The following is a 57006-nucleotide window of genomic DNA, read 5'->3' on the forward strand; positions in this document are numbered from 1 at the left end:
CCCGGGGAGTAGCGGCCGCGGCGTCGGGTGGGTACAGCAGCCCCCCCCCGCCGGACGCCGGGCGCGCGCCGCGCGCCCCGCCCCGGCCGCAGGAACGGCACCCGCGGCATGAGCCAGTCGACCCACACCACCCGCACCCCCGGCGCCACGGCGAGCGCCCACAGGATCGAGGCAGCGGCGTCGGTCGGGTAGTGCACCGCATCGATCGACACCGCGAAGAACACGATCACGATGGCCACGACCCCGAGCGTCAGGGCGAGCCGGTGCCACCGCGTCTCGCGGAGCAGCCAGATCAGGGCGATGACGAACGCCGTGATGTAGACCGTGTGCCCACTCGGGTACCCGGGGTCGGGCTGCACGGGGAACGGGTGCGGCAGCACGGCCACGTCGGGTCGGGCGCGGTGCACGATCTCCTTCACGATCGCGGACGGCACCCACGTGATCGCGATGGTGCCGCCGAACGCCAGGGCCGGTCGCAGGTCGCGCGTGCGCCACCAGATCACGGCGACGACGACGACCGTGATCCCGATCGCCGGTGCCGGACTGATCACGTGGTAGACCGCCGTGCTGAACGCACCGATGAACCCGGTGTGCAGCGCGTTGAGGGCCTTGGACAGCCCGAGGTCCACGGTGCCGAGGGTGAACCCGACGATGGTGATGACGACGACCGCGATGACGGCGATCGCCACCGAGACGAGCGGGTACGGCGAGCGCTCGAGGATCCCGTACGCGGCGGGCTCCCGTCGGCGGGGACGGAGGAGCGGCGCGTCGTCGGTCATCCCGCCATCGTCGCAGTCCGACCCCGGCATCCCAGGGCGAGTGAGCCTCACAAAACTCCGAAAGCGTTCAGCGCGGCGGTCGGGAGTAGACAGGACGCATGCCAACCGTTGCCGAGAACATCGTCGCCACCCTCCGCGCCAACGACATCCACCGGGTCTACGGGCTGCCCGGTGACTCCCTGAACGGCTTCACCGACGCCCTGCGCAAGGACGGCACGATGCGGTGGGAGCACGTCCGTCACGAGGAGGCGGCCGCGTTCGCCGCCTCTGCCGAGGCCGCCCTGACCGGCGACCTGACCGTCTGCGCCGGCAGCTGCGGGCCCGGCAACCTGCACCTGATCAACGGCCTGTACGACGCGAACCGTTCGCGGGTGCCGGTGCTGGCGATCGCCGCCCACATCCCCACGGCGGAGATCGGCTCCGGCTACTTCCAGGAGACCCACCCGCAGGAGCTCTTCCGCGAGTGCTCCGTCTACGTCGAGTACGTCGCCGACCCCGTCCAGATGCCCCGCCTGCTCGAGATCGCGATGCGCGAGGCGATCGAGAAGCGCGGCGTCGCCGTGCTCGTGATCCCGGGCGACGTGCTGCTCGCCGAGGCGAAGGACGACCGCGCCACCCGCATCGAGCGGGCCACCCCGCGCATCGTGCCGAGCGAGGCCGAGCTGCAGCGCACCGCCGACCTGCTGAACGGTGCCGACCGGATCACGATCCTGGCCGGAGCCGGCGTCGCGGACGCCCACGACGAGGTCGTTGCCCTGGCCGAGCGGCTGCAGGCCCCGATCGTGCACGCGCTGCGCGGCAAGGAGTACATCGAGTACGACAACCCGTACGACGTCGGCATGACGGGGCTGCTCGGCTTCGCCTCCGGGTACCGCGCCATGGAGGACGCCGACGTCGTGCTCATGCTCGGAACGGACTTCCCGTACCAGCAGTTCTTCCCGGCCAAGGCGAAGCACGTGCAGGTCGACATCCGCGGCTCGCAGCTCGGCCGGCGGCACCCCGTCGACATCGGGCTGGTCGGCACCGTCAAGGACACCGCCCTCGCCCTCATCCCGCTGCTGACCGGCTCGCACCCGACGAAGCACCTGGAGGACTCGCTCAAGCACTACCGGAAGACCCGCGAGAAGCTCGACGACCTGGCCGTGCCCGCCGGGAAGAAGAAGCCGCTGCACCCGCAGTACGTCGCCCGGGTGCTCGACCGGCTCGCCGCCGAGGACGCCGTCTTCATCCCCGACGTCGGCTCCCCCGTCGTCTGGGCCTCGCGCTACCTCACGATGAACGGCAAGCGCCGACTGATCGGCTCGTTCGTGCACGGCACGATGGCGAACGCCGTCCCGCAGGCGATCGGTGCGCAGACGGCGTTCCCGGACCGGCAGGTGATCGCCCTGGCCGGTGACGGCGGGCTGACGATGCTCCTCGGTGAGCTCATCACGATCGTGCAGAACAAGCTGCCGGTGAAGATCGTCGTGTTCGACAACTCGTCGCTCAACTTCGTCGAGCTCGAGATGAAGGCCGCCGGCTTCGTGAACTACGGGACCGAGCTGCAGAACCCCGACTTCGCCGCCGTCGCCGAGGCGATCGGCATCAAGGGGTTCCACGTCGACGTTTCCGACGACTTCGAGGACGCGATGGCCGCCGCGCTCGCGCACGACGGCCCCGCGCTCGTGTCGGTCCGCGCGAACCGCCAGGAGCTCTCGATGCCCCCGGCGGTCACGCTCGAGCAGGCGAAGGGCTTCACGCTCTACGCCATCCGCACGGTGCTGTCGGGTCGCGGCGACGAGCTGCTGGACCTCGCGTCCACCAACGCGCGCCAGCTGCTGTAGACGCGAGCGGATGACGGCCTGGAGGCCCGTGGCGGCGCCGCCACGGGCCTCCAGGCCGTCACGACGTCACCACCCGAGCGTCTGGCCGTCCTCCAGGAACACGCCGGTGGGGCCCTCCGGGCCCGCGCTCGCGGCGGCCGCGATCGTCGCGGCGCTGACCTCGACGGGGCGACCGTGCGGGTTCGGCATGCCACCGAACTCGGTGGCCGTGTAGCCGGGCTCGATCGCGACGAAGTGCACCTCGGGCACGACGCGCGCGTACTGCACCGTCAGCATCGAGACGGCGGCCTTGGACGCGCCGTAGACCACGGCCGGCACGCTGAACGCCGGCTTCGACGGGTCGTGGGTGGCGGTGAAGGAGCCGAGCGCGCTCGACAGGTTCACCACGATCGGGTTCGCGGAGCGACGCAGGAGCGGCAGCGCGGCCTCGGTCGCGCGGATCGTGCCGACGGCGTTCGTGTCGAAGACGGCGAGCGCCTCGGGCCCGCTCTGCCCCCAGACGGCGATGCCGGCGTTGTTGACCAGCACGTCGAGTCCGCCGTTCGCGTCGACGTGGGCGAAGGCCGCGGCGACCGAGTCGTCGTCGCGGACGTCGAGCTGGACGGAGCGAGCGCCGATCTCGGCGGCGACCGTGGTGCCCTGGTCGGCGTCACGTGCGCCGATCCAGACGGTGTGGCCCGCCTCGACGAGCTGGCGGGCGGTTTCCTTGCCGAGGCCGCGGGTGGCCCCGGTGATGAGTGTCGTTGTCATGGATCCAGCGTCACGCTCTGCGACGACCGCAGGGAGTCGACCGGTTGTCGTAAGACCGGCAGGGCCAGGACCCGGTCGACCGTCGCGCGCAGACTGGGGACATGGCGGACACGGACTTCGGGCACACCCTGCGGCGGCTGCGCGACCACGTCTCCCCCGAGGCGGCGGGAGTGGTCGTCGGGCCCCGTCGGCGTGCGTCCGGTCTGCGCCGAGAGGAACTGGCCGGGCTCGCGGGGATCTCCGCCGACTACCTGACCCGGCTCGAGCAGGGGCGGGCGACCACGCCGTCCGCCCAGGTCGTCGAGGCGCTCGCGAGGGCGCTGCGGGTCGCTGATGCCGACCGCGAGCTGCTCTACCGGCTCGCCGGGCACGCGCTCCCCGGTGCCGACGTGGTCCCGTCGAGGATCCCGCCGAGCGTGCAGCGACTGCTCGACCGGCTGGCGGACACCCCGGTCGCGGTCCTCGACGCCGCGGGGAACCTGCTCGTCGCCAACGCCCCGTACGACGCACTGATGGGGCCGATCGGCGCGCTGCGCGGGAACGACCGGAACACCGCGTGGCGGCACCTGGTCGGGTCCGGCAGCCGAGCCGTGCACACGCCCGAGGAGCAGGCGGCGTTCGAGGCGAACCTGGTGGCGGGGCTCCGGATGACCGCGGCGCGCTACCCGCTCGACCGCCAGCTGCAGCAGCTCGTGCGGGACCTTCGGGCGGCGAGCCCGCGGTTCGTCGAGCTGTGGGACTCGGGCGCGACCGCGCTCGGCGAGACCGCCCGCCGGAAGGTGATCGACCACCCGGACGTCGGGCTGATCACGCTCGACTGCGACACCCTGGTCGTCGGGCCCGAGGACCTGCGGATCCTGGCGTACACGGCCGAGCCCGGTTCAGTGGACGCGGAGCGTCTGGCGCTGGCGATCGTGGTGGGGACGCAGTCGTTGGTGGAGTGAGGCGGGGGTTCGATCTCTGTGTGCCCCGACTCCGACGCGGCCGGACTAGCGAGCGGGCCGCACAGGTCTCCGCGGTGGGAGCGCAAGGGAACCACGACCGTGGAGGACGAGCAGGACCAGCCCGAGGGCCACCGGGAGTGCCACCAACTCGACGGACCCGCTCCCGACGTCCATCGCGCGGACTTCGTTCACCGCGAGCGCCCCGACGTACGGGACGAGACTCAGGACGATCGTGAACGCTGTCCGCCACCACCGCATGATCGCGAGAACGACGGCGCTGATCTCGAGCACTGCCGTCCCGTACCAGGCGTAGAGGTTCCCGTCCCACAGGGACCGGCTGTACTGCCACTGTCCGGGATCACTGCCGCTGCAGTAGCTGAGGGCGCCGAGCAGGAACCATCCGACGGCTGCTGCCGCGGTGTGCTGGGAGCGGTGCGGGCGCCCGAGGACCGCGACGACCGCACACGCGCTGAGCAGGAGCAAGGTCGCCCGGTCGACACTCCAGACGCCCGGGTACCGGTTCACGAGGTACGGCGACACGGTCCCGAGCAGCACGGACACCAGGAGGACGACGCGCCCGACGTTCCACCGGCCGGAGAGCGCAGCGACGAGGGCGATCACCCAGAGCGCCGCGAACACGAAGCCCGTGTCGCGGAAGGGTCCGACCTGCACCATCGATCCCGGAGCCGGGTTGCCGGTGATCCACGGCGCCCAACTCGAGAACAGGAACTCGGCGAGAGCAAGCCCGGTGCCGAGGGTCAGTGCCACCGTGCTCGCGGGGTTCCGCACATCGGCCACCACGAGCCCGTCGAGCCGCAGGCCCACGCCGTGCTCAGCGATGGCCCGACGTTCCTGACGGGTCGGACGCTCTCGGCCTTCGCCCTCGGCGACGTCGAGGAGTGTCCCGACGAGCGCGTCGGCGTTCGCGGACCGCCACGCAGCCGGGTACCAGGCGAGCAGTCGCCGGTACCGAGCTTCGAGTTCGGCGCTCATGCTCCGGCCACCTTTCCGGAGATGCTCGACGTGCGCGGCAGACGGGCACGCACCGCGCGCAGCCTGACCTCGAGTCGCTCGGTCTCCAGCGCAAGCCGCTGTTCGCCCTGGGTGGTGAGGGCGAAGTAGCGCCGGAGACGCCCCCCAACGACTTCGTCTCCGGCGCCGGTCACCAGTCCGTCCTGTTCGAGACGTTCCAGTGTCTTGTACAGCGTCGTCACCGGCAGGCTGACGTCGCCCTCCGTGAGCTCGGTGACGGCCTGGATGATGCCGTACCCGTGGAGCCGTCCCCGGGCGAGGGTGGTCATGACCCAGAACGCCGGCTCTCGCAACTCTGCTGTTCGCATGGTGAGACCATATGCCCGAACTGGGAATATTTCCACCTCTCCAGATGAGCGCTGCGACGACTGCGACGCGATGCCGCTCCCCCACTTCGCGGGTGATGCCCACCCTCGGGCTCAAGGACGCCTCACAGGTTGGCTACGATCCGAGGGCGCCGGCTTCCGGCGATCGCACTCGTCCGGCCGTTGTCGGACGGCACACCCGAGGGGACAACCCGTGCCACACAGCACCGCAACACTCCGACGCGCATGCGCGATCGGCGCGACGATCGCCGTCATCGGCCTGAGCACCGGCTTCGGGGCGCTGTCTGCCTCGGCGGCAGAACTGCCGGAAGCAGCACCGGCGACCGCGTCAGCCGGCTCGGCCGCGGCCCCCACCGAGGACACCGCGCCCGGAACCGGCACGGACTCCGGCACCGGCACCGGCACCGGCACCGGCACCGATGAGGAGACCGCAGCAGCGTCGCCCGACGCGACGACTCCTGTCGTCCCGGTTCCGGCCGCCGAGGACACGGAGGTGCCCGCGGACGAGACCACCGCGCCCAGCAGCGCTCCGGCCGCCCCGGCGACGTCTGCTCCCGCCGTCGCCGACCCCACCGCGACCATCGCCGGGGATGCGACCGTGGGCAGCACCCTCACCGCGACGGGGACGGGCTTCACCGGCACGCTCTCCTTCGTGTGGACGGGTGACGGCACCACGCTCCCCGTCACGACCGAGTCCTACCTCGTCCTCCCTTCGGACGCCGGCAAGGTCATCGCCGTCACGATCACGGGCGATGACGACCAGACAGCAACGGCGTCGACCGCTGCGGTGACACAGGCCGCCTCGTTCCCCGAGGCGACCACCGAAGACGAGCCGGTCATGCTGTCCACGACGGCCGGGGAACGGTTCACCCACACGTTCGCCGCGGACGGGTTCCCGAAGCCGACGTACTCGGTGGAGTACTTCTCGCTCGACGACCCGTACGCCGACGAGACCGATCAAGACGAATCCGGTTACCTTCCCTACGGTCTGTCGCTCGACCACTCCACCGGGGTGCTGTCCGGCACCTCTGACTACTCGGGCACGTACGCCTTCCGCATCGTCGCCACCAGCGGCACGACGACCGCATCGCAGTACGTGAACCTCACGACGGACGCCTCGACACCGCTCGGCGTGCGGGTGACGGCCGAGGACAAGGACACGTTCCTCACCGCTCATTCCACGAGCTGGGTCATCGAGCGCGACGGCACCGTCTGGACCTTCCAGAACGAGACCACGCCCGAGCCCGACGGCGGTTACAGCACCTTGGGCGTGGGCTTCGAGGGCGGGCAGCCGACCATCGACCAGGGCGGCACGCTCCTGGTCGGCGGGAGCCTCGTCGACCGCTTCGGCAACGAGGTCGACGGCGCCGACGGCTACCCGGCACCGTTCACGGTGACGTCCGACCACACCTCTGACGTCATCGTCCCGAACACCGACCCGTGGGCAGGTGCCGAAGTGACGTTCCCGCACGCGTCGACCCACGCCCTGACCGTGGCGTCGAGCAGCTTCGCGACGGCGTTCACGGTGGACGTCCGTCCGACCGCTTCGACGGTGGTGACCCCTGTCGCTCCGACGAGCGCGGTCTCCGCCGCCGTCCCGACCGGCCAGCTGGCCTACACCGGGAGCGACGCGATGCACCTGCTGCCGTGGGCTGCGGGACTCGCGCTGACCGGCGTCGGCGTGATCGCGCTGCAGGCCCGTCGTCGGAAGCGATCCTGACCCACCACCGATGAACGACCGAGGGGCCCAGCGCGTGCTGGGCCCCTCGGCCGTTCACTGCGAGCCCGCCTGAACCCTTCGGAGAATGCCCACAGGTCGCGCCCTTCGCCCTTGTCCGGCTCGGACACCGTCCATAGGCTCCCGCTGTCAGACGATCGTCTGGCTCCAGAACGGGACGAGGACGGGCATGAACGACGACACGCAGGTCAGCATGAACCGGGTGCACTGGGACGGTGGCGTGCCGCGCAGTGCGGTGGACGCCCTGCTGCACGACGGCGGGCTGGCGGTGGTCCCCACCAAGGTCGGCTACATCCTGATGACCTCGGACCGCGCGGGTCTGGAGCGCAAGTTCGACGCGAAGGAACGCAACCGCAACAAGCCGGGCGTCGTGCTCGTGAGCTCGCTCGCGATGCTCCGGAGCATCGCGCAGCTCACCCCCGAGATCGACGCCCTGTACCAGCGGTGCTGGGACGAGGACGTCCTGCTCGGGTGCATCCTGCCCTGGAGTGACGAGGGTCGAGCGGCACTGCCGGCGGACGGCTCCGACGAACTCATGATGGACACCCGCGGGACGTCCTGCTTCGTCATCAAGTTCGGCGTCCCCGGTGAGCTCGCCGCCCGCGAGCTCTGGACCGAGCACGGCAAGTTCGCCTTCGCGAGCTCGGCCAACCCGTCCGGCACCGGCAACCGTGGCGTGGTCGACGGCATCGGCGAGCGCATCGCCGAGCGCGCCGACGTGATCGTCGAGGCGGACGACTACGTCGCGTCCATCCAGCCGGAGCAGAGTGCCGAGACCCGCTACGAGCAGGGCGTCATGGTGTCGATGGTCGACAGCACGGGGACCCTGATCCCGCTGCAGGACGGACGCCGATCGGTCGTCCCCGCACCGACGCTGATCCGCAAGGGGCTCGACGTCGACCGGATCATGGGGTTGCTCGCGGACACGTTCACGAGCTGGGACTACCGGCAGGGTGAGTACTACTGAGCCCGCACGAGAGGACTTCCGTGGGCCGGCAGCGCCTGTCGCGTGAGGACGCCTCGAGCCGCATCACCGCGTTCGTGTACGGCAACATCGTGATCCTCGGCACGATCGCACCGATGCTCCCGGACACCGCCGAGAGCGGCCGGGGGCTCTGGTACGTCCTCGCCACCGCGTTCTCGACCTTCCTCGCACACACCTTCGCCGAATCGGTCGGACGACGTGCGCGGAGCGACCACCGCCTCACCGGGGAGACCGTCCGCGCCGAGCTGCGAGATTCGCTGCCCATCCTCACCTCCGGTCTCCTGCCGGCGGCCGTCCTCGCATACGCCTGGCTGACCGGCACATCCGGGCTCGCGGCCGAGATCATCGCGATCGCGTACCTCGTGGTCCGGCTCGCGCTCCTCGGGCCCGTCGTGGCCAGGCTCCGCGGGGAGAACCCGTCCCCGCGGACGTTCGTGGCCGGCCTCGTCCTCGCGCTCGTCGGTGTCGGCATCGCTCTGGTCAAAGCGGGTCCCGGCTTCTGAGGGGAGCGTGCGCGGGAGCGCGGGAGCCTCGACACCTCGCGGTGTCACGTGGGCTCACCGGCTGCGACGGCTGCGACGGCTTCGATCTCGACCAGCTGGTCGTCGTAGCCGAGCACCGTGACCCCGAGCAGGGTGCTCGGCACGTCGTGCGCGCCGAAGGCATCGCGCACCACCTGCCATGCGGCGACGAGGTCGGCCTGCCGTGAGGACGCCACGAGCACCCGGGTGCTCACGACGTCCTCGATGGACGCACCTGCGGCACGCAGCGCCTCCTGCATCGTCTCGATGCACCGGGCAGCCTGGCCCGCGTAGTCGCCGACCGCGACGGTCGACCCGTCCGCGGCGAGCGGGCAGGCCCCGGCGAGGAACACGAGCCGCGTCCCGGCCGGCACGGTGGATGCGTACGCGTACTGCGCCGCGTCGCTCAGGACGTCGGACCGGATGAGACGGACAGCGCTGGCCATACCGGTCATCCTGCCAGCAGCGACGTTCGACCCTCGGCGGCGTCAGGCGCAGTACTCGTACGGCAACATCGCGACCGACCCCACCCAGATAGCACCCACGGTGGTGCCGTCCGTCCCCAGCTGGAACGTCATGTAGCGCCCGTCGGCCTGCACGCTCCACATCGAGTACGGCCCCTGGTCCTCACCGTAGGTGCCGGTGTACTGCAGGTCCGGGTACGCGGAGCGCACCTCGGTCAGGGGCGCTCCGATGCCGATCCCGGCGTCGGTGTCGGGCGAGTTCGTCGTCACCGGGTCCGACCCCACCCCACCGATGGTCACCCCGGCGACCTTCCCGTCGCGGGGGATGACGATGAGCCCGGGGGCGTCGGATCGCTCCCAGAAGGTCGTCTCCGGGCTGGCCGGACACGCATCCGTACTCCGGGTGTAGGCGGCTGCCAGGTCGTCGATCTCGCCCTGCACCGGACCACCGAGGGCGATCGGTCCGACCTCCTGGGTCGAGATGGTCCACGTCGCGGGGTCCGACAGGCTGAAGGCCGTATCGGTCGCGGTCGGGGTCGCAGTTGGGGTCGCAGCGTCGGGGTCAGCCGGCGCCTCCGGGGTCGCGGTCGCAGTCGCAGTCACGGTCCGGGTCGGCGTCGCGGCCGGTGAGCCGGAACAGGCGGTCAGCGCCATCGCTGCGATGAGCCCGAGGGCCACCCCGGCGGTCCGGGCGGTGCCGTTCACGCGGCCCCCGCCGCACTGCGCCGCTGCCGGTCAGGCGGGAGCTGGGGGCCGGGTTGCTGCACGGTCCTCCAGCTGCCGATCCGCGGGTCGAGCCGGACGGCGTCACCGCACTCGTCGCAGTGCGCCGCTCCCGCCTCGCCGAGCAGGATCTTCGCGCCGTCGTGGACGAACGGGTTCGGGTTGCCGGGCATCGTCTGTTTCCCTCCGTCGGCGGATGTCGAACGGTCCCCGCCCGCAGGCGGGGACCCGACCGGCGCGGGCTCCGGAGAGCCGCAGCGCCGGCCGATGACCCCCGCGCCGTTGCGATGGCCGATCCACCGTACGTCGAGCCTCCACGAGGAACGGAACCCCTCGTCCGCCATCGCAACCAGAGCGTTACACAGCTTCCGGCGCAGCGCTCAGTCGGCGTCCTCGACGTCGAACACGACGACCCGCGCACTCGCCGCCCCGATGAACTCGGCCACCGGCCGGTGCTCCGGGTGCGGCAGGTACCCGGCGAGCGCGGCACGATCGCGGAACCGGACGACGAGCATCCAGTGGAACCCGCCCTCCAGCCCCTCGGTGCTCACGCTCGTGCCGGCCTGCACCGACTCGACCCCCTCGACCCGCGGCAGGTGCTCACGCGACAGGGCCGTGGCCTCGGACGACCGGTCCTCCCCGTCCCACTCGACCAGCACGGTGTGCGTCACTCCGGACACGTGGTCCCCTTCCTCGAACGCAAGAACGCGAAAACGCCAAAAGCCCAGAACGGCAGATCAGAACGCCGGCGTTCCGCCCGCGATCGTGATCGTCGACCCGGACTGGTAGCTCGACTCCGGGCTGACCAGGTGCACGTAGGCGGCACCGAGCTCGGCGGGCTGACCGGGACGGCCGAACGGCGAGCTCTCACCGAAGTGCGACACCGTCTCGGCGTCGTCGGAACCCGGCTGCAGCGGCGTCCACACCGGCCCCGGCGCGACGGAGTTCACACGGATGCCCTTCGGCGCGAGCTGCTGCGCCACGGCCTCGGTGAAGAGCTTGATCGCGCCCTTCGACACGGCGTAGTCGATCTTGTCCGGCGAGGGCGTGGACGCCTGGATCGAACCGGTCGTCACGATGGTCGAACCGGGCTCGAGGTGCGGCACGGCGGCCTTGGTCAGCCAGAACAGCGAGTAGATGTTGGTCTTGAAGGTGGAGTCGAACATCGACGTGTCGAGGGTGAGGATGTCCTCGTTGCTCTCCATGCGCCCCGCGACCATGACCAGGGTGTCGAGGCCGCCGAACTCGTCGACGCCCTTCTGCACCAGGTCCGTGCAGTACTGCTCGTCGGAGATGTCGCCGGGGAACAGCACGGCGCGACGGCCTTCGGACTCGAGCAGGTCGCGGACCTGTTCCGCGTCCTCCTGCTCGTCCGGCAGGTACGAGAGCACCAGGTCCGCACCTTCGCGCGACAGGGCGATGGCGGCGGCACGGCCGATGCCGGAATCAGCACCGGTGACGATGCCGCGGTACCCCTTCAGCCGTCCGAGCCCGACGTAGCTCTCCTCGCCGTGGTCGGGCTTCGGGTCCATCTTCCACGCGGCGCCCGGCAGCGACTGCTCCTGCTCCGGGTACGGCGGTGCCGGGTAGAGGGTGTTCGGATCGCGCTTCTCGTACTGGCTCATGGCCCCACTGTCGTCGCACCGCCCGCACGGGCGCTCAGCTGGTGGGTGACGGACGCCGAGCAGGCGACCCCGGTTCTGGAGACGGGTGGGGACGGACTGGAGGCGCGGTGCCAGCTGACACCGCGCCTCCAGTCCGTCAGGTGGTTCAGACGCCGGCCGTGGTCCGGATCCAGGACGAGGCCTGCGACAGCAGGGCGTAGTTCGAGCCGGCCTTGGTGTTCGCGCCGGGGTCGGCGCTGTCGCCGGTGGAGCAGACGGCGACGACCTTGCCGTTGACGAGCAGCGGGCCGCCCGAGTCGCCGTGGTTCGATGCGCCGGTCACGCCGGTGAGGTGCTGGGCACGACCGTTGAAGGCGTCGGTGCTCGCGCCGGTGAGCGAGACGGTGGCCTGGTACAGGCCGTCGGACTGGGTCGCGTTCGCACGCAGGCCGTAGCCCTGGATGGTGCCGGTGCCGCTCGACTTGGCCGTCGCGGCGAGGTCGAGGGGTGCGTAGGTGGACAGCGAGTAGGCGGTCCGCAGGTGCACGAGCGCGATGTCACCTGCCGGCGAGGCGCTGACACGGTCGACGGCGACGGCCGTGCCGCGGTTGACGGTGGAGTTGGAGTGGTAGACGTTCATCGCGCCGATGCCGTCGATGCAGTGCCGGGCGGTGAGGATCCACGAGGCGTTGAGCTGCTCGCCGGTGCAGTTGCTGACGTAGCCGGAGGGGATGCTCCCGCCGGAGGCTTCGAGCTGCACCGCCCACGAGGTGGTGGGGGCCTTCTCGCCGCCGACGACCTTCGTGCTGACGGGCAGCGCGGACGCGGGCGAAGCGGCGAACACGCCGGCGGTGATGACGGCGACCGCGGCGAACGCGGCGGCGATGGACTTCTTCATGACGACTCCTCTGTCGGTGAAGCACCTGCCAGTTGCTCTGTGCAACTGATGCGTCATCCTGACCCCCTGTCCGGGGGTCGCACCAGTCCGCACTTCGACGGACGCGGCTGCTTGCGGACCCGAACGCCGTGATCCGGTACGCGAACTGGCTGAGCCGTGCGCCATCGGTCTGGTCGTAGCGTCGAAGCATGACGACCAGCGACGCGATCAACCTGCCGGATCGGTTGGTGCCGGCTCTGGACACTGACCTCGAGGTGCTCGACGCCATGGACCGGGTCATCGCGGCGTGCGTGGAGGGGACCTCCGCGACGGAGGCGGGGGTCGTGCTGGCGGACCGGTCCGGAGTGCTGCAGGTCGTCGCCTCGACGAGCGAGCGCAGCAGCGAGGCCGAGGAAGCGCAGCTCGGGACGAACGAGGGCTCGTGTCTCGACTGCTACCGGACCGGCGAGACGATCGACGTGCCCGACGTGTCGACGCACGAGTCGGAGTGGCCGGCGTTCTCGGCGACGATGCGTGACCGCGGGCTGCACGGCACGTTTGCCGAGCCGATCCGTCTGCGGGACCGGACCATCGGTTCGCTGTGCGTCTTCGCCGACCACACCCGCGGGCACAGCGACCAGGACGTCGTGCTGATGCAGCTGCTCGCCGACGCGGCTTCGGCTGCCCTGGTCCGACAGCGCGACCGCGGGGTGTCGACCACGATCGAGGAACAGGTCGAGGACGCGCTCGAGGCCCGGGAGCTCCTCGAACAGGCCAAGGGTGCACTCGCGTACCGACGGGGCATCCGGATGGACGAGGCGTTCCAGATCCTGCGACGTGCTGCTGCCGGTGCGGGCCGCGGGATCCGGGCCATGGCGGAGGACGTCGTGCACCGGGGCGCCGACCTCGGCAGCACCGGCTAGGCCCGTCGGGTCCGCGGCCCGTCCGGCTCCGTCCGCAGCACCAGGCCGTGGTGGTCGGTGGTGAGCGTCACCGCGACCACCTCGCCGAACGCGTCGCCGTCGAGCTGCACACGCTCCGGGGTGTCGACGGTCAGCCGCAGCGTCCGTGCCCGGGTGTACCGGAGTGCGCGTGAGGTCGGCAGCACCCGCGCCAGGAGTCGCCCGAACCGGGTGCGCGCGAAGAAGCGGTTGAGCGTCAGGGCGTACCCGACCTTGGTCCAGCCGAACCACCCGGCCGGCCGGAACGCCACGGCGTCGAGGATGCCGTCGTCCGGTCGCGCCGCGGGCAGCAGCAGGATGCCCGCGGTCAGGGTGCCGCAGTTCCCGACGATGATCGTGTGGGCGCTCATGCTGCGGAGCGGGCCGTCGTCGATCCCGTAGTGCACGGGGATCTGCCGGTTGCCGATCACGGACCGGGCGATGGGATCCGAGTAGGCGACCCATCCGAACCGCTTCTTCACCCACGCGTTCGTGTCCGCGGCCATGCTCGCATCGAGCCCGATGCCGGTCATCACCAGGAACGCGTGCGACGTCGTGGTGCCCGCCGGGTCGGTCAGGTCGGCCAGCCCGACGTCGATCGGGCGGTCCGTCCCGCTGAAGCCCGCTCGGACGGACCGCACCAGGTCGCCGAGGGGCAGACCGAGGTTCCGCGCGAACAGGTTGCCGGTGCCGCTGGGGAGGAGCGCCACCGGGATCCCAGTGCCGCGGAGTTCCGCGGCGACGACCCGGAGCGTGCCGTCACCACCGGCGACGAGGACGACGCTCGGGTGGGCGTCGCGCGCGGCCCGGGCAGCAGCACGCCCGTCGTCTTGAGCGCTCGTCTCGAACCAGAGCGACTCGTCCCATCCGTGCGCGCGCTCCTCGGCGCCGAGCACCGCTCGGAGGCGGGCCTGGTCGATCTTGGTCGGGTTCACGACCACGGCGGCGCGCGGCGGGCCGGGTTCGTTCGGGGGGTTCGGCACGGGGCGGCGGTCAGTGGATCCGGAGTTCGGTGACCATCGGGCAGACGAAGGGGTCGCGGGCGCCGAGGCCGACGCGGTTGAGGTACCGGACGACGATCCCGTACGAACGCAGCAACGTGGTCTCGGTGTACGGCACGTCGAGGGTGTCGCAGTGGTCACGCACGAGCAGGCGAGCCTGCTTCAGCGCCGGACGCGGCATCGACGGGAACAGGTGGTGCTCGACCTGGTAGTTCAGCCCACCCATCAGGAACGACACCCACCAGCCGCCACGGATGTTGCGCGAGGTGCGCACCTGGCGGGAGAAGAAGTCGACCTTCACGTCGTGCGCGATCGTCGGCATGCCCTTGTGGTTCGGGGCGAACGAGGCACCCATCATCACGCCGAACACGGCCAGCTGCACCCCGAGGAACGCACACGCCATCCCGAACGGCAGGAACCAGAACACCACCGTCAGGTAGATCGCGAACCGCGCCACGAGCAGGATGCCCTCGAGGACCCGCCCCCGGACGTCATTGCGCCCACCCGTCCCGCGGAGCACCGACATGACGGCAGCCCGGTGCAGGTTGATGCCCTCGAGCGTGAGCAACGGGAAGAACAGCCAGCCCTGGTACTGCACGAACACCCGGAGCGGCCCGTTCTTGACGGCGGCGGCGTCCTCGGGCAGGAACCGGATCACGTCCGGCGCGATGTCCGGGTCCTTGCCGACGGTGTTCGGGTTGCCGTGGTGACGGGTGTGCTTGTTCATCCACCACGAGTAGCTGAGGCCCACCAGGAACGTCCCGACCCAGCGGCCAGCACGGTCGTTCCACTTCTGGGACGCGAACACCTGACGGTGCGCGGCCTCGTGCGACAGGAACGCGAACTGCGTGAACAGCACGCCCAGCGCACCGGCCACGATCAGCTGGAACCACGAGTCACCCAGGAACGCGAACGCGACCCAGCAGGCGGCCGTCGCCACGACGAGCGCGGAGAACAGCGCCCAGTAGAACCCCCGACGGCGCTCGAGCAGCCCGGCTTCCTTCACCTGCGCCAGCAGCGCGGAGTACGACGAGGTACCGCCGGTCCGCGGCCCGGCCGGGGAGCCGGTCTTCCGGTAGCCGCCGGTGAGGGGTTTCGAGCTGGTCTCCCGCTGCGGGCTGGTACCGGCGTGCTGCGTGGTCATGGATTCCCTGGTCGTCATCGGAATGGCGGAACGTTCCGGCGGCCGGGGTCTGGGGCTGCTGGTCCAACGCTAGAGCCGCCGCGCTCCTCGGTGCAAGCCACAGGTCCGCGTGTCCGCTGCTCGACTACGGTTGTCCCGCCTGCTCGACGGAAGGACCGTTCCCCACATGACCGAGGTACGCGAAGCACGACTGGTCGAGACGTTCGTGACCCTCACCGACAGCCTGGTGGCGGACTACGACGTGGTCGACGTCCTGCAGACGCTGGTCGACCGGGCGGTCGAGTTGTTCGACGCCGCCGCGGGCGCGATCCACCTGCTCGACCAGCAGGACGAGCTGCGCGTCGTCGCGTCGACGAGCGAGCGCAGCAGCTTCATCGGTCTGCTCCAGCTCAACGCCGGCGAGGGGCCCTGCATCACCGCCGTGACCACCGGCCGGCTGGTGACCTCGGAGAACGCCGACGACCTGCGGCAGCACTGGCCGCGGTTCGCCGAGGCGTCGAGGGCTCGCGGCTACGCGGGCGTCCACGCCATCCCGCTCCGGCTGCGGGACACCACCGTCGGGTCGCTGAACCTGTTCCGCGAGACCGAGGGGGCGCTGAACGGAGCCGATGCCCGAGCCGCGCAGGCCCTCGCCGACGTCGCGACCATCAGCCTGTTGCAGCAACGGACCCTCGAGCACGCGACCCTCACCGCGGAGCAGCTCCAACGGGCCCTCGACAGCCGGGTCGCCATCGAGCAGGCCAAGGGGTACCTCGCCCGTGCGGCGGGGGTCGACGTCGAGCAGGCGTTCGGCATGATCCGTCGCTACGCCCGCGCCCACCAGCGCTCGCTGAGCCAGGTCGCCGCCGCCGTGGCGCGCGACGACGTCCCGCTCGCCGACTTGATCGGGGCCGGAGCGTCCTGAGGGTTCGCTCGGGACGCTCCGGACCGCGCACGACTACTTCGTCGTCGTGAAGGTGCCCCGGGCCCGCTGGTCCGAGCCGTAGCCACGGGCGTGCACCACGTGCGTGCCCGGCGCCAGCGCCGCCACGGCCTTCGTGATCTTCAGGCGGACCTTGCCGTCGGCGTTGGCCGTCGTGCGGGTGGCCCGACCGCCGTCGATGCTGACGGTGACCGACTCGCCGGCACGGAACCCCGTCGCCGAGATCGCGACCTTGGCACCCTTCCGGCTGTTCGTCGGCGTCACGGCGATGGCCGTGCTGGTCGCCTGCGCCTCGGCACACGCGTCGCCCGGGGTCCCGACCGCCGGAGCGGACGCGGTCGGCCGTCCGTTCACGCTGCGTACGCCGTCGTCCTCGCGGATGCGCATCGTGCCGACCGAGTCACCGATCACCGAACCGCCCTGGGTGTTACTGAGGGTCATCGCGTAGTCCGACGTCCGCGAGAACGACGGGGTGCGGTCACCGTTCACCGAGACCGCAACCGTGCGGCAGACCTCGCCGGGCTGGAACGTGACGGGCTGCACCGCCGGGCGGATGCGCCCGTCGTACGCCTGGTCGAGGTCGAAGGACACCGTCGTGGCCTGCTCGGCCGGTCGGGAGAGCACGACCGCTGCCCGGACCACCGTGCGCGTGCGGCCCTCGTCGACGAACCGGTCCGCGATGCGTGCGGCGGGACGCTTCGTGACCACCGGGGTGCCGAGGGTCGCGGCGGGCACGAGCGACAGGTCGCTCAGCAGGACCCCGCTGTTCTTCTGCGGGACGTCGATGGTCACCTCGCGCACCGACGTCAGGTCGATGCCAGTGAACGTGTCGAGGGGGATGCGCGCCTGCTGCAGGATCGTCTTGCGCGGGGCCATCCGGGTACCGGGGAGCAGCTGTCCGGCACGGCTGGTGTCGGACAGGCGTCGGGTCGCCACGGCACCGGTCGCGTCGTGGAGGGTGATCGAGACGTTCGCGTTCGTCGTCGCGGTGTCGTCCGGGGTGAGGCGGAGCGACAGCGCCTGGAACCCCGTGAAGTCACCGGCCGCCGGAGCCACCGGGACGTGCACCTGGCCGCCGGTCGCCGCCTTGGTGGGCGAGACGTGCAGGGCGGGGGTGGCCGGCACCGACGACGCCAGGTAGGCCGGGGTGTAGTCCGGGGTGTTGGACGAGATCGAGACGCACGCCGGCAGGATCTGCTTCGCGGGCAGGTTGTCGGTGCTCGCGCAGGTCTTCGCCGTCAGGGCCCCGGTCGTGGTGATCGCCGGGTTCGCGGTGTCGAACAGGGCGAGGTCACGCCGGCTCGCGCCGGGCTGGGAGGCGCTCACCCGGATGTCGGCCGTGCCCAGGGCGGCGGGCTGGCGGTTGGTGCCGTCGAACATCGGCAGGAACTGCTGCTCACCGTCGAGCGTCAGGCGGAAGAAGCCGCTGATCAGGCTCGTGCCGATGGCGTACTGCCGGTCGGACGACAGCCGCGTGGTGTGTTTCGCCTTCGCACCGCAGACCGCGTCGGACTCGTCGTACCAGTCGTCCGACGACGCCTTCGCGTACTTGCCGGGCGTCCACGTCGTGTTGAAGAAGTTGTGGTTCGCACCCATCACCAGCACCGAGGAGCGCAGCACGTCGTCCCCGAAGGCGGTGCGGGAGTCGTCGTAGAAGTGCTGTCCCTGCAGGTCGGACACGTCGCCGTCGCAGTACGGCAGGACGACCGCCGTGTTGGTGTCCGGCAGGGTCATGCGCCCGAAGTCGGTCGGTGCCAGGGGCAGGACGGCACGGATGCCGAAGGGGTTCGTGCGCTGCGTGTTGAGCAGGGCCGCGCGGACCACGCCGTCACCGCCGCGCGAGTGGCCCATGAGGCCGACGTCCTGCAGGTCGAGCTTGCCGGTGAGCAGCGGCGAGAGCCGGGGCTCCTGTCCGGCGTCCGCGCGCTGCAGCAGGCTGAGGTGGTCGAGGACGAGCTGCCCGCGGGCCACCGCTCCGCCGTCGTCCGAGTAGCTGCCGTCGAGGGCGTTGATCGCGTTCGCGGAGATCGACACGACGACGTTGCCGTGGCTCGCCAGCGCGGTCGCTGCTGCGTTGTAGCCGAGGTAGCTCGGGATGTCGGTCTGTCCCTTCCCGCACGGCCACGCCTTCGGGTTGTACGTGCCGCCGTAGCAGGCCTCGTGGCGGCCGTGCAGGAACACCACGACCGGACGCTTGCCGGGGGCGTCCTTCGGCACGAAGACCGCGGCACGCATCTCGCCCTTGCGACCGAAGCCCTTGATCGTCTCGGCTTCGTTGCCCAGGTCGTAGTCGGCCCGGGTGACCGCGTACTGGCCTGCGGACGCCGGGTCGTCGGTCAGGGGTGCCGGGGCTTCGCTCGGCGCGACCGTCTGCGGCGCGGTGGCGGCCTGCCGGTTGCCCTGCAGGTCGGTCTCGCCCGTCCAGCCGAGCTCGACGCTGCGGGCATCGGCGACCGCGGGGTCGGTCGTGGTGACCGTCAGCTGCCGCTGGTCGAGGCTCGTCTGCGCGACGCCGATGTCGGTGCCGTCCACGAGCAGGACGGGGGCCGCCGCACGGAGCGGCAGCGGGTCGGCGAGGGTCAGGACGACGGTGTACCCGCCGTCGGTCGGCGTGACCGTCCAGTCGTCACCCTGCGCGACGGGCGTGCCCGGCGTCGTGATCGTGGTCGTCCCCGTCGCGGCGGTGGACCCGTCGCCCGGCGCGGCCGTGGCCGGCAACGCCGCGATCGTGCCGGAGACGGCGAGCGCCCCGGCGATGAGTGTCGAACACGCGATCTGCAGCGCGATGGTGGAACGGCGTCTCGGCGAACGGTTCACGTCGGATCTCCCCTGGTGCGACGGGCATGCGCCACCGCACGCTCCGTCGCCAACAGTAGGGAGCGCGCTGCTCACCGCGGATCGTCCTGGAGGATGAGGTGACGGCTCAGTCCCTGAGGGTCCTCACGGGTGCGACCACCGGGTGCCCGACGGCACGCAGACGGCCCCGCGACCAGGGTCGCGGGGCCGTCGATCGTGCGGGTGGATCAGATGCGGCCGACGGTGCGGCGACGACGACGCAGCAGGACCATGAGCGTTGCACCCGCGGCGAGGAGTGCCGCGGCGATGCTCAGCGGGACGGTCGGGTCCGAGCCGGTGAACGCGAGCTCACCGGTGGGCTGGTCGGTTCCGCCCCCACCGCCGCCGCCGGCGCCTGCGGGGCCGCTCGGGGTGGCGGTGGGCACCACTGCGGGTGCCGTCGGGGTGGGTGTCGCGGTGGGCACCGGTGCCGGGGCGCGGACCGTGATGGTGACCGTCTGGGTGTCGTCCGGGCTGGTGCCGTTCGACGCCGTGATCGTCACGGTCGAGGTACCCGGGGTGGTCGGGGTACCGGAGATGACGCCGGTGGTGCTGTCGATCGTCAGGCCGTCGGGCAGGCCCGTGGCGGTGAAGGTCGGGTTCGGGGTACCGGTCGCGGTGACGGTGGACGAGTAGGGGACGTCCACGGTGCCGTCGGACGAGGTGCCCGAGGTGATGGTCGGCGACTCGGACGGCGTGCCCGGTGCGGGGCAGCCGTTGGAGGCCGTGATCGTGTTCGTGTCGAGGGTCACGGCGCCGGTGCGGGCCAGCAGGCGGCCCTGCACGGTCGCGCCGGTGGTGGCGGTCACGGACTGCTGCGCCAGGACGGTGCCCTGGAACTGGGCGCCGGTGCCGACGGTGGCGGAGCTGCCGACCTGCCAGAACACGTTGCACGAGCTGGCGCCGCCGGTGATCACGATCTGGCTGGCGGACCCGATGGTCAGGGTCGACGCGGCCTGGAACACCCACACGGAGTTCGCGCTGCCGGCCAGGGTCAGCGCACCGTTGTTCGCCAGGGCGAGGGCGCCGCCGGAGTACACGCCGGGTGAGAGCGAGAGGCCGTTCAGCTCGGTCAGACCGGTCTGGGTCGGGGAGAGCGACGCGGCGACGTTGTACGCGGTGGTGGTGTCGCGCTGGGCCTGTGCGGCCGCGGCGTCGGTCTGGTGCGTGGTGCCGTTGACGACGCCGTTCGGTGCGCCGCCGAAGCCGGTGATGGACGTGCCCGGCGACAACCCGAGGTCGCCGTTGATCACGGAGGGGCCGGTGTTCGTGACCGCGCTCGCGCCGAGGACTCCGTAGGTCGATGCGGTGCCGAGGTTGACCGGACCGTCGATGACCGTCGCGGCGGATGCTCCGCCACCGGTCCCGAGGGTGACCAGCGCGGCGACGGCAGCCGCCGACACGACCAGGAGGGAACTGCGTCTGAGATGGCGAGCCTGCACGGTCCGACCGCTTCCTGCAAGGAGAGGCGGGGTGACGTCGGCGACGAGCGCGCATTCTCGGTGGCTCGAAGTATGCGCTTCTCCACAGTGATTACCTAGGAATGTCTGAACATTCGCCCAAAGCCTGGCAGTTGGCCTGGCTGCCTAGGCGATCCCGGCCTGTGAGCGCATGCTCACCACAGGTTGACCGGCCGCTCTCACCAGCGGACGGGTAGGGAGTTCGGGTCTCCCGTCAGCCGGTGCGGCGCCGGTCCCGGGTAGGACCGGTCGCCCACCCCCGGACACACGGCGAAGGGCCCCGCGATCGGGATCGCGGGGCCCTTGCTGGTGCCGGGTGCTACTTGATGACGACCTTGATGGTCGGGCTGGTGCTCGTGCTGAGCTCCGAGGTCCCGGCGAAGACGGCGTGCAGGTTGTGCGTGCCCTTCTTCAGCGGGAGCTTCGACGTGACCACGCCGTTCTCCACCGTGACGGTGGCGAGGCGCTTCGAGCCCTGGTAGATCCGGGCGGTGCCGTCGACGCTGAAGCCGGTGGCCTTCACCTGGACGGTCGCCTTGCCGCCGCTGTACTTGATGGCGGTGCGGGACGGGGCCTTCTCGACGGTGACCGTCATGGCCTTCGCCGTCTTCGAGTTCGTTCCCGAGTACACCGGGTCCGCGTTGACGAACGAGGCCGTGACCGCGTGCTTGCCGATGGCGAGCGTCTTCGGCAGCGTCATGCTCGCCGCGCCGTCCTTGACCGGGGCCGTGCCGAGGACCTTGCTGCCGTCCTTGAACGTCACGGTGCCCTGCTGGGTACCGATGCCACCGGCGATGGTCGCGGTGACCGTGGCCGGCTTGGCGGTGCCGTAGGTCTGCTCCGCGGCCGACGCGGTGAGCGTGGTGGTCGTCGTCGGCAGCGTGGCGTGCAGGTTGAACTTGTCGACCGTCGAACCGATCGCAGCCGGGTCGGCCGTGGCCGTCGGCTGGAGGGTCACACCGCAGCTGTCCACCTTGCCGTGCTGCACCGCCGAGTTGAGCGTGGTGCAGTCGCTGGCGCGGATGTTCTCGACGGCGAGCTTGTCGTCGGTGACCGAGACCTTCACGAAGGTGCGGACGTGCTCCTGGTTCTCGACCGAGTTGGCGAAGTGACGCTCACCCTTGGGGTCGAGCGGGTCCGCGCCGTAGCCCTGGGTGGCGTCCGGGGTGGTGAGGTCGTAGTACTTCGAGCCGGAGGCCGAGTTCGCCGTCATGTAGATGACGCCGCCGGGGCCGGAGAAGACCTCCGGAGCAGCGGGCTGCTCGTTGGCGTTGGCCTTCTTGCCGTTCTTGATCGCGTAGCTGCGCGAGTAGGAGTGGTCGTGACCCTGCAGGACGAGGTCGACACCCATGTCCGAGAACGAACGCGTGAAGTCGAACCGGCGCTGCTGGTTGTCACGGTCGTTCGCGTGGTCGGCCGGCGAGTAGATCGAGTGGTGGTAGACCAGCGTCGTCCACTTCGCGTCGTCGCCGTAGCGGTTGATGACGTCGCGCACGTAGTTCACGTGGGCAGCGTCCGAACCGGCCGCGTAGGCGTTCGAGTTGATGTCGATGAACAGGACGCCCTTGTACATGTACCAGTAGTCGCCACCCGAGTTCGCGGTCGTGTTGCCGCCCGGGTAGAAGTCCGGCACCTTGAGGGAGTTCGGCACCTGGTTGTGCTGCTCGTAGGCCTTGCCACCCACGTCGTGGTTGCCGATGGTCGAGGCCCACGGGTAACGCTTCAGCACGTCGCTGCTGTCCGCGAACGCGCCCCACTCGTACTCGTTGTTGGCGTGCTCGACCTGGTCGCCACCGGAGACCAGGAGCTCGGCGTCCGGCTCGGTCGACGTGGCGTACTTGAGCGTGTCCGCCCAGCCGGCGCCGTCGTCGTCGGTGAAGCCGGACGAACCGATCTGCGGGTCACCGAAGAACAGGAAGTCGAAGTCGCCGGAGAAGCTCTTCGTGGTGAAGGTGTACGACGCGGACCAGGCCGAGCCGTCCGCCGCACCGACGTGGTACGTGTACGACGTGTTCGGCTCGAGGGCCGAGATCGTCGCGTGCGCGTTGATGTAGCCCGACTCGGCGGCGATGCCCGGGATGCTCTTGGTGTTCGAGTCGGTCGCGCTCGAGTCGGCTGCGGTGTTCGCGGCCTCCGAGGCGGCGACCGTCTGCTTGGCGTCCGTGAAGACGCCGTCCGTCATGGACGCGGTCTTCTGGATCTCGAGCGACTGCGCGACGTTCGTGGGGAAGTACCACGAGGCGATGCGCTGGCTCTCGGTCGCGCCGACGCCGAGCAGGATGTGGATCGGGCCACCGGTCGAGATGTTGGTGGTGGGGGTGTTCGTCGCAGCGGTGGCGGCGTTCGTGCCGACCATCGAGGCACCGGCGATGAGCGCGGCCCCGAGGACGGCTCCGCAGACGCGGAGGGTGGTGGTTCTGCGCCGGGTAGTGGCGCCGGACAGGAGACTCATGTTGGTCCGTTTCTCAGACGTGGGATGGTGCAGCACGGAAGACTCTGCATGCACTGCAAAACGTCTTGGTAAACGCTGAGTGACAGTTCGTCGCTGTTCAGGAACGAACGCGACGTGCCAGCAGTTCCGTTGCGAGCGTCAGCCCGCCGCGAGCCGCTCGACGAACCAGATCATCCCCATCACGAACACGCCGGCGGTCACGGCGCCCGTCACCCAGAGCGACACCCGGTGCGCCTTCCGCCGCAGCAGGGAGAGCGGCGGGAAGACGATGACGATGATCGCGAGCTGCACGGCCTCGATGCCGACGTTGAAGATGAGGAGCGAGACGAGCAGCTGCCACGAGAACGCCTCGTGGATACCGAAGGCCCCGGCGAACCCGAGCCCGTGGATGAGCCCGAAGGCGAAGACGACGGCCAGGCGGGTCCAGCCGGCGCGGTCGAGCGAGAAGTGTCCGTGCTCGCCGACCACCAGTTCGTCGGCCCGCGACCGACGACGCCAGAGCCGCCACAGGTACCAGCCGGCGACCGCGGCGATCGACAGGGCGATGAGCGGCTCGACGACGATCGCGGGCGGGCTGACCACACCCAGGGCGGCGAGGATGAACGTGATCGAGTGGGCGATCGTGAACGCGGACGCCGTGTAGACGACCTCGCGCAGGCGACGCGACCCGGCGATGAGCGCCACGAGGAACAGGATGTGGTCGATCCCGGTGAGCAGGTGCTCGGCGCCGAGCCGGAAGAACTCCCAGAAGCGCTCACCCGCCGACTGCTCGGTCGAGAACGTGCGCTGCGAGGCGTCGAGGGTGGCCGAACCCGTCCGGTCGTCGACGTCGTAGGTGACGATCGTCTTGGTGTCGCGCACGAAGGTCTCGTCGTCGGGGAAGAGCTCCGACGACACCACGTGCCCGGACTGCGTCTCCGACGGTTCCGGACAGGTGAAGTCCGCGGTCACGTGGGCGTACGGCACCTCGTCCTGCAGGTCGACCGTGACGGTGTCGTCGAGCGTGCCCGTGCAGGCCTGCCCACCGGCTCCGGACACCCGGAACCGGTCGAACACGTACTTCCCGATCGCGTCGGTGTGGGCTTCGGCAGCCGAGACCATGCCGGGGAAGTCCCCGTCGTCCCAGGCCTGCTGACCCTGCTCGTGCAGCGCGTCGTCGTGCTCGCTCGTGGCCACCGAGACGAGCATCAGGTCGTACTCGAGCCCGAGCTTCGCCTGCACGACGGTCGGCTTCGTGGACGTGACGTCGGCGTAGACCACCGAGCTGAAGCCGTGCGCCGACGCCGGTGCGGCTCCCCCGAGCACGCCGATCACGACCACCCCGAGCAGCACGAGCGCGGCGACGATGCGTGCGACGAGCGCGAACAGGGGGAGGGAGCGGGCAGGGCGGGCGCGCAGGAGCGCGGCGGTGGTTCCGGAGGGCACGCGCAGACGATCCGGCCCGCAGACGACCGGCAGGTGAACAACCGGTGACCAGCAACGGGACGGCGGTCGGACAGGTCCCCGGACCGGCCCGGAGCGGCCGTCGGGCGTGCTTGCATGGTGCCGTGATCCGCCCCGCCACCCGGACGACCTCCCTGTTGACCGCCGTCGCCCTCGCCGCCGCCGGCACCGCTCTGCTGGCCGGCTGCTCCGGGGCGTCGGACGGCGCCACCGGCGGCACCGGCACCGCCCCGACGGCGACCGCGTCGGCGCACGCCTCGGCCGGGGTCCTGGGCACCGGGTTCTCCGACCCCGACCAGCCGCCGGCGCCCGAGGCCACCATCCACCCCGAGCCCGGTTCGTGGTCCGGGGTGCACGCCCCCGCCGGCTACGACGTCGTGCTGCTCTCCGACGCGGGTGACGCCGCCGACGCTCCGACCCGGACCCTGCTCGACGCCGTCGAGTCGTGGGCCGCGGACGAGGACGTCACCGTCACCCCGGTCTCGGCGAAGGGCCCCGACGACCGGATCGCCGCGGTCCTGCGCGCCGTCGACGCCGAGCCCGACCTGGTCATCACCGTCGGCAACCACATGGTCGACCCGCTCGCGGCGGTCTCGCCGACCGCGCTCCACCAGCAGTTCCTGGTCGTCGGTGCCGAGATCGCGGAGCCGACGTCGAACGTCACGGCGGCGGACTGGACGGGCGGCGGGTTCCGCGGCGAGGGCCTCGGGCCGTCGAGCCACTACGACCCGGAGACCTTCACCGAGGACCGCGCGGCCCGCGGCCTGCGCGCCGGCCTCGCCGCCGTGCTCCACGACCTGCGCGGCATCGTCGTCTGGGTGCCCTGACCGGGCGCTCCCCCGCTACGCGGTCTCCGGCTCCAGGACGCGCGCCCGCACCTGCGCCGCTGCGCCGAGTGCCACGGCGTCGGACCCGAGCGTCGACTGCGAGAGCCGGATCGTCGCCCCGCTGACCGGCGGTTCCGCGGCGATCGCCGCCGTGATGGCCGGTTCGAGCAGGTCCCAGGACCGAGCGATCCCGCCGCCGATCAGGACGGTGGTGACGTCGAGGATCCCCGCGGTCAGCAGTGCGGCCCGCGCCAGGCCCCACCCCGCGGTGGCGAAGACGGCGGCCGCGTCGGCGTCCCCACCGCGTGCGGCGACGGCGACGTCCCGTGCCGAGAGCATCCGCCCGGAGCGTTCGGCGTAGCGGTCGGCGATGCCGCGCGCGCCCGCGATGGTCTCCAGGTGCCCGGTCTGCCCGCAGGTGCACCGGGCGTCGCCGAAGCCGGGGACGTGGCCGATCTCACCCGCGGCACCGCGCGGGCCGGCGAAGAGCTGTCCGTCGAGCACGAGCGCGCCGCCGACCCCCGTGCCGAGGGTCATGCCGAGCACGTCGGACTCCCCCACGACCGCACCGGTGGCGATCTCGCCGAGCAGGAACGCGTTCACGTCGTTGTCCAGGGTTGCGGGGACGCCGAGGGCGTCCGTCACCGCGCGGGTCACGCCGTACCCGGCCCACCCGGTGAACGAGTTGCCGGTGACCAGGACGGTCCCCGTGGTCCGGTCGACGACGCCGGCCGCGCCCACCCCGACACCCGCCAAGGAGGCCCGGTGCGTCTCGAGCAGACCCGTCACGGCCCCGAGTGCGGCCGTCACGATCGCCGCCCCGCCCGCGTGGGCGGGCGTCGGCAGGTCGAGGCGGTCGATGACCTCGAGGTCGGGCGTGGTCAGGACGACCTTCGTGTTGGTGCCGCCGACGTCCACTCCGGCCAGGACCAGGGTCACGCGGTCACCGCCGCGAGTGAGGCGAGGCGCTCCGTCCGACGCTGCCGTTGCAGCACGGGGTCGGGCACCGGCACCGCGGCGAGCAGACGCCGGGTGTAGTCGGTGGTGGGGTGCAACAGCGTCGTGCCGGTCGTGCCCTGCTCCTCGACGACGCCCTGGCGCATCACGACGACGCGCTCGGCGAAGTGCTGCACGACGGCCAGGTCGTGCGAGACGAACAGGCACGCGAAGCCGAGGTCGTCCTGCAGCTCGCCGAGGACCTCGAGCACGGTCTCCTGCACGCTGACGTCGAGCGCCGAGGTCGGTTCGTCGGCGACGAGCAACCGCGGTTCGAGCACCAGTGCCCTAGCGAGCGAGACCCGCTGGCGCTGCCCGCCGGACAGCTCGCGGGGGGCACGGGACGCCAGGGTCCGCGGCAGCCGGACGGCGTCGAGCACCTCGTCGATGCGACGACGACGATCGGCCGAGGACATCCCGCGACGGTGCACGGCGAGGGGCTCCGCGATGCACTCGGCCACCGACATCCGGGCGTCGAGGGACGCCACCGGGTCCTGCAGCACGACGCCGATGCCGGAGCGGAGAGCACGACGGTCACGCCCCTTCGCGGTCCGCAGGTCCTGCCCGAACAGCGACACCGTGCCGGACGTCGGCTTGATGAGCCCGAGCGCCACCCGGGCCGCGGTCGACTTGCCGGAGCCGGACTCGCCGACCAGGCCGACGGTTTCACCGGCGTGCACCGCGATGTCGATGCCCGCGAGCGCGTGGACGGCGCGCGCCCCGCGCCCGAACGTCACCGAGACGTCCCGCAGGTCGACCACCGGGGCCGCACCGGGCCTCCCGGCCGGCTCGGTCTCCGCGTCGGTGAGGGGAGCCGACGGACGGTCCCCCGCCACGTCGAGCCGCGGCACCGCGGCGAGGAGCCGCTTGGTGTACTCGTGCTCGGGGCGGAGCAGGACGTCCTCGACCCCGCCGGTCTCGACGATCTCGCCCTGGAGCATGACCGCGACCCGGTCGGCGAAGTCCGCGACGACCCCCATGTTGTGCGTGACGAGCAGCACGCCGGTACCGGTCTCGACGGCGAGCGCACGGAGGAGCTCGAGGATCTCGGCCTGCACGGTCACGTCGAGGGCCGTGGTCGGCTCGTCCGCGATGAGCAGCTTCGGCGCGTTCGCGATCGCCATCGCGATGACCACGCGCTGACGCTGCCCACCCGACAGCTGGAACGGGAACGACCGGGTGCGCGACTCGGGGTCGGGGATGCCGACCCGGCGCAGCAGGTCGACGGCCTCGGCCGCGGCGGCGGACGCGGAGACGTCACGGTGGTTCCGGATCACCTCGGCGATCTGCGCACCGACGCGGGTGAGTGGGTCGAGGGCGGTCGCGGGCTCCTGGAAGACCATCGAGACGGTCGAGCCGCGCAGAGCCCGGAGCGCGGGTTCGGGGGCGCCGACGACCTCGTGGCCGGCGACGACGGCGCTGCCCGAGGCCGTCGCGTTGCCGGAGAGCAGGCCCATCGCGGCGAGGGCGACGGTGGACTTGCCGGAGCCGGACTCGCCGACCAGGGCGAGGGTCTCGCCGGGGGCGACCGACAGGGACACCCCCCGCACGGCGTCGACGGTGCCCGACTCGGTGCTGAAGGAGACGCCGAGGTCGGTCGTCCGCAGGATCGGTTCGTTGGTCATCAGCGGCCCCGCACGTCGAAGGCGTCCCGCAGTCCGTCGCCCACCGCGTTGAACGCGCAGACGACCAGGATCACGGCCAGACCCGGCGGCACGATGAGCCACCAGCGTCCGGAGTAGGCGGCGGTGAGCCCCGCCGAGAGCATGCCACCCCAGTCCGTCGCGGGCGGCTGCACGCCGAGCCCGAGGTACGAGACGTAGGCGACCAGCAGGATCGCGTCGGCGACCTGGAACGTCGCCGCGACGACGATCGTCGACACCGAGTTCGGCAGCAGGTGCTTGCCGATCGCGCGGGCGTGCGAGCCGCCGATCGCGCGCAGGGTCAGGACGTAGTCGCGGTTCTTGAGCGTCAGGGTCTCGGCGCGGATCAGGCGGGACGGCACGAGCCACGACACCAGGCCGAGGATGACGATGAGGCCAGCGACGCCGGGGTTCGTGATCGCCGAGATGACGAGCAGGATGAACAGCGCCGGGATCGCGATGCCGGCGTCGACGACGCGCATCATCAGGGCGTCGACCCAGCCGCCGACGTACCCGGCGACGGAACCCCACAGGGTGCCGACGACGGTGGCCAGGACCCCGGCGGCGATGCCCACCATCAGGGAGACCTTGCCGCCGTACATCAGGCGGCCGAGGACGTCGTGGCCGACGGCGTCGGTGCCGAGCCAGTGCGCGGCGCTCGGGCCCTGGTTGGCCTGCTCGAGCAGTGTGTGGGTCTGGTCGGTCGGGTACACGAACGGGCCGACGAAGCAGAACAGCACGATGACGACGATCAGGGCGAGGCCGATCACGGCGAGGGTGTTGCTCCGGAACCGGCGGGCGGCGAGCCGGAACCCGGTGGCCGCGACGGTGACGGGGGCACCCGGGGCTTCGGGGGCCATCTGGACGGCGGTCATGCGCGGCTCGCCTTCACTCTGGGATCGATGAGGGACTGTGCGACGTCGGCGAGCAGGGTGCCGATGACGGTCGCGATGGAGATGACGAGCACGCAGCCGAGCAGCGTCGGGTAGTCGGAGGACTGTGCGGCGTTCCAGAACAGCAGCCCCATGCCGGGGTAGTTGAACAGCTGCTCGGTCACCAGCGCGCCGCCGAACAGCACCGGCAGGTAGTACCCGAGCATCGCGACGACCGGGGTCAGCGAGTTGCGGAACACGTGCCGCCGCAGGATCGTCGCGGTCGAGGCGCCGCCGGCACGGGCGGTGCGGACGTAGTCCTCCTGCAGGTTCTCGAGCGTCGAGGCGCGCATGTACCGACTGAACACCGCGATCATCGCGAGGGCTCCGGTCACCACGGGCAGCACGAGGCCGGCGGGGTCCTGGAACACCTCGGCCAGGGTGGTGCCGCTCGGTGCCTGGGACGGCAGCCACGGCAGCTGCTGGCTGAAGACGATGATCAGGACGAGGCCGAGGAAGAACGCGGGCGTCGAGTAGAAGACGAAGGCCAGGGCAGTCGCGGCGTAGTCGACCGCACCGTTGCGGCGGGCCGCCTGGAGCATCCCGACCGGGATCGCGACGACGAGTCCGAGCACCGCGGAGATGCCGGTGAGCACGAGGGTCTTCGGCAGGCGCTCGGCGATGAGCTGCGAGACCGGCTCGTTGAGCGTGTACGAGGTGCCGAGGTCGCCGGTCAGCAGACGACCGAGGAACCGCAGGTACTGCACGGGCAGCGGCTGGTCGAGCCCCTGCGCCTGGTTGAACTGGGCGATCTGCGTGGGGGTCGCGGAGACGCCGAGCACGCCGCGGGCGGGGCCGCCGGGCAGCGCGTGCAGCAAGCAGAACACCACGACGGTGACGATGAGGATCACCGCGAGCGCCTGCAGGACGCGCCTGGTGAGGTAGAGAGCTGTGGTCATGCGGCTTCCGATGGTCGGATTGGAGACGTGAGCCGGGGAGGAGGCGCGGTGCGCGTCGGACGCGCACCGCGCCTCCAGGGTCGGTTTCCTACTTGGTCCACTTCCACTGGGCCGGGTGGAAGTTGGCGAGCGAGTCCTGGTCGAACCCGGACAGGCCCTTCTTGACGACCGAGATCTGGTAGTCGGGGCTCGGCAGCCAGATCACCGGCAGGTCCTTCGCGACCGCGGCGCTGTAGTCCTGCACGGCGGTGGCGTCGGTCGAGGTGGTGGTCGCGTCGATCAGGGAGTCGACCTCCTTGTTCGAGTAGCTGCCGAAGTTCGCCGAACCGCCGGTCTGGAACAGCGACTCACCGGTCGGGTAGGCCGGGAAGTACCAGCTGCCCGCGGTGCCGAAGAACGACAGGTCCCAGTCGCAGCTGGCCTCGTCCGAGGTGCAGGTCGGGGTCTGCGACAGCACGCTCGACACCGGCGCGGTCTTGATGGTGAAGTCGATGCCGGTCTTCGCGAGCGAGGACTGGATCGCGCTCATCATGTTGTCGGTCACGGTCGAACCGGACTGCGACAGCACCTGCATCGAGAACTTCGTGCCCTGCTTGACACCCTCGCCGCACTGGCTGGCGGACGTGCCCGGGTCGGTGCAGACCATCGTGCCGCCCTGCTCCTCCCAGCCGTGGCTGGTCAGCAGGTCCTTGGCCTTCGAGGTGCTGAACGGGTACGGGTTCGACTTCTGCACGTCGGAGACGTAGTCGGACTCCTGTGCCTGCGGGATCGGACCGTAGGTCGAGGTGGCGGTGCCGTTGAAGACCACCTTCGACAGCGACGTCTGGTCGATCGACATCTGGACGGCCTGACGGGCGTACAGCTGCTTGAAGACGGCGCCCATGTCGGGGTTGTTGAAGTTGTACGGCATGTACGTGATCGCCCAGCCGGTCCACGGCTCGACCTCGTAGCCCTTCCCGGTGAAGGACGCCTTCTGGTCCATGTCGGTGGCGTTGATGTACCCGTAGTCGACCTCGCCCGAGCGGACGGCGTTCACCTCGGCGTCGGCCGTGGTGAAGGGCAGCAGGTTGACCGTCGTGATCGACGGCTTCTCGCCACCGTCGTACTTCTTGTTCGCCGTCAGGGTGACCTTGCCGGCCGTGGTGAAGGTCTTGACGCCGTAGGGGCCGGAGATGGTCTTCCACAGGTCGTCGGTGGCGTAGTCGGAGATCTTGCCGGCGGCGGTGTTGAGGTACTTCCACACCTGCTTCGCGCCGGCGGTGGTCTCGTCGGCGTCGGTCACCTTCGCGGTCGCGCTGGTCTTGTCCCAGGCGTGCTGGGGCAGCGGGATGATGTGGCTCAGCTGGTTGGCGAGCATCCAGTCCGAGTTGTAGGCCTTGTCGAACGTGATGGTGAAGTGCGTGTCGTCGACGGCCTTGAACGAGGTCCAGTTGTCCGGTGCCTTGCCCTTGGAGTACGAGCCCCACTGGTCCTTGTTCGCCTTGATCAGGTTGAACCAGAACCCGACGTCGCGGCTCGTGATCGCCTCGCCGTCCGACCAGTGCCGGTCGCCGAGCGTCATGGTGACGCTCTTGCCGTCGTCGGCGAACTTCGCGTCGGTGGCGACGGAGCCGGCCTTGTTCCACGCGATCTTGCCGGTGGAGCCGTCGTAGGCGACGAGCGGCTCGTACAGCGACTGGGCGATGGAGCCGTTGTTCGTGTTGAGGTGCGCGGCGGTGCCGATCGGCAGGATCCAGTTCGGCGTGAAGTTGGCGGGGAGCGCGTAGTCGATCTCGTCGGTCGATCCCTGCGAGGCGTTGCCGCCTCCGGAACAGCCGGCGAGCAGCGCGCTCACGGCGATCGCAGCTCCGGTGAGGAGCGCCCAGCGACGGGGCTTGGACATGCGGTGTCTCCTTGTGCGAGGGACTTCGGGGAGGTGGAGCACGGGTGCCGAGCGGCACGAGGACAGTCAAGGACCAAAGCGATTGGAAAAACAAACATCTCGATGTAAAAACTGCGTTACTGCGGAACGGACGAAAGGGTGGACCGCTCGATCCGCCCCGTAGGCTCGCGGCAGAACGGACCATCGACCGGTGCTCCGCTCCCGTTCCGCCCGGATTGGAGAAAGTCGTGGCCGATCTCAGCGCCCGCGTCCTCGAGCTCGTCGCCTCGGGGCAGGCCGCCAGCCGGACCGAGATCGCGAAGGTGCTCGGGGCCGCCCCCTCGACCGTCTCGCACGTCGTCGGCCAGCTCCTGGAGCACGGGATCCTCGCCGAGGAAGGTACGGACGTCTCGACCGGCGGTCGCCCCCGCAAGGTGCTCCGCATCGGCGGCGTCGACGAGTACGCGGTCGCCGCGGACGTCGGTGGCGGGCACGCGCGCATCGGCGTGGTCCTGCCTGGAGGCGCGCTCGAGTCGGTCGCGAACGTCCCGTTCGCGCTCTCCGACGGTCCGACCGCCGGGCTCCAGCGCCTGGCCGCGCTGCTCGAGCGGCTCGCCGACGACCGTGGTCGCGAGGGGCTGCGGGGCGTCGGGCTCAGCCTGCCCGGGCCCGTCGACGTCGTCGCAGGGGTCGTGGACCTGCCGAGCCGGATGCCGGGGTGGAACGGGTTCCCCGTGGCCGCGTGGCTGAGCGACCGGTTCGGCCTGCCGGCGATCGTCGACAACGACGCGAACTGCATGGCGGCGGGTGAGCAGACCGTGCAGGATCCCGCTCGACGCCAGACCATCACGATCAAGGCCGGGTCGGCGATCGGTGCGGGCATCGTCATCGACGGTCGGCTCTACCGGGGGTCGACCGGGGCCGCCGGGGACATCACCCACGTGCGGATCGACGCCGCCGGGGACACCCCGTGCTCGTGCGGCAACACCGGATGCCTGGAGACGGTGGCATCCGGGGCCGCCCTGGTCCGGATCCTGTCGAACGCCGGGGTCGACGTCGCCTCGACCGCCGACGTCGTCCGGCTCGCCTCGGACGCGCACCCCGAGGCCACCCGTGCCGTGCGGATGGCGGGCAAGTACCTGGGCGAGGTGCTCGCCGCCAACGTGAACTTCTTCAACCCGGACGCCGTCTACCTGGGCGGCATCCTGTCGACCCTCGACCCGTTCATCGCCGCCGTGCGGAGCCAGCTCTACGAGAGCTGCCACCCGCTGATGACCCAGCACCTGGCCATCGAGCCGGTGTCGCTCGGTGCCGATGCCGGGCTCGTCGGCGCCGGGCAGTTCGCCCTGCAGCGGGGCCTCGCCGCCTCGCTCGAGGAGCTCTCCGCGCCCATCCCCCAGTCCACCACCAGGAACAGGAGCGTCCGTGTCTGAGACCGGTCCCGTCACCCCCGCCGTCCCCGCCAGCACCGCTGGTGCCCGTCGCCCGGTCATCGCCATCGCCGGGCTCGCCATCGAGACGTCGACGTTCACGCCGACCCGGACCCACGCCCCCGCGTTCCACCCGGACCGCGGCGACGAGGCCGTCGCCCGGTACCCGTTCCTGGCGACCATGGCCGACCGGGCGGACTTCCGCGGGGCGCTCATCGGGCACGCGCTACCCGGCGGGATCGTCGACCGGGCGTCGTACGAAGCCCTGGCCGACGAGATCGTCGAGCGGCTGCGTGCGATGGGTCCGGTCGACGGGCTCTGGTACGACATCCACGGCGCGATGGTGGTCGAGGGGCTCGACGACGCCGAGACGGACCTGCTCGGCCGCATCCGCGCGGTCGTCGGCCCCGACGTCATCGTCTCCGCGTCGATGGACCTGCACGGCAACGTCACGCGCGAGCTCGCCCACCAGGTCGACCTCGTCACCTGCTACCGGATGGCCCCGCACGAGGACACCCTCGAGACGAAGGAGCGTGCCGTCCGGAACCTCGTCGACGTCCTCACCGAACGACCCGTCGGTGCGCAGCGACCCGTGAAGGCCTGGATCCCGATCCCCGTCCTGCTGCCCGGCGAGCAGACCTCGACCCGTCTCGAGCCGGCGAAGTCCCTGTACGCGCAGGTCCCGCTCGTCGAGCAGACCGAGGGCGTGCTCGACGCCGCGATCTGGGTCGGTTACGCGTGGGCCGACCAGCCCCGCGACCAGGCCGTCACCGTCGTCACCGGGTGGGACGAGGCAGCCGTCGCCGCCGGTGCCGAACGGCTCGCGGCGGCGTTCTGGGACGTCCGCGAGGACTTCGTGTTCGTCGCCCCCACCGGCACGTTCGAGGAGTGCCTCGACGCCGCGCTCGCCCCGGGCGCAGCGAAGCCGTACTTCGTCTCGGACTCGGGCGACAACCCCACGGCCGGCGGCTCCGGGGACATGACCTGGGGGCTGACGCAGGTGCTCGCCCGCCCCGAGTTCCAGGACCCGTCCGGCCCGACCGTCATCTACGCGAGCGTGCCCGGACCGGCCGCGGTCGCCGCGGCGGTGGACGCCGGCGTCGGTGCGACGATCACCGTGACCGCCGGTGCGTCGGTGGACCACGTGCATGCCGGCCCGATCACGATGACCGGCCGGGTGCACGCGATCAAGCACGGCGACCGGGACGCCGAGACCGAGGTCGTGCTGCAGGTCGGCAGCGTCTTCGCGATCCTGACGAAGCTGCGGAAGCCGTACCACCACGAGCACGACTTCACCGACCTCGACCTGGCACCGCGGCAGGCGGACGTCGTCATCGTGAAGATCGGGTACCTCGAACCGGAGCTGTTCGACATGTCCGCCGACTGGATGCTCGCGCTCACCCCGGGCGGTGTCGACCAGGATCTGCTGCGCCTCGGGCACCACAGGATCGAGCGGCCGATGTTCCCCTACGATCGAGTGTTCCCGACGGCACCGGACCTCCGCGCCCGCATCGTCCCCGCCTCCAACGAACCGCTCGGAGCCCCTGCATGAGCACCACCGCCGCACTCGAGATCGCCGTGACCTCTCCGGCGGGTGCGATCACCGCGCGGGACGGCGGCGCCGACCGCGTCGAACTCTGCGTCGGGCTCGAGCTCGGCGGGCTCACCCCCTCGCAGGCCCTGGTCGAGACGACCCACGAGACCGGGATCCCGGCGCACGCGCTGGTCCGCTGCCGCCCGGGCGGGTTCGTGCACTCCCCCGACGAGGTCGAGCTCATGGTGCGCGAGGTCCGCACGGTCCTGCGCTCCGGGGCCGCCGGTGTCGTGGTCGGAGCCCTGCGCCCCGACCGGACCCTCGACGAGGACGCCCTCCGCCGCTTCGTGGACGCCGCCCGGTCGGTCAGCGCCACCGCCGAGGTCACCCTGCACCGCGCGATCGACCACGCGACCGATCCCGTCGCCGCAGCCGGATCGCTCGCTGCGCTCGGGTTCACCCGCGTCCTGACCTCGGGCGCCGCCCCCACCGCGGTCGCCGGCGCCGAGACGATCGCCCGCATGGTCGAGGCCGCCGGGCCCGTGCAGGTGATGGCCGGCGCCGGGGTCACCCCCGCCGACGTCCGCGCGCTGCTCGCCACCGGCGCCGCCGCCGTGCACCTGTCGGCCAAGCGTCCGGCCGCGGACAGCACGCACGCCGGGGTGCCGATGGGCGCCGGGGACGACGGCTCGGCGCACTTCGTCACCGACGCCGAGGTCGTCGCGGCCGCGCGGCGCGCGCTCGACGCCTGACCCGCTCGCCGTCACACGGGAATGGCGGCCGTCGGAACCCGCTTGACGCCCCCATGACATCGTCAGCAGCGCGCCGCGGGTGGCTCAGCGTCACGTCCGTCGCACTCGGGTCGTTCGTGCTCGTCCTGTCCGAGTTCCTGCCCATCGGGCTGCTCCCCGCCATCGCCGACGACCTGGACGTCGGCATCGGCACCGCCGGCCTGATGGTCGTCGCCACCGGACTGGTCGGCGCCGTCGCGGCACCGGTCGTCACCGTCCTGACCTCGCGGCTCGACCGCCGGGTGGTGCTCGTGTCCCTGACCGTGCTGCTCGTCGTCGCCGACGGCCTCGCCGCGATCGCGCCGTCGTTCTGGGTGCTGCTCATCGCACGGATGCTGCTCGGGGTCGGCATCGGTGGTTTCTGGGCCATCGGTGCCGGGATCGCCGGGCGACTCGTCCGGCCGGAGCTGACGATCCGCGCGACCTCGCTCATCACGGCCGGCGTCTCCGTCGCGACCGTCGTGAGCCTGCCGCTCGGCGCCCTCGTGTCGTCGCTCGCCAGCTGGCGCCTCGGCTTCGTGATCGGTGGGGCGCTCGGTGTCGTCGCGCTCGTCCTGCAGCTGGCGATGCTGCCGAGGATCCCCGCGCAGCAGCGGGTGCGGTTCGCCACGCTCGGGTCGCTGCTCCGTGCGCCCCGTGCCCGGGTCGGGCTCATCGCCGCAGCCTTCGTCTTCGCGGCCCAGTTCGCCGCGTACACCTACATCGCGCCGTACCTGCAGCAGCTCGTCGGTGTCGGCCCGGACACCGTGACGATCGCGCTGCTGGTGTTCGGCGTCGCGGGCATCGTCGGCAACTTCGCCGCCGGCTTCACGCTCGACCGCAGTGTCCTCGCCACCATCGGGGCGTCGAAGTTCGTGCTCGCGGCGGCCGTCGTGCTGCTCCCGCTGCTCGCCCACTCCGTCGCGGGGGTCTTCGTGCTGCTCGTCGTGTGGGGCTTGGTGTGGGGTGCGCTGCCGCTCGGGATGCAGACGTGGATGTCGACGGCGTCGCCGGCCGGGTCCGAGACCGGGCTCGCGCTGTTCGTCACGACGATCCAGCTCGCGATCGCCGCCGGTTCGGTGCTCGGTGGGGCCGCGGTGTCGTCGTTCGGTCTGGCTGCCGACTTCTGGCTGGCGGGCGGGGTCGCGATCGTCGGTGCCGTGGTGCTCGTCGCGATGGGGCTGCGGAAGTCGAGCGCCGTGCCGACGGTCGAGCCGGTCGCCGCCGACCCGACGCCGACCGGACCGGTGGCCGTCGCCTGCCCCTGACCGCCGTTCCGGGGCCCGCAAAACACCGGTGTTCGTGCTCTGAACACGCGCAAACCGCGGTTCGACAGACGAACACCGGTGTTTTGCGGAATCGGCACGACGGACGCAGGGTCAGGTCAGGGTGACGATGCGGTCGGCCGCAGCGATCGCCGCCGGGTCGTGGGCCGCGTGCACGACCACGACACCGGCCGCGGCCTCGTCGGCGAGCGCCGCCACCACGAGCGCCGCTGACTCGGCATCCACGCCGGCGGTCGGTTCGTCGACCAGCAGCACCCCCGCCCGCTGGGCCAGCCCGAGCGCGACGAGCGTGCGCTGCCGCTGCCCGCCCGAGAGCTCCTCGATCGGCCGGTCGGCCAGGTCCGTGATCGCCATCCGTTCGAGCTGCGCGTCGACGACAGCCCGGTCAGCGCGTCCGAGCGGCCGCCACCACGCGCGGTGCCGCCACCGCCCCATCGTGACGGTCGCGCGGACGGTGAGCGGGAGCGTGGTCGGCGGCACGGACTGGGTCACGTAGGCGACGCCGTCGGACGGGAGGCCCGTCACCCGCCCGGCGGTCGGCCGCACGACGTCCGCGACCACGTCGAGCAGCGTCGACTTGCCGGATCCGTTCGGTCCGGTGAGCGCGGTCACGACCCCGGCGGGGAACGTCACGTCGAGCATGTCGAGGACGGTCCGGTCGCCGAGGACGGCCGTCACCCGGTCCAGGTGGACGGGAGATCGGGGCTCGGCGGGGTCGGTCGGCTCGGTCGCAGGCACCTGAGCACGCTATCAGTATCGATACTCGTTTTCATGTAGCGTCTCGGACCGTGACCTGGCTGACCGATCCGTTCTCCGTCGACTTCATGGTGCGCGCCCTGGTCGGCGGCTCCCTGGCGGCGGTCCTCTGCGCCGTGGTCGGAACGTGGGTGCTGGTCCGGGGCATGGCGTTCCTGGGCGAGGCGCTCTCGCACGGCATGCTGCCCGGCGTCGCGATCGCCACCCTCACCGGGATCCCGCCGGTGCTCGGTGCCGCGGTGAGCGCGGGCGTGATGGTGCTCGGCGTCGGGGCAATGCGTCGTCGTGCACGACTGTCGTACGACACCTCGATCGGCCTGCTCTTCGTCGGGATGCTCGCACTCGGCGTGATCATCGTGTCGTCCTCGCGGTCGTTCGCCACCGACGTCACCGCGATCCTGTTCGGCGACGTCCTCGCCGTCACCCGGGCCGACGTCGGCGGCCTCGCGATCGCCGCAGCCGTGGCCCTGGCCGTCGCCGTGGCGTTCCACCGGCCCTTCACCGCACTGGCGTTCGACACCCGCAAGGCCACGACGCTCGGCCTGCACCCACGACTGGCCGAGGTCGTGCTCATCGGGCTCGTCACCCTGGCGGTCGTCGCCTCGTACCGGGCCGTCGGCACCCTGCTCGTCGTGGGCCTGCTGCTCGCGCCAGCGGCCGCCGCCCGTGCCTGGACCCGGCACGTGGCCTCGACGATGCTCCTCGGCGCCGGCATCGGTGCCGCCGCCGTCCTCGTCGGGCTGCTCGTCTCCTGGCACGCCGGCACCGCCGCCGGTGCGAGCATCGCCGCGGTCGCCGTCGGCGGCGTCGTGGTCTCACGCGCCCTGGCCGCCGTCGTCCTGCAGCGCACCCCGACCCCGACATCGGCGCGCGCGGCCGCGCCGGCAGCACCACGATCCGCCGCACCGTCTCGAGAGGGAGCATGAAGCACTCGACCACCAGCCGCGCCCCCGCGCGCCTCCTGTCCACCATCGGCCTCGCCACCGGCCTGGCCCTCACCGTCACCGCCTGTTCCACGGGCACCCCGTCGGCCGACGGCTCGACCGGCACCGCCCGCCCCCACGGCTACGTGGCGGGCGCGAGCGAGTCCCAGGAACCCCAGGTGCGCCTCCTGGCCGTGTCGGCATCCGGCGCGACCGCACTGCACGACCTGCTCACCGAGGAGACCACCGAACTCGACGACGTGGACGCACCGGAGCACTCGGCGACCGACGGCCGGTTCCTCGTGACGAGCGACGCCGACCGCACGACGATCGTCGACGGCGGGTCCTGGACCGTCGACCACGGCGACCACACGCACTACTACGCCGCCGAGCCGCGGGTGGTGGGCACGATCGGCGGCGGTGGCCGGGTCGCGGTGCACTCGTCCGAGACCATGACGACGATCACCTGGCCGGACCGCGCCGAGGCCGTCGTGCTCGACCGCGAGGCGCTGGGACAGGGCGAGGTCGACGAGACCACCCGGATCGACGCGAGCGTCCTGCTGCCGATGGGCGAGCAGCTCGTGGCGGCCGACGGCGACACGGTCCGCGTGCTCGACGCGGACGGCGAAGCGACCGACCCCGCCGGCACCGCACAGACCTGCACCGACCCCGCCGGCGGGATCGTCACCCGCGCCGGTGCCGTCGTGGGCTGCGCCGACGGAGCGGTCGTGGTGGACGACGCCGGCGAGCCCTCGTTCGTCGACCTGCCCGACGGTGCCGAGCGTCCGACGGCCTTCGCCGCACGCGCCGGCCGGCCCACCGTCGCCGGACTGGCCGGCACCACCGGGTTCTGGTTGCTCGACGTGCGACAGGGCTCGTGGCGGCTCGTGCCGACCGAACGGCCCCTGCGCGCCGTGGTCGCGGTGGACGACGAGGACGAGCACGTGGTCGGGGTCGACGACTCCGGGCGGGTGGTCGTCGTGACCGTTTCGACGGGGAAGGTGGCCACGACGACGGCGCTCATCGACATCGGCGCAGACGACCCCGCGCCGATGCTGCAGCTCGACGCCCAGCGCGCCTACGCGGCCGACCCCGCGGACGGCACCGTGCACGAGATCGACTACGCCGACGGCGCCCGGGTTGCCCGCACGATCGAGCTCCCCGTCACCCCCGTCGCCTTCGCCGAGGTCGGACTGTGACCGGCACCAGAGCCCTGACCGCGGGTCTCGTCGCCGCGATCGTCGCCCTCGTCGCCACGGGGTGCACCACCGCCGGCTCCGACCGGCCCCTCGTCGCGGTGACGACGAACATCCTCGGCGACGTCGTCAGCGAAGTCGTCGGGGACCAGGCCGACGTCATGGTCCTCATGCCCCCGGGCGCCGACCCCCACTCGTTCGAGGTCTCCGCGCAGGAAGCCGCACGACTGCGGAGCGCCGACCTGGTGGTCGAGAACGGGCTCGGGCTCGAAGAAGGGGTCGCCCGTCACGTCGCGGCGGCAGCCGAGGACGGCGTGCCGGTCTCCACCGCCGGGGACGCGTTCGACCTGCTGGAGTGGACCACCGAGGACGACAGCGGCCCCGACCCGCACTTCTGGACCGACCCCGCCCGGATGGTCGACGTGGTCGAGGCCCTCGACCAGGACCTGCGCGACGCCGGCATCGAGCCGACCGGCACCGATGCCTACCTGGACGAGCTGCGCGACCTGGACGACACGATGACGACCGCGTTCCGGACCGTGCCCGAGGAACGCCGGGCGCTCGTCACGAACCACCATGTGTTCGGGTACCTGGCCGACCACTACGGGTTCCGGGTCGTCGGGGCGGTGATCCCGAGCGGGACCACCCTGGCCTCCCCGAGCGCCGCCGACCTGCGCGACCTGGCCGACGCCATCGACGAGGCGGGGGTCCGGACGATCTTCGCCGACGCCTCGCAGCCCGCGCGACTGGCCGAAGTACTCGCGGAAGAGGTCGACCTGCACGTCGAGATCCGACCGCTGGCGACGGAGTCCCTCACCGAGGACGGCGACGCCTCCACCTACCTCGGCATGATGCGCTCGAACACCGAGGCCATCGTCGACGGCCTGTCGACTGGTAAATGAGAATGAGAATCAATACAGTGAGCGACATGACGAACACGAAGACGCTCCGGGCCGCGTGGCCCGCCGCCCTGCTCGGCGCGGCCGCCCTGGCCCTGACCGGGTGCGCCACGAACACCGACGCCGGGTCCGACACCACTGCGACCCCGAAGGCCGACGGGACCCGCATCACCCTGACCTACGACGGCGGCCTGCTCGTCCTCGACCAGGACCTGCGGGTCGTGGCCGACGACGCGATCGACGGCTTCACCCGGGTCAACCCCGCCGGCGACGGACGCCACGTGCTCGTCACCGTGCCCGAGGGCTTCCGGGTCCTCGACACGCAGGCCGAGCCGGCCCTGACCGACGCGGTCTTCCCCGCCGACACCGGTGGCCACGCGGTAGTCCACGGCGACCGCACCGCCCTGTTCGCCGACGGCACCGGCGACGTGACGACGTTCGACCACACCGAGCTCGACGGCGCCGACCTGCCCGAGGTCGAGACGACGAAGTCCGAGGCCGCCCACCACGGCGTCGCGATCGAGCTCGAGGACGGCACGCTCCTGACGACCATCGGCACCGAGGAGAGCCGCTCCGGCGTGCGCGCCCTGGACGCCGACGGCACGGAGATCACCCGGTCCGAGGAGTGCCCCGACGTGCACGGCGAGGGTGCGGTCAAGGGTGAGGTCGCGGTGTTCGGCTGCACCGACGGCGCCCTGGTCTACCAGGACGGCGCGTTCGAGAAGATCGACGCCCCGACCGAGTACGGCCGCACCGGCAACCTGTTCACCACCGAGGACTCGTCCGTCGCGGTCGGCGACTACAACGACGACCCCGACAGCGAGGGCTACCTGCTCGACCAGATCGCCCTGATCGACGCGGCCTCGGGGAAGTACACCGTCGCGGACATGCCCGACGGCGTCGGCTTCACGTTCCGCGACCTGGCTCGCGGCCCCGGCGACGAGGCCGTCGTGCTCGGCGACGACGGTGCCCTGCACACCTTCGACGAGACCACCGGCGAGCAGCTGGAGTCGTACCCGGTGATCGACGCGTGGGAGGGCCCGGCCGAGTGGCAGGACGCCCACCCGGCCCTGAAGGTCGAGGGTGACATCGCCTACGTCACCGACCCCGCCGAGCGGAAGGTCCACGCGGTCGACCTGACCACCGGGAAGGTCATCGCCTCGAGCGACGAGCTGCCGGGCGTGCCCAAGGAGATCGCGGTCGCGTAGCGACGAGCAAGACGAGCGCGCTGCGAGCGCGCGACGGGGTCCGGAACACGACCCCGAGACGGACAGGAGGCCCGTGGCGATCCCGCCACGGGCCTCCTGTCCGCTGTCAGCGCGTGGACCGCGCGACGTCAGCCGCCGTCCGTCAGCCCTTGACCGGGATCGACTGCGCCTTGAGCGCCGCGATGGTCTTGGACTGCCCGGACTCGAGCGCCTCGCTCAGGGTGCCCGAGCCGGACGCCGCCTGCCCGAAGCCGTCGGACACGTCCGAGTAGGTCTGCGTCATCGTCGGACCCCAGGTGAAGGGCTGGATGTCCTTCGCCGCGGTCGCGAACTCCTCGTAGATCTTCTGGCCGCCGTAGAAGTCGAGCCCCTCGGTCAGGGCCGGCAGGTCGGCGCCGGTGGTCGAGGCCGGGTACAGGTTGGCCTCCTTGTTCAGCGCGGAGAGCGCCTCGGTCGAGGTGTTCAGCCAGACCAGGAACTTCGACGCCTCGGCCGGGTGCTTGCTGCCCGCGAAGACGACGTTCGACGAACCGCCCCAGGCGGCCGACTTGGTCTCGCCGGACTTCCACTGCGGCATCGGGGCGACGGCCCACTTGCCCGAGGTCGACGGCGCACCGCTGGAGATGGTGTTCGCACCCCAGACCGCGGAGACCCAGGTCCAGTCCTTGCCGCTGTCGTAGGCGTTGTTCCACTGGTCGGTGAAGCTCGGCAGGGTGTTGACGAGCTTCTTGTCGATCAGGTCCTGCCAGTAGTCGGCGACCTTCTTCGACGCGGCGTCGTCCAGGTTGACCTTCCAGTCCTGGCCGGAGTTCTCGAACCACTGGCCGCCGGCCTGCGAGACGAGCCCGGCGAACTGGTTGACGTCACCCTTGGCGAAGTTGGTGATGTTGCCGCCGAGCTTCTTGATCTTCACGGCGTCCTCGGCGTACTCCTCCCACGTCTTCGGGGCGTCGAGGCCTGCCTTCTCGAACAGGTCCTTGCGGTAGTACAGCGCCATCGGGCCGGAGTCCTGCGGCACGGCGTAGACCGACTTCGACTCACCGAAGGTGACCTGGTTCCACAGGCCGTCGGAGAAGTCCTTCTTCGCGTCGCTGATGCCGGCGCACGCGCCGATGTCCTCGAGGCCGCCCTGCACGCGGAACGCCGGCAGGGTGTCGTACTCGACCTGGCCGATGTCCGGCGCCTGCTTGGCCTTCAGCTGGTTGAAGAAGTTCTGGTAGGTGCCGCTGTTGCCGTTCGCGACGATCGAGACCTTGACCTGGATGTCCGGGTTGGCCTTGTTCCAGATCGCGACGACCTTGTCCATGTTCGGCACCCAGGTCGTGAAGTCGAGGGTGACCTTGCCGTCCGAGGGCTTGCAGCTCGCGGCGGCGGTGTCGGATCCACCGCCGCTGCTGCTGCCACCGGTGCTGCAGCCGGCGAGGGCCACGGTGGCGGCCACGGCGATCGCGGCGACGCTGAGGAACTTCGTTGTCTTCATGCTGTTTCCGTTCGGATGTGGTGTGGGGAGAGCTGGTGCGGGAAGGGGTGCGGGTCGAGGGGCTACTTCAGGCCGCCGGAGCCGAGGCCGGAGCGCCAGAAGCGCTGCAGGCTCAGGAACGCGATGAGCAGCGGGATGATCGAGACGAACGACCCGATGAGCACGAGGGTGCGCAGGTCCGGGTACTGGTTCACGCTCGAGTTCCACGTGTAGAGGCCGAGGGTGACGGGGAACAGCGACGAGTCGCGGAGCATCACGAGCGGCAGGAAGAAGTTGTTCCACACGGCGACGAACTGGAACAGGAAGATCGTCACGAGCGCGGGCGACATGAGCCGCACGGCCACGGTGAAGAACGTGCGGACCTCGCCGGAGCCGTCGATGCGGGCCGCTTCGATGATCTCGTCCGGCACGCTCGACGCCGCGAACAGCCGTGACAGGTAGACGCCGAACGGGCTGACGATGCTCGGCAGGAACACCGACCAGAACGTGTCGGTCAGGTCGACCTGGCTGAAGATGAGGAACAGCGGCAGGGCCAGGGCGGTCGCCGGCACGAGCACGCCGCCGAGGAACACGTTGAACAGGACCTCGCGGCCGCGGAACCGGTACTTGGCCAGGGCGTACCCGCACATCGCGGAGAGCACGGTGCCGAGCAGGCCGGCGACCCCGGCGTAGGCGATGCTGTTCAGCAGCCAGCGCAGGTAGATGCCGTCCTGCCGCGTGAACAGCTCGACGAGGTTGCCGAAGAAGTCCTGCACCGAAGTGGCGCTGAACCACAGCGAGAACGTCGAGTTGAAGTTCGCAGCGGTCTTGGTGGACGAGACCAGCAGCCAGAAGATCGGCAGCAGGAAGTAGAGGGTGAAGACCCCCATCACGATCATCGCGGCGCTGCGCGAGATGACGCTCTCACGGGGACCGCGCGCTCCGCGCTGGTGCGGACGGGAGGCCCGGTTCGGCTCGAGCGGTCGGCCGACGTCGCGGACGAGGTCACCTTGGGACGGGGCGTTGACGGTCATTCGGCGGCCTTCCGCTGGGTCAGTCGGAGGAACCCGATCGACAGGACGAACGTGGCGACGGCGAGGACGACCGAGAACGCCGCGGCGAGGTTGAAGTTCGGCACCGAGGACGTCGAGTAGACGAGCATGTTCGGCGTGAACGTCGACGAGATGGTCGAGGTGAACTGGCGGAACACGGTCGGCTCGGTCAGCAGCTGCAGCGTGCCGATGACGGAGAACACCGCGGTGAGGACGATGGCCGGTACCACGAGCGGGATCTTGATCGACAGGGCGATCCGGAGCTGGGACGCACCGTCGAGCTTCGCTGCCTCGTACACCTCGGCGGGGATCGCGAGGAGCGAGGAGTAGATGATGAGCATGTTGTAGCCGACGTAGACCCAGGTCACGACGTTGGCGACGGCCCACAGCACGGTGCTGCCGCCGAGCAGGTCGACCCGCGAGGTCACGGCGGAGAACGGCGACAGGTCGGGGGCGTAGAGGTAGCCCCACATGATCGCGGCGATGACGCCCGGCACCGCGTACGGCGCGAAGAACGCCAGGCGGAAGAACCGCTTGCCGCGCAGCAGCGGGGAGTCGAGCAGCAGGGCGAACAGGAGCGCGAGCCCGAGCATCACCGGCACCTGCACGACACCGAACAGCAGCACGCGGAGCACGGAACTCCAGAACTCGCCGTCCTGGAACACCAGGGCGTACTGGCTCAGGCCGCCGAAGACCTGCGTCGGGGCGCCGAACGTGCCCTGGCGCTCGATCTTCTGCAGCGACTCCCACACGGCGTAGAGGATGGGGACCAGGTAGAACGCCGTGAACAGGACGGCGAACGGCAGGACGAAGATCGCGATCGCGCGGCGGTAGCGGAACCCGCCGCCCCGGCGTCGTCGGGTCGCGCTGGGCGACTGTGCGGTGGTGGTCATGAGCGGTTCCTGTCGGTGCGGATGATCTGGGTCCCGCCGGGGGCGATGGCGGTGGTGCCGGTGACCGGGCGGTCGGCGACGAGCTCGTGGCCGGCCTCGTGGTGCTCGACGGTGCGCTCGGAGTGGTTCAGCAGGAAGACCCACTCGTGGGTGTCGTCCAGGCGACGCACGACCTCGAGTCCGGGGCGGACGGCGGGGTCGGCGCGCACCCCGGCCTCGTCGAGGACGCGGTGGACGAAGCCGCCCAGCGCACCGGCGTCGAGCACCGTGGACGTGTACCAGGCGGTCCCGGCGCCGTGCTCGTTTCGGGTGACGGCAGGGCGGCCGGCGAGCGAGCCCTCGGCGTAGTCGACGACGCTCGTCGCACCGCGCAGCTCGACCGGCTCCGACCAGACGCTGCCGGTCGTGCCGTCGGACAGTGCGATCGTGGCGTCGGCGGCGAGCGGGAGGAACTCGTCCACCCGCACGCCGAGCAGGTCGCGGAAGGCGCCGGGGTAGCCGCCGGTGCGGACCCGGTCGCGCTCGTCGACGATGCCGCTGAAGCAGCTGACGATCGCGTGCCCGCCGCCGGCGACGTGGTCGGCGATGACGGCCGCGTGCTCGTCGCGCACCAGGTACAGCTCGGGGACGACGACGAGCGCGTACCCGTCGAGCGGTGCCCCGGGGGCGACGACGTCGACGGTCACGCCGAGGTCCCAGAGCGCGGCGTGGAACGCGTGGACCTGCTCCAGGTAGCGGAGCGCGGTGCTGGGGTGGGCCTCCAGGTCGGCCGCCCACTGGTTCTCCCAGCTGAAGACGAGCGCCACGTCGGCGACCACACGGGAGCCGCGCAGCTCACCGAGCCGCTCGACCAGGGCGCCGAGCGCGACCACGTCGTGCCACGTCCCCGACTCGGTGCCGGCGTGCGGCAGCAGCGCGGAGTGGAACTTCTCGCTGCCCTGCACGGATGCGCGCCACTGGAAGAAGCAGACCCCGTCGGCGCCGCGGGCGATGTGCGCCGCGGTGTTCCGGAGCATCTCGCCCGGGGCCTTCGCGACGTTGTGCGGCTGCCAGTTGACGGCACCCGTCGAGTGCTCCATGAGCAGCCAGGGGGCGCCGCCGGCCAGGCCACGGGTGGTGTCGGCGGCGAAGGCGAGCTCGACGTGCGGCCGGGGCAGACGGTGGTCCAGGTAGTGGTCGTTCGCGATGACGTCCATGTCGCCGGCCCACGACCAGTAGTCGAGCGCCGTGATGTGCGCGGCGACCATGAAGTTCGTCGTGACGGGCTTGTCGCTCAGCTCGCGCAGGACGGCGGCCTCGGCGCGGTGGTGGCCGAGGAGTTCGTCGGACGAGAACCGGTCGAAGTCGATGGTCTGCGCCGGGTTCGTGAACGACAGCGTCGCGCGGGGCGGCAGCACCTGCTCCCACGCGGAGTAGCGCTGGCTCCAGAACGAGGTGCCCCACGCGGCGTTGAGCGCGTCGATGGTGCCGTACCGGGCCTGCAGCCAGCCGCGGAACGCCTGGGCGGAGACGTCGCAGTAGCAGTGCGCGTTGTGGCAGCCGAGCTCGTTCGACACGTGCCAGAGCCGCACGGCGGGGTGGTCGCCGTAGCGCTCGGCGGTGGCGCGGACCAGGGCGAGGGCGTGCTCACGGTAGATCGGCGAACTCGGGCAGAACGCCTGGCGGCCACCGGGCCAGCGGGTGGTGCCGTCGGCGACGACGGGCAGGACCTCGGGGTACCGGGTGGTGAGCCACGGCGGTGTGGAGGCGGTGCCGGTGCCCAGGTCGACCCCGATGCCCGCGCCGTGCAGCAGCTCGATGACGGTGTCGAGCGCGGCGAAGTCGTACTCGCCCTGCCGCGGTTCGACGTGCGACCAGCCGAAGACGTTGATCGCGACGAGGTTCACGCCGGCCTCGCGCATGAGCCGGACGTCCTCGACCCACACCTCGGGGTCCCACTGCTCGGGGTTGTAGTCGCACCCGAACGCGAGGCCCGTCGAGCCGAGGCCGAGCGCGCCGGTGGCGGTCGTCGGCAGGGTGGTGGTCGTCACGGGGATCCTCGCTGATCGGGGCGACCCCGGCCGCCTCGGTCGCGTGCGACCCCTTCGACGGCGAAGGCCACCCAGTGTTCTGGGAGCGCTCCCAGTTCGCCCCGGCCGATCGGGGCCGGATGTTTCTGGGAGCGCTCCCAGATCAAACACCAGCGGCTGCACCCTGTCAACTGCGAGGCGTTCCGAGGGCTCCTCAGTGGCGGATATGGTTGCCCCATGTCCGAGGTCCGATCCGCTCGTCAGCGCGCCACGATCCAGGACGTCGCCGACGAAGCGGGGATGTCGCGCGGCACCGTCTCACGGGTGCTCAACGACGAGCCGTACGTGTCCCCGAAGGCGCGCGAGGCCGTGCAGGACGCCGTCCGACGCGTCGGCTACGTGCGCAGCGCCGCCGCCCGCAGCCTGGTCACCCGGCGTTCCGGGGCGATCGCGCTCATCGTCCACGAACCCTCGGTCGTGGTGCTCGACGACCCCAACATCGGCAACATCCTGATCGGCACGAACGCCGTGCTGTCCGACGCCGACCAGCAGCTCGTCACGATCATGGTCGACTCCGCCCGCGACAGCGAGCGCGTGGTCGAGTACCTGCGCGGTGGGTTCGTCGACGGCGCCATCGTGCTGTCCGCCCGCGACGGCGACCCGATCATCGGCGCGATCGAGGAGATCGGCATGCCCGCGTGCTTCGTCGGGCACCCGTCCGACGCCGCGAACATCTCGTACATCGGCATCGACAACCGCGCCGCCGCCGAGCAGATCACCCGGCGCCTGGTCGACACCGGTCGACGCCGGATCGGGATGCTGGCGTCGGGACTCGACCGTGACTCCGGCCAGGACCGCCTGGCGGGGTTCACCGCGGCACTCGGCGAGCGCTTCGACCCCGACCTCGTCGCCCGGAACCCCCTGTTCAGCTACACCGCCGGCGCCGAGGGCATGCGCGAGCTGCTCGAGCGAGCCCCGGACATCGACGGCGTGTTCGCCGCGTCGGACGCGGTCGCCGCCGGTGCGATGGACGTCCTGCAGCGCACCGGCCGGAGCGTGCCGGGTGACGTCGGTGTGGTCGGGTTCGACGACAGCGCCTGGGCGCTGCGGTGCGACCCGCAGCTGTCGACGGTGCGGCAGCCGGCGCGCCTGCTCGGCGAGCAGGCGGCGCACCAGGTCCTCGAGCAGATCGGCGGCACCGACGACGGCCCACGCGGTCTGCTGTTGCCGACGGAGGTCGTCTGGCGCGGGTCCGCGTAGCCAGCCGCAGAACGGACGGGAGGCCCGTGGCGGCGTCGCCACGGGCCTCCAGTCCCTCCGTGGGTGCGTCCCGCACCCGGCCGGGTCAGCCCTGCGGCGGCGAGTAGAGCTGCAGGTCGTTGCCCTCGCTGTCCTTGAAGGGGATGATCTTGCCCCACGGGTGCTCGCTGATCTCGCCCTGGATGTCCGCGCCGCGCTCCTTGAGCGCGGCGACCTCGTCCTCGATGCTGCCGTCCGGCTGGAACGACACGACGGCGCCGCCGTCGCTCGCCTGGCTGGTGGACTCGCGCCCGTTCAGGCCGATCATCAGGCCGCCGGCGTCGATCTCGCTCCAGTCGTCGGACTGGTCCTTGACGGTGAGACCGAGCGTGTCGCGGTAGAACGCGACGGCGCGCTCCATGTCGCTGACCGGGACCCAGACTGCTGCGACTCCACTTGCCATGGTGTTTCCTCTCGTCGTGGTGTGCCGTGGACGGTAGGCAGCGCTCGTGCACGCCGGTACAGGGTCGGTGTCCCCCGGCGTCGGGTCAGCCGGCGGCCGGACGCCACATGCTGATCGGGGTCGCCGCGCGGAACCCCGCGATCGGCGCGCCGTCCGTGAACCCGTGCCGTCGGTACAGCCGGCGGTTCACCGGGGTGGAGGACTCCAGGTACGCGCCGTCCGCGGTCCGGTCCGCGCGCTCGAGTGCGTGGCCGAGCAGCAGTCCGCCGATGCCCCGACCACGTGCTGACGCCGACACCCCGATCTCGGCGAGGTACCAGTGCGGGGTGACCGGTCGGGCGCGCTCCATGCGGCGCAGGTGGGCGACCGCGCGGAGCGCCCCGCTGAGCCCCAGGGTCCGGAGGAACGCCGGCACCTGCCGCACGAAGGCCCGGACGCCTCCGGGCTGCCGACCGGGTGCCTGCCAGAAGGCGGCGCCGACCACCCGGTCACCGATCGTGGCGACGTCCACCCGGCGGGCGGGCGTCGGCACCGACCGGATGAGCGCGGCGAACAGTCCGGTCAGCACGGCGGGGCGGTCCTCGCCGGGTCGCGGCGGGCGGAACTCGGCGAGGACCGGATCGGCGGCGAAGGCCTCGGCGAGGACGGCCGCGGCCGCCTCGAGCTCGGCGGGTCCTGCTGCTCGGACGACGGTCTCCATGCTGACTCCTCGGGTGCTCGATGATTTGGCCACGTGGCCGACTTCATCTTCGCGGCCGGTCCTGCACGCGCCCCGTACGCTTCCTGTGATGACCGAGGACCAGCAGTCGCGCGGGTACCGCAGCCGACAGGACCGGCGTGCGGAACTACTCGACGCCGCCGCCCTGGTCGTGCGGGACGACGGCCTGCGCGGCCTCACCACCCGGGCCGTCGCCGCTCGCGCCGGCGTCGCCCACGGTGTCGTGCACTACGTCTTCGGTGCTCGACGCAACCTGGTCGTCGCGCTGCTCGAACGGCAGGCACGTGCGGTCCTGCCGCCGGTGCTCGCGGCCGCCGACGAGCACGACGACCTCGCCGCCGCGCTCGAGGCGGGGATCTCCGCGTACCTCGACCTGGTGCGGCGCGAGCCCGAGCGGTTCCGGGTGCTCGAAGCCCTGAGCGCGACGTCCCTCGCCCCGGACGGCGACGGGGACCTGCTCGACGCCGAACGACGGCTCTGGCGCGACGGCGTGGTCGCCGGGATCGAGCGCTGGACCGCACGGCACGGGGCGACGCCGTCCGAGCCGGTGCCCGTGGTCGCCGACGCCGTGATCACCCTGGTCGACGGGCTCGCCCGCGCCGCGTGGAGCGATCCGGACGGCACCGCGACCGCCCGATCGCGGGCGTTGCTGGTGCGCGGATTGACCACCGCGGTGACCGCCGTCGAGACCGCCGCCGGGACCGCCGAGCACTGACCTGCAAACCGACCGGGGAAGCGCTCCGAATGTCATGTGTGCCGCACACTGCGGCGCGTACAGAAAAGAGGGCTGATCATGACCAGCAGCGCAGCAACCGCACGCACCGCCCCCGGTTCGACGTGGACCCAGCGGGGCGCGTTCGTCTTCGGTGTCGTCTTCCTGATCGTCGGCATCGCCGGGTTCATCCCCGGACTCACCATGGACATGGGCTCGATGTCCATGGCCGGACACGGCTCCATGGCCCTGCTCCTGGGCCTGTTCCAGGTGTCCGTCCTGCACAACATCGTGCACCTGCTCTTCGGCATCGTCGGGCTGCTCGCCGCCCGCCGCGCAGCCTCCGCACGCCTGTACCTCGTCGCCGGCGGCATCGTCTACGCGGTGCTCTTCGTCTACGGGCTCTTCACCGCGGGCGTGGCCGGCGGCGCGAACTTCGTGCCGCTGAACAGCGCGGACAACGTGCTGCACGCCTTCCTGGCCGTCGCGATGATCGTGCTCGGCTTCGTCCTGCCGCGGATCGGGACGCGCACCGCGCGCTGAACCGCACCACATGACGGACGGGAGGCCCGTGGCGACACCGCCACGGGCCTCCCGTCCGTCGTCAGGGGCGTCCGTCGTCCACGTCGACGACGCCCGGGGTCGGGCTCGTGCCCGTGAAGGCGTCGCGCATCGTGCCGACACCGCACTGCGGGTGGGCGCGGTCCAGGTACTTCGCCCGCGACTCCTTGCGCGGTTCCGGATCGGTGCGCATCGCCTGGTTCCGGTCCTGCTGCAGCGCACTGTCCACCTCGCCCTCGCGGTTGAACGACCACATCAGCATCGGATCACCGATCGGCAGGTCGTGTGCGGGCTGCGAGCCCATCGGGGTGCTGTGCCAGGTGTGCCAGGTCTTGCCGTACGAGTTCACCAGGTGCCCCATCAGCTCGGTCTCCACCGCGATCGGCAGGCCCGGAGCGACGAGTTCACCGGAGAACACCTCGTGGTTGTGCGGGTGCCACGACGCCCGCTCGTCCTCGGGCAGGGACTCGAAGAGCCGCTCGGACACGATGTACTCGATGCCGATCAGGTTCGCGTCGGCGGTGTTGCCGTCGAAGAGCACGCACTGCAGCATCTCGGCGTTCACCACCTTGCAGAAGTGGTGCGCCTCCATCTGCACGGCTGGCTCGCCCTTCACGCAGTGGAAGCCGACCACGTAGACGTCGAAACCCCGCAGCGGCGCCGAGGTCTGCAGCACGGCGGCGCCGCGGTCGAGCAGGGCGAGCTCGAAGCCGCCGGGCTCTCCGGGCGGGGTGACACCGGTCTTCCGGTCGTGCACGGTGGGGTTCAGGGGCATGCGGGCGTCCTTCCGTCCGTTCGAGGTGGGCGCCATGCAACCCGGCAGCCCCTCGGAACGCTGTGCGGTTGCGGCGTACTGTCCGCTGCATGCCCGCACTCATCGACACGTTCACCCTGTCCAACGGTCTGCACATCCCGAAGATCGGCTTCGGCACCTGGCAGATCCCGTCCGGCTCCGACGCGTACGACGCCACGAAGACCGCCCTCGACCTCGGCTACCGCCACATCGACACCGCCCTGGCGTACGGGAACGAGGCGAGCGTCGGCGAGGCCGTCCGCGACAGCGGCATCCCCCGCGACGAACTCTTCATCACCACGAAGCTGCCGGCCGAGATCAAGACGGCCTCGGGCGCCCGCGACGCCTTCGAGGAGTCGAGCCGCAACCTCGGCCTCGGACACGTCGACCTCTACCTGATCCACGCGCCGTGGCCCTGGAGCGACATGGGCTCCGATCACCGCGACGGCAACGTCGAGGTCTGGAAGGTCTTCGAGGAGCTCTACGACGCCGGCCGCACCAAGAGCATCGGTGTCTCGAACTTCGCCGTCGCCGACCTCGAGGACCTGCTCGGCCGCACGGACGTCGTCCCGCACGCCAACCAGATCCGCTGGTTCATCGGCAACACCCAGGACGAAACGACCGCTTTCGACCGCGAGCACGACATCCTGACCGAGGGATACTCCCCGCTCGCCACCGGAGGCCTGCTCGAGAACGAGCAGATCGCCGAGATCGCGGCGAAGTACGACAAGACCGTCGCGCAGGTCGCGATCCGCTACCTGCTCGAGAAGGACGTCCTGCCCCTGCCGAAGTCCACGACTCCGTCGCGCATCGCCGAGAACGCCGACGTCGACTTCGTGCTCGCCGCCGAGGACGTGGCCGCGCTCGACGCACTCGAGGACACCGCGAACTGACGCGACCCCACCCCGGACGGGAGGCGCGGTGCCAGCTGGCACCGCGCCTCCGGTCCGTACACGGCCGAGTCACGGGCGGGGCTCAGCCACCGTGCGGAGGCACGGTGATCTCGGCTACGAAGTTCCGGTCCTCGCGCTCGAGGTCGTCGTCGGGGGCGTTCACGACCGTCACGGCAATGCCGGTGGCGAGAAGGATCGGCGCGGGTTCCCTGGCCTTCGTCGTCCGGGGTGGCTTGGAGCGTTTGGCGCCCCTTCACGAGGCATCTTTGCGGGACAGGTGTACGGGAACACCCCCGGTCAGGCGGCAGTAGGCAACGGAAGGCGTCGAAGGTGACAACTGGGGAGTAGCTGTGATCCACCGGCTATCGGACAGCGTTTCGCCTCCTGTGCGATCCTGCGGGTATGCGCTACCGGCTCATGAATGAGTACAGCGTCGACTGGCCGCTGTGGCACGACGACGGCCTTTGCGACGCTGGCACGCCGTCGTTCTCGCCCCAACTTGAGCGCGAGATCCTCGAATGGGCTCGCGACTTCAACGAGAACTACGGCATCGAAACTGGCTGGCCGGCTGAGGCGGCCGCGCGCTCCCACGAACGCCAAGGACGTCGTCTGCTGCTGCTCGTCGAACGAGAGCTGCCGGAGGAAGACGACGTGGTGCTCGGCTACTGGGAGACCAACAAGCGCAAGGGGTTCCAGACCCCAGAGCGGTCCGGTCAGGCATCGGCTATCGAGACACCTGCTGGGTGCTGCTCTTCGACACTGACGAGAGTGCGTACGCCAGGTTCTCGTTGATGGCGCGGAGGTTCGAGATAGTGGCTGTCGCGTCCGTCATGCCGAGTCCAGTGGCTGTCCCGACCTGTGCGGTGAGGTTGCCCATCTCTTCTTCGAGCTCGTTCCCCTGAATTGTGAGTGCGACAGTGACGACTCGTTCGTCAGTGGTTGACCTTGTCCGAGTCAGTAGCCCGCGCGTCTCGAGGCGACGGACTAGGGGTGTTGTGGTGCCCGAGTCGAGCATGAGGCTCTTCGCAATCTCACCGACTGTCGCGCTCTTCTGGGCCCACAGCAGTTTCAGTACGAGGTACTGAGGGTAGGTGAGGTCCCACGGCGCCAGAAGTGTCGTGTAAAGCCGGTTCGTGGCCCGAGCTGCGGCGTACAGGTTGAAGCAGAGCATCTCGTCCAGGGGGTTCATCAGCTGCTCATTTTTGCCTGCGGTGTCGACCATGCGCCTATCCTCCCACCGCACTGACTTGTGCACAAGAGACTAGACATCCAGATACGTGCGTGCTTGACTCCTTGAGCACGAAGACTTTGAGGAGCAAGTAATGAGAACAACCACACTGGGCTCGACAGGCCCCACCGTGTCCATCGAAGGACTCGGCTGCATGGGCATGAGCCCGATCTACGGCGCCACGAACGATGACGACGGCATCGCCGTCATGCGCCGGGCCGTGGAGCTCGGAGTCACGTTCTTCGACACCGCCGAGATCTACGGTGCCGATCGCCACAACGAGCGACTCGTCGGCCGAGCCCTGGCCCCGTTCCGCGACGACGTCGTCATCGCCACGAAGGTAGGCTTCGCCACCGCCCCGGACCGCCAGGGCGACAACGACGGCACTCGCGTCGTCGACGGCCGTCCCGAGAGCGTCCTCACCGCCGCCGAAGGCTCGCTGCGGAGCCTGAACGTCGACTACATCGACGTCCTCTACCTGCACCGCATTGACCCCAGCGTCCCGATCGAGGACACCGTCGGAGCCCTCGCCGGCCTGGTCGAGGCGGGGAAGGTCGGCCACCTCGGCCTGTCTGAGGCTGCCCCGGACACGATCCGCCGAGCGCACGCCGTGCACCCGATCGCCGCTGTCCAGACCGAGTACTCGCTCTTCGAGCGCGGAGTCGAAGCGAACGGTGTCCTCGAGACCCTGACGGACCTCGGCATCGCACTCGTGCCGTACTCGCCGCTCGGGCGTGGCTTCCTCACCGGTCAGGTGAAGCTCGACGAGCTCGACGCCGACGACTTCCGCCACACCGATCCCCGTTTCCAGGGTGAGAACCTCGCGGCGAACCGCCGCATCATCGACGCCGTCGGCGAACTCGCTGCGACGAAGAACGTCCTCGCCTCGCAGCTCGCCCTGGCGTGGACCATCCAGAAGGGCGGCGTGCCGATCCCCGGCACCAAGCGGGTGAAGTACCTCGAGCAGAACACCGCTGCCGCGGACATCACCTTCACCGACGACGAACTCGCCGCCCTTGACGCCGCAGCTCCGGTCGGTGCCGCAGTCGGCGACCGGTACGCCGGCGGCGGCATGGACCTCCTCACTCAGTAGGCCCACCACCTACGTCCACCGGGTCTCGCGCTGCTAGCCCGGACATCAGCTCAGAACAAGAAACGACAACATCATGACCAAGAACACGTTCGCCCTCGGTGGCGACCTCACCATCAACCGCGTCGGCTTCGGCGCGATGCGCCTCACCGGCCCCGAGCAGTGGGGCATGCCCGCCGACCCGGAGGCTGCGAAGAACGTTGTCCGCCGAGCCGTCGAGCTCGGCGTCGACTTCATCGACACCGCCGATCAGTACGGCCCCTTCACCTCTGAGCAGATCGTCGCCGACGCCCTCGACCCCCGCAGCGAGAACGTCGTGGTGGCGACCAAGGGCGGCCTTGTGCGCTTTGGGCCCAACCCGCAGCTGAAGAACGACGCCACCCCGCAGCACCTCCGCGACGCCCTCGACGGCAGCCTCCGCCGCCTGAAGACCGACCGGATCGACCTGTACCAGCTGCACCGCATCGACCCCGAGATCCCCGTCGAGGTTACGTTCGAGTTCCTCCGCAGCGCCCAGGACGCCGGCAAGGTCCGCCACCTGGGCCTTTCCGAGGTCACCGTCGACGAGATCAAGAAGGCCCAGGAGTTCTTCAAGGTCACCTCCGTGCAGAACCGGTACAGCATCGGTGAGCGCGACGCCGAGCCCGTCCTCGAGTACTGCCAGGCCAACGGCATCGCGTTCATCCCGTGGTTCCCCATCGGAGGCGGCGACATGGGTGAGCACGACGCCCTGTCCGACGTCGCCGAGGCGCACTCGACCGGCATCCGCCAGGCCGCTCTCGCATGGCTGCTGCACCACGCGGAGAACATCCTGCTCATCCCCGGCACGTCCAGTGTCGGCCACCTCGAGCAGAACATGACCGCCGGCAACCTGCAGCTCACCGCGGACGAGATGACCGCCCTCGACGCGCTCAGCGCCGCCCAGAGCAAGTAACATCCCGCACCGGGACTGGCGGTGGTCGCGCTGACCAGCGCAGCCACCGCCGGACTCATTGCGGTCACTGCGCTCAGCGGTCTCCCACATCGCTCCAGAAGAATGCCGTGCCAGCCCAGCACCATCGGATGTCACTGATTCCCGACGCACTACAGCGGCGGGAGGGGCATGCGCTTCCGTCGATGACGGCGTCGTAGATTGATGTGGTTTCGCTTGGCGCGGGCATCTACGCGCTCGTCGGAGCGGAATGCCTCCCGCGCGTTTGGTGTCACCAATCGTGAAGGACTTCGGGGCCACCAAGTGACTTGCTGGGCAGTCGACCACTGTCACGGCCATCATCGGCGCGAGCGCCGGGCTTACCGCCTCCATGCTCTTCTCCCGGTTGAACAGGCGCTACCTGTTGATCGGGTTGTCGCTGTTGACAGTCGTATGGAACCTGCTCGTTGCAGTCGCTTGGAGCTATCCAGCTCTCCTACTTGACCCTGTCCTGCTCGTACTTACCATCTGTGGCTCATAGCCCCTTGCTGACTCCTTCACGGCGCACCTGCTTCCAGCGTCAAAGCTCGGCCTTGAGTTGACGAATGTCGACACCGGTGTTCCTTCGCAACGGTGGCAGCAATACCGCTTGGAACACTGCTCGGACGAATCTGGTGATGGCGTGTGGTCTTCACCCGAGTCACGGTTTCACGACGCGATTTCATCGGCCGGGCTTTCCTAACCCCCGTGGCGGCAAACGATCCACAACGCACGAAGAAAAGGACTAACACTTGGAGAACACCACCACGGAGACGTCGACGAAGCCCGTCGTGCTCGTCATCGGCACCACCGGCACAGTCGGACGGCACCTGCTCGCGGACTTCGACCGCCACCCCGGTGCCGTGCAGGTCCGCTGGGCGGCACGCCGATCCGAGCAGGTGGACGAGCTGCAGGCCGCGGGACGCGAGGCGGTGAGACTCGACCTCGACGACCCCAGCACGTTCGCTCACGCCCTGCACGGCGTGGACCGCGTCTTCCTCCTCACCGGCTACACCGTCGCCA

The 57006-nt window shown here is 70.8% G+C and carries 54 protein-coding genes (1 of these 54 only partly in view); 24 read left to right on the top strand and 30 right to left on the bottom strand.

The annotated features are described in order from the left end of the window. On the bottom strand, positions 1-779 hold a 779-nt coding region (locus DEJ05_RS07885), incomplete at its 3' end, for a phosphatase PAP2 family protein (protein ID WP_111110154.1). A gap of 98 nt (positions 780-877) precedes the next feature. On the opposite strand from DEJ05_RS07885, the gene poxB reads away from it, so the two are divergent. Continuing rightward, entirely contained in the window at positions 878-2602 is a 1725-nt protein-coding gene (poxB, locus tag DEJ05_RS07890; protein ID WP_111047957.1) for a ubiquinone-dependent pyruvate dehydrogenase, read from the top strand. A gap of 66 nt (positions 2603-2668) precedes the next feature. Here the strand turns inward: poxB and DEJ05_RS07895 are convergent, their stop codons facing one another. Continuing rightward, positions 2669-3352 carry an SDR family NAD(P)-dependent oxidoreductase gene (locus DEJ05_RS07895; RefSeq protein WP_111110155.1) on the bottom strand — a complete coding sequence of 228 codons (684 nt, stop codon included), beginning with the start codon at positions 3350-3352 and terminating at the stop codon, positions 2669-2671. 101 nt (positions 3353-3453) lie between these two features. Between DEJ05_RS07895 and DEJ05_RS07900 the strand changes: the two genes are divergently transcribed. Further along, positions 3454-4296 carry a helix-turn-helix transcriptional regulator gene (locus DEJ05_RS07900; protein ID WP_111110156.1) on the top strand — a complete coding sequence of 281 codons (843 nt, stop codon included), beginning with the start codon at positions 3454-3456 and terminating at the stop codon, positions 4294-4296. A 45-nt stretch (positions 4297-4341) separates the two neighbouring features. Here DEJ05_RS07900 and DEJ05_RS07905 read toward each other — a convergent pair whose 3' ends face one another. Together DEJ05_RS07905 and DEJ05_RS07910 are read right to left on the bottom strand one after the other, a co-directional pair. Further along, positions 4342-5289, bottom strand: a complete 948-nt coding sequence (locus DEJ05_RS07905) for a hypothetical protein (protein ID WP_111110157.1) — start codon at positions 5287-5289, stop codon at positions 4342-4344. Then, complete coding sequence (locus tag DEJ05_RS07910) at positions 5286-5636, bottom strand: PadR family transcriptional regulator (protein ID WP_071404801.1); 351 nt, start codon at positions 5634-5636, stop codon at positions 5286-5288. The genes DEJ05_RS07905 and DEJ05_RS07910 overlap by 4 nt, the downstream gene beginning before the upstream one ends. Positions 5637-5847: 211 nt before the next feature. Between DEJ05_RS07910 and DEJ05_RS07915 the strand changes: the two genes are divergently transcribed. The 3 genes from DEJ05_RS07915 to DEJ05_RS07925 all read left to right on the top strand — a co-directional run bounded on the left by DEJ05_RS07915 (position 5848) and on the right by DEJ05_RS07925 (position 8880). Then, positions 5848-7374: a putative Ig domain-containing protein gene (locus DEJ05_RS07915; protein ID WP_111110158.1), complete on the top strand. Its 1527-nt coding sequence runs from the start codon at positions 5848-5850 to the stop codon at positions 7372-7374. Positions 7375-7561: 187 nt separating this feature from the next. Continuing rightward, a complete protein-coding gene (locus DEJ05_RS07920; RefSeq protein WP_111110159.1) occupies positions 7562-8359 on the top strand; it encodes an L-threonylcarbamoyladenylate synthase in 798 nt (265 codons plus the stop codon). Between the two features lie 20 nt (positions 8360-8379). Then, positions 8380-8880: a hypothetical protein gene (locus DEJ05_RS07925; RefSeq protein WP_258371426.1), complete on the top strand. Its 501-nt coding sequence runs from the start codon at positions 8380-8382 to the stop codon at positions 8878-8880. A 44-nt stretch (positions 8881-8924) separates the two neighbouring features. Here the strand turns inward: DEJ05_RS07925 and DEJ05_RS07930 are convergent, their stop codons facing one another. From DEJ05_RS07930 to DEJ05_RS07955, 6 genes are all read right to left on the bottom strand, one after another. Beyond that, on the bottom strand, positions 8925-9344 hold the full coding sequence (locus DEJ05_RS07930; protein ID WP_111110160.1) for a Rid family hydrolase: 420 nt from the start codon (positions 9342-9344) through the stop codon (positions 8925-8927). A 42-nt stretch (positions 9345-9386) separates the two neighbouring features. Next, entirely contained in the window at positions 9387-10067 is a 681-nt protein-coding gene (locus DEJ05_RS07935) for a hypothetical protein (RefSeq protein ID WP_111110161.1), read from the bottom strand. Further along, a complete protein-coding gene (locus tag DEJ05_RS07940; RefSeq protein ID WP_071404793.1) occupies positions 10064-10258 on the bottom strand; it encodes a hypothetical protein in 195 nt (64 codons plus the stop codon). The genes DEJ05_RS07935 and DEJ05_RS07940 overlap by 4 nt, the downstream gene beginning before the upstream one ends. A 207-nt stretch (positions 10259-10465) precedes the next feature. Then, on the bottom strand, positions 10466-10765 hold the full coding sequence (locus DEJ05_RS07945; RefSeq protein ID WP_181440689.1) for a Dabb family protein: 300 nt from the start codon (positions 10763-10765) through the stop codon (positions 10466-10468). A 57-nt stretch (positions 10766-10822) separates the two neighbouring features. Beyond that, complete coding sequence (locus DEJ05_RS07950; RefSeq protein ID WP_111110163.1) at positions 10823-11710, bottom strand: SDR family oxidoreductase; 888 nt, start codon at positions 11708-11710, stop codon at positions 10823-10825. A 145-nt stretch (positions 11711-11855) separates the two neighbouring features. Then, positions 11856-12587: a trypsin-like serine protease gene (locus DEJ05_RS07955; RefSeq protein WP_111110164.1), complete on the bottom strand. Its 732-nt coding sequence runs from the start codon at positions 12585-12587 to the stop codon at positions 11856-11858. A 188-nt stretch (positions 12588-12775) separates the two neighbouring features. Between DEJ05_RS07955 and DEJ05_RS07960 the strand changes: the two genes are divergently transcribed. Continuing rightward, on the top strand, positions 12776-13489 hold the full coding sequence (locus DEJ05_RS07960) for a GAF and ANTAR domain-containing protein (protein ID WP_111110165.1): 714 nt from the start codon (positions 12776-12778) through the stop codon (positions 13487-13489). On the opposite strand, the gene DEJ05_RS07965 is transcribed toward DEJ05_RS07960, so the two are convergent. Together DEJ05_RS07965 and DEJ05_RS07970 are read right to left on the bottom strand one after the other, a co-directional pair. Further along, on the bottom strand, positions 13486-14490 hold the full coding sequence (locus tag DEJ05_RS07965) for a diacylglycerol kinase family protein (RefSeq protein WP_111110166.1): 1005 nt from the start codon (positions 14488-14490) through the stop codon (positions 13486-13488). The genes DEJ05_RS07960 and DEJ05_RS07965 overlap by 4 nt on opposite strands. 10 nt (positions 14491-14500) lie before the next feature. Beyond that, the gene (locus DEJ05_RS07970; protein WP_111110167.1) at positions 14501-15652 is read right to left on the bottom strand and encodes an acyl-CoA desaturase; all 1152 of its coding nucleotides are present in this window, start codon (positions 15650-15652) and stop codon (positions 14501-14503) included. 166 nt (positions 15653-15818) lie between these two features. On the opposite strand from DEJ05_RS07970, the gene DEJ05_RS07975 reads away from it, so the two are divergent. Continuing rightward, positions 15819-16556, top strand: coding sequence for a GAF and ANTAR domain-containing protein (locus DEJ05_RS07975; RefSeq protein WP_111047536.1), 738 nt, complete (start codon positions 15819-15821; stop codon positions 16554-16556). A gap of 33 nt (positions 16557-16589) precedes the next feature. Here the strand turns inward: DEJ05_RS07975 and DEJ05_RS07980 are convergent, their stop codons facing one another. The 4 genes from DEJ05_RS07980 to DEJ05_RS07995 all read right to left on the bottom strand — a co-directional run bounded on the left by DEJ05_RS07980 (position 16590) and on the right by DEJ05_RS07995 (position 24746). Then, positions 16590-19391: a hypothetical protein gene (locus DEJ05_RS07980; RefSeq protein WP_111110168.1), complete on the bottom strand. Its 2802-nt coding sequence runs from the start codon at positions 19389-19391 to the stop codon at positions 16590-16592. A 206-nt stretch (positions 19392-19597) separates the two neighbouring features. Further along, a complete protein-coding gene (locus DEJ05_RS07985; protein WP_181440690.1) occupies positions 19598-20812 on the bottom strand; it encodes an ice-binding family protein in 1215 nt (404 codons plus the stop codon). Positions 20813-21188: 376 nt separating this feature from the next. Continuing rightward, positions 21189-23321 (bottom strand): Ig-like domain repeat protein, encoded by a 2133-nt coding sequence (locus DEJ05_RS07990; protein WP_111110170.1) that lies wholly within the window; start codon positions 23319-23321, stop codon positions 21189-21191. A gap of 138 nt (positions 23322-23459) precedes the next feature. Beyond that, complete coding sequence (locus DEJ05_RS07995) at positions 23460-24746, bottom strand: HupE/UreJ family protein (protein WP_111110171.1); 1287 nt, start codon at positions 24744-24746, stop codon at positions 23460-23462. Positions 24747-24868: 122 nt separating this feature from the next. On the opposite strand from DEJ05_RS07995, the gene DEJ05_RS08000 reads away from it, so the two are divergent. Continuing rightward, positions 24869-25591 (top strand): hypothetical protein, encoded by a 723-nt coding sequence (locus DEJ05_RS08000; protein WP_111054783.1) that lies wholly within the window; start codon positions 24869-24871, stop codon positions 25589-25591. Between the two features lie 15 nt (positions 25592-25606). On the opposite strand, the gene DEJ05_RS08005 is transcribed toward DEJ05_RS08000, so the two are convergent. From DEJ05_RS08005 to DEJ05_RS08025, 5 genes are all read right to left on the bottom strand, one after another. Further along, positions 25607-26530: an ROK family protein gene (locus tag DEJ05_RS08005; RefSeq protein ID WP_111110172.1), complete on the bottom strand. Its 924-nt coding sequence runs from the start codon at positions 26528-26530 to the stop codon at positions 25607-25609. Continuing rightward, positions 26527-28212: an ABC transporter ATP-binding protein gene (locus DEJ05_RS08010; RefSeq protein ID WP_111110173.1), complete on the bottom strand. Its 1686-nt coding sequence runs from the start codon at positions 28210-28212 to the stop codon at positions 26527-26529. Before DEJ05_RS08010 ends, DEJ05_RS08005 begins: the two co-directional genes overlap by 4 nt. Beyond that, positions 28212-29105, bottom strand: coding sequence for an ABC transporter permease (locus tag DEJ05_RS08015; protein ID WP_111110174.1), 894 nt, complete (start codon positions 29103-29105; stop codon positions 28212-28214). Before DEJ05_RS08015 ends, DEJ05_RS08010 begins: the two co-directional genes overlap by 1 nt. Continuing rightward, complete coding sequence (locus tag DEJ05_RS08020; RefSeq protein WP_027467218.1) at positions 29102-30061, bottom strand: ABC transporter permease; 960 nt, start codon at positions 30059-30061, stop codon at positions 29102-29104. The genes DEJ05_RS08015 and DEJ05_RS08020 overlap by 4 nt, the downstream gene beginning before the upstream one ends. 88 nt (positions 30062-30149) lie before the next feature. Continuing rightward, positions 30150-31943, bottom strand: coding sequence for a peptide ABC transporter substrate-binding protein (locus DEJ05_RS08025; RefSeq protein ID WP_111110175.1), 1794 nt, complete (start codon positions 31941-31943; stop codon positions 30150-30152). Positions 31944-32170: 227 nt separating this feature from the next. Between DEJ05_RS08025 and DEJ05_RS08030 the strand changes: the two genes are divergently transcribed. From DEJ05_RS08030 to DEJ05_RS08045, 4 genes are read left to right on the top strand one after another with little or no spacing between them, the layout of a single operon-like run. After that, positions 32171-33355, top strand: coding sequence for an ROK family protein (locus tag DEJ05_RS08030; protein WP_083404204.1), 1185 nt, complete (start codon positions 32171-32173; stop codon positions 33353-33355). Continuing rightward, positions 33348-34904, top strand: coding sequence for a M81 family metallopeptidase (locus tag DEJ05_RS08035; protein WP_111054780.1), 1557 nt, complete (start codon positions 33348-33350; stop codon positions 34902-34904). Before DEJ05_RS08030 ends, DEJ05_RS08035 begins: the two co-directional genes overlap by 8 nt. Continuing rightward, the gene (locus tag DEJ05_RS08040; protein ID WP_071245156.1) at positions 34901-35638 is read left to right on the top strand and encodes a copper homeostasis protein CutC; all 738 of its coding nucleotides are present in this window, start codon (positions 34901-34903) and stop codon (positions 35636-35638) included. Before DEJ05_RS08035 ends, DEJ05_RS08040 begins: the two co-directional genes overlap by 4 nt. Before the next feature lie 53 nt (positions 35639-35691). After that, positions 35692-36924: an MFS transporter gene (locus tag DEJ05_RS08045; RefSeq protein ID WP_111110176.1), complete on the top strand. Its 1233-nt coding sequence runs from the start codon at positions 35692-35694 to the stop codon at positions 36922-36924. Positions 36925-37035: 111 nt separating this feature from the next. Here DEJ05_RS08045 and aztA read toward each other — a convergent pair whose 3' ends face one another. Then, the gene (aztA, locus tag DEJ05_RS08050; RefSeq protein ID WP_258376116.1) at positions 37036-37680 is read right to left on the bottom strand and encodes a zinc ABC transporter ATP-binding protein AztA; all 645 of its coding nucleotides are present in this window, start codon (positions 37678-37680) and stop codon (positions 37036-37038) included. A gap of 50 nt (positions 37681-37730) precedes the next feature. Between aztA and aztB the strand changes: the two genes are divergently transcribed. Genes aztB through DEJ05_RS08070 form a run of 4 tightly spaced genes read left to right on the top strand, consistent with a single transcriptional unit; the run spans position 37731 to position 41924 of the window. Further along, positions 37731-38624 carry a zinc ABC transporter permease AztB gene (gene aztB, locus DEJ05_RS08055; RefSeq protein WP_111110177.1) on the top strand — a complete coding sequence of 298 codons (894 nt, stop codon included), beginning with the start codon at positions 37731-37733 and terminating at the stop codon, positions 38622-38624. After that, positions 38621-39820, top strand: coding sequence for an ABC transporter (locus tag DEJ05_RS08060; protein WP_111110178.1), 1200 nt, complete (start codon positions 38621-38623; stop codon positions 39818-39820). The genes aztB and DEJ05_RS08060 overlap by 4 nt, the downstream gene beginning before the upstream one ends. Further along, positions 39817-40719 carry a metal ABC transporter solute-binding protein, Zn/Mn family gene (locus DEJ05_RS08065; protein WP_375334833.1) on the top strand — a complete coding sequence of 301 codons (903 nt, stop codon included), beginning with the start codon at positions 39817-39819 and terminating at the stop codon, positions 40717-40719. The genes DEJ05_RS08060 and DEJ05_RS08065 overlap by 4 nt, the downstream gene beginning before the upstream one ends. A gap of 26 nt (positions 40720-40745) precedes the next feature. Beyond that, the gene (locus DEJ05_RS08070) at positions 40746-41924 is read left to right on the top strand and encodes a hypothetical protein (RefSeq protein ID WP_111110179.1); all 1179 of its coding nucleotides are present in this window, start codon (positions 40746-40748) and stop codon (positions 41922-41924) included. A 142-nt stretch (positions 41925-42066) separates the two neighbouring features. Here the strand turns inward: DEJ05_RS08070 and DEJ05_RS08075 are convergent, their stop codons facing one another. The 4 genes from DEJ05_RS08075 to DEJ05_RS08090 all read right to left on the bottom strand — a co-directional run bounded on the left by DEJ05_RS08075 (position 42067) and on the right by DEJ05_RS08090 (position 47358). Next, the gene (locus DEJ05_RS08075; RefSeq protein ID WP_111028690.1) at positions 42067-43404 is read right to left on the bottom strand and encodes an ABC transporter substrate-binding protein; all 1338 of its coding nucleotides are present in this window, start codon (positions 43402-43404) and stop codon (positions 42067-42069) included. A 62-nt stretch (positions 43405-43466) separates the two neighbouring features. Next, entirely contained in the window at positions 43467-44417 is a 951-nt protein-coding gene (locus DEJ05_RS08080; protein WP_228516621.1) for a carbohydrate ABC transporter permease, read from the bottom strand. Beyond that, the gene (locus tag DEJ05_RS08085; RefSeq protein WP_027467229.1) at positions 44414-45328 is read right to left on the bottom strand and encodes a carbohydrate ABC transporter permease; all 915 of its coding nucleotides are present in this window, start codon (positions 45326-45328) and stop codon (positions 44414-44416) included. Before DEJ05_RS08085 ends, DEJ05_RS08080 begins: the two co-directional genes overlap by 4 nt. Continuing rightward, positions 45325-47358 (bottom strand): beta-galactosidase, encoded by a 2034-nt coding sequence (locus DEJ05_RS08090; RefSeq protein ID WP_111110180.1) that lies wholly within the window; start codon positions 47356-47358, stop codon positions 45325-45327. Before DEJ05_RS08090 ends, DEJ05_RS08085 begins: the two co-directional genes overlap by 4 nt. A 216-nt stretch (positions 47359-47574) precedes the next feature. Here DEJ05_RS08090 and DEJ05_RS08095 point away from each other — a divergent pair, with 216 nt between their 5' ends. Further along, positions 47575-48597, top strand: coding sequence for a LacI family DNA-binding transcriptional regulator (locus DEJ05_RS08095; RefSeq protein ID WP_111110181.1), 1023 nt, complete (start codon positions 47575-47577; stop codon positions 48595-48597). Positions 48598-48682: 85 nt separating this feature from the next. Here the strand turns inward: DEJ05_RS08095 and DEJ05_RS08100 are convergent, their stop codons facing one another. Then, positions 48683-49039, bottom strand: coding sequence for a VOC family protein (locus DEJ05_RS08100; RefSeq protein ID WP_111110182.1), 357 nt, complete (start codon positions 49037-49039; stop codon positions 48683-48685). 85 nt (positions 49040-49124) lie between these two features. Continuing rightward, positions 49125-49739 carry a GNAT family N-acetyltransferase gene (locus DEJ05_RS08105; protein ID WP_111110183.1) on the bottom strand — a complete coding sequence of 205 codons (615 nt, stop codon included), beginning with the start codon at positions 49737-49739 and terminating at the stop codon, positions 49125-49127. Positions 49740-49827: 88 nt separating this feature from the next. Here DEJ05_RS08105 and DEJ05_RS08110 point away from each other — a divergent pair, with 88 nt between their 5' ends. Further along, entirely contained in the window at positions 49828-50472 is a 645-nt protein-coding gene (locus tag DEJ05_RS08110; RefSeq protein WP_181440691.1) for a TetR family transcriptional regulator, read from the top strand. A gap of 78 nt (positions 50473-50550) precedes the next feature. Then, the gene (locus DEJ05_RS08115; protein WP_111110185.1) at positions 50551-51012 is read left to right on the top strand and encodes a DUF4383 domain-containing protein; all 462 of its coding nucleotides are present in this window, start codon (positions 50551-50553) and stop codon (positions 51010-51012) included. 61 nt (positions 51013-51073) lie between these two features. On the opposite strand, the gene DEJ05_RS08120 is transcribed toward DEJ05_RS08115, so the two are convergent. After that, on the bottom strand, positions 51074-51805 hold the full coding sequence (locus tag DEJ05_RS08120; RefSeq protein ID WP_111110224.1) for an OBAP family protein: 732 nt from the start codon (positions 51803-51805) through the stop codon (positions 51074-51076). 89 nt (positions 51806-51894) lie between these two features. On the opposite strand from DEJ05_RS08120, the gene DEJ05_RS08125 reads away from it, so the two are divergent. After that, positions 51895-52716 (top strand): aldo/keto reductase, encoded by an 822-nt coding sequence (locus DEJ05_RS08125; protein ID WP_111110186.1) that lies wholly within the window; start codon positions 51895-51897, stop codon positions 52714-52716. Between the two features lie 402 nt (positions 52717-53118). Continuing rightward, on the top strand, positions 53119-53508 hold the full coding sequence (locus DEJ05_RS17840; RefSeq protein WP_146245052.1) for a hypothetical protein: 390 nt from the start codon (positions 53119-53121) through the stop codon (positions 53506-53508). On the opposite strand, the gene DEJ05_RS08130 is transcribed toward DEJ05_RS17840, so the two are convergent. After that, positions 53441-53938, bottom strand: a complete 498-nt coding sequence (locus DEJ05_RS08130; protein ID WP_258376117.1) for a MarR family winged helix-turn-helix transcriptional regulator — start codon at positions 53936-53938, stop codon at positions 53441-53443. The genes DEJ05_RS17840 and DEJ05_RS08130 overlap by 68 nt on opposite strands. A 100-nt stretch (positions 53939-54038) precedes the next feature. Between DEJ05_RS08130 and DEJ05_RS08135 the strand changes: the two genes are divergently transcribed. The 3 genes from DEJ05_RS08135 to DEJ05_RS08145 all read left to right on the top strand — a co-directional run. Then, positions 54039-55037, top strand: coding sequence for an aldo/keto reductase (locus DEJ05_RS08135; RefSeq protein WP_111110187.1), 999 nt, complete (start codon positions 54039-54041; stop codon positions 55035-55037). Between the two features lie 73 nt (positions 55038-55110). Next, a complete protein-coding gene (locus DEJ05_RS08140; protein WP_111110188.1) occupies positions 55111-55968 on the top strand; it encodes an aldo/keto reductase in 858 nt (285 codons plus the stop codon). Positions 55969-56735: 767 nt separating this feature from the next. Continuing rightward, positions 56736-57006 carry the beginning of an NmrA family NAD(P)-binding protein gene (locus tag DEJ05_RS08145; RefSeq protein ID WP_111110189.1) on the top strand. Its footprint extends 656 nt past the window's final position, so 271 of the gene's 927 nt are visible here — the first part of the coding sequence; the start codon lies at positions 56736-56738; its stop codon lies off the right edge, out of view.

It is taken from the genome of Curtobacterium sp. MCLR17_045, from assembly GCF_003234405.1.
Lineage (GTDB): Bacteria > Actinomycetota > Actinomycetes > Actinomycetales > Microbacteriaceae > Curtobacterium > Curtobacterium flaccumfaciens.

Bases quoted from the DNA above. Each gene is read 5' to 3' on its own strand.
- DEJ05_RS08110 (WP_181440691.1), top strand. From the start codon at position 49,828: ATGACCGAGGACCAGCAGTCGCGCGGGTACCGCAGCCGACAGGACCGG.
- DEJ05_RS08015 (WP_111110174.1), bottom strand. From the start codon at position 29,105: ATGACCGCCGTCCAGATGGCCCCCGAAGCCCCGGGTGCCCCCGTCACC.
- DEJ05_RS17840 (WP_146245052.1), top strand. From the start codon at position 53,119: ATGCGCTACCGGCTCATGAATGAGTACAGCGTCGACTGGCCGCTGTGG.
- DEJ05_RS07920 (WP_111110159.1), top strand. From the start codon at position 7,562: ATGAACGACGACACGCAGGTCAGCATGAACCGGGTGCACTGGGACGGT.
- DEJ05_RS08140 (WP_111110188.1), top strand. From the start codon at position 55,111: ATGACCAAGAACACGTTCGCCCTCGGTGGCGACCTCACCATCAACCGC.
- DEJ05_RS07900 (WP_111110156.1), top strand. From the start codon at position 3,454: ATGGCGGACACGGACTTCGGGCACACCCTGCGGCGGCTGCGCGACCAC.
- DEJ05_RS08040 (WP_071245156.1), top strand. From the start codon at position 34,901: ATGAGCACCACCGCCGCACTCGAGATCGCCGTGACCTCTCCGGCGGGT.
- DEJ05_RS08105 (WP_111110183.1), bottom strand. From the start codon at position 49,739: ATGGAGACCGTCGTCCGAGCAGCAGGACCCGCCGAGCTCGAGGCGGCC.
- DEJ05_RS07955 (WP_111110164.1), bottom strand. From the start codon at position 12,587: ATGAAGAAGTCCATCGCCGCCGCGTTCGCCGCGGTCGCCGTCATCACC.
- DEJ05_RS07910 (WP_071404801.1), bottom strand. From the start codon at position 5,636: ATGCGAACAGCAGAGTTGCGAGAGCCGGCGTTCTGGGTCATGACCACC.
- DEJ05_RS07990 (WP_111110170.1), bottom strand. From the start codon at position 23,321: ATGAGTCTCCTGTCCGGCGCCACTACCCGGCGCAGAACCACCACCCTC.
- DEJ05_RS08120 (WP_111110224.1), bottom strand. From the start codon at position 51,805: ATGCCCCTGAACCCCACCGTGCACGACCGGAAGACCGGTGTCACCCCG.
- DEJ05_RS07940 (WP_071404793.1), bottom strand. From the start codon at position 10,258: ATGCCCGGCAACCCGAACCCGTTCGTCCACGACGGCGCGAAGATCCTG.
- DEJ05_RS08085 (WP_027467229.1), bottom strand. From the start codon at position 45,328: ATGACCACCACCGCACAGTCGCCCAGCGCGACCCGACGACGCCGGGGC.
- DEJ05_RS08070 (WP_111110179.1), top strand. From the start codon at position 40,746: ATGACGAACACGAAGACGCTCCGGGCCGCGTGGCCCGCCGCCCTGCTC.
- DEJ05_RS08095 (WP_111110181.1), top strand. From the start codon at position 47,575: ATGTCCGAGGTCCGATCCGCTCGTCAGCGCGCCACGATCCAGGACGTC.
- DEJ05_RS07895 (WP_111110155.1), bottom strand. From the start codon at position 3,352: ATGACAACGACACTCATCACCGGGGCCACCCGCGGCCTCGGCAAGGAA.
- DEJ05_RS08010 (WP_111110173.1), bottom strand. From the start codon at position 28,212: ATGACCAACGAACCGATCCTGCGGACGACCGACCTCGGCGTCTCCTTC.
- DEJ05_RS07905 (WP_111110157.1), bottom strand. From the start codon at position 5,289: ATGAGCGCCGAACTCGAAGCTCGGTACCGGCGACTGCTCGCCTGGTAC.
- DEJ05_RS08075 (WP_111028690.1), bottom strand. From the start codon at position 43,404: ATGAAGACAACGAAGTTCCTCAGCGTCGCCGCGATCGCCGTGGCCGCC.
- DEJ05_RS08020 (WP_027467218.1), bottom strand. From the start codon at position 30,061: ATGACCACAGCTCTCTACCTCACCAGGCGCGTCCTGCAGGCGCTCGCG.
- DEJ05_RS08115 (WP_111110185.1), top strand. From the start codon at position 50,551: ATGACCAGCAGCGCAGCAACCGCACGCACCGCCCCCGGTTCGACGTGG.
- DEJ05_RS07970 (WP_111110167.1), bottom strand. From the start codon at position 15,652: ATGACCACGCAGCACGCCGGTACCAGCCCGCAGCGGGAGACCAGCTCG.
- DEJ05_RS08060 (WP_111110178.1), top strand. From the start codon at position 38,621: ATGAAGCACTCGACCACCAGCCGCGCCCCCGCGCGCCTCCTGTCCACC.
- DEJ05_RS07930 (WP_111110160.1), bottom strand. From the start codon at position 9,344: ATGGCCAGCGCTGTCCGTCTCATCCGGTCCGACGTCCTGAGCGACGCG.
- poxB (WP_111047957.1), top strand. From the start codon at position 878: ATGCCAACCGTTGCCGAGAACATCGTCGCCACCCTCCGCGCCAACGAC.
- DEJ05_RS08080 (WP_228516621.1), bottom strand. From the start codon at position 44,417: ATGACCGTCAACGCCCCGTCCCAAGGTGACCTCGTCCGCGACGTCGGC.
- DEJ05_RS08135 (WP_111110187.1), top strand. From the start codon at position 54,039: ATGAGAACAACCACACTGGGCTCGACAGGCCCCACCGTGTCCATCGAA.
- DEJ05_RS08025 (WP_111110175.1), bottom strand. From the start codon at position 31,943: ATGTCCAAGCCCCGTCGCTGGGCGCTCCTCACCGGAGCTGCGATCGCC.
- DEJ05_RS08125 (WP_111110186.1), top strand. From the start codon at position 51,895: ATGCCCGCACTCATCGACACGTTCACCCTGTCCAACGGTCTGCACATC.
- DEJ05_RS07975 (WP_111047536.1), top strand. From the start codon at position 15,819: ATGACCGAGGTACGCGAAGCACGACTGGTCGAGACGTTCGTGACCCTC.
- DEJ05_RS08100 (WP_111110182.1), bottom strand. From the start codon at position 49,039: ATGGCAAGTGGAGTCGCAGCAGTCTGGGTCCCGGTCAGCGACATGGAG.
- DEJ05_RS08130 (WP_258376117.1), bottom strand. From the start codon at position 53,938: ATGGTCGACACCGCAGGCAAAAATGAGCAGCTGATGAACCCCCTGGAC.
- DEJ05_RS07950 (WP_111110163.1), bottom strand. From the start codon at position 11,710: ATGAGCCAGTACGAGAAGCGCGATCCGAACACCCTCTACCCGGCACCG.
- DEJ05_RS07960 (WP_111110165.1), top strand. From the start codon at position 12,776: ATGACGACCAGCGACGCGATCAACCTGCCGGATCGGTTGGTGCCGGCT.
- DEJ05_RS08045 (WP_111110176.1), top strand. From the start codon at position 35,692: ATGACATCGTCAGCAGCGCGCCGCGGGTGGCTCAGCGTCACGTCCGTC.